Consider the following 57,671-nt stretch of genomic DNA (forward strand, 5'->3'; position numbering starts at 1 on the left):
TCGCGTACGACAACTCCGGCCGCGCCATCGAGTTCGGCCATCACTGCTACCGGCCCGACCTGTACAGCTTCGAAACGACCCTCGTCGCCAAGTAATCCGCTGCGACTGGGCGAACAGCGCATCCAGTTGAAGCGGTGACGGGCATCTCATCCGAAGACGTGAGGCGGTAGATCGCCCGCACGCGCCGCCGGTTGCCCACCTCTACCGCGGTCAATGAGCAGGCGACGGTCCACGAAAGGAAGCGGTCGGGGTGCGCGGATGCACCGACGACGGGCGGCAGGCACTCTGTTTTCGCGCGGAGACGGAGGGAGCGATTCCCTGCGCCTCCTGGACGGCGGGGGCAGATTGCCAACTCACCGCCGCACCGACGAAGCAGGATGCGCAGATTTCCAACGACTGCTCAACACATTCCGCAACTCACCAATGCGGAGCCGTCGACGACCCTTCCGGAATTCTTTCAACCCCGCAAGCACATTAGCCTCTGACCAGGGATTTTCTGCGGAGACGGAGGGATTTGAACCCTGACCCGGATTGGCGTGGTGAGCGGCGTTGGGCTCGGTTCCCTTGATTTCACGCGGATCCGCGTAGGACGAACGTCGACTTCGATCACGTTCAGACGGGTTCGGCACGCGCGAGTTCGTTTCATTCTTTCCCGAATTCTTCCTGCGGGTAGCGGACCCGCCCCGCGCCAGAACCGTGTCTATTTTGTTTACTGGTTCCCGACTGCGCCTGTCGATGGCCACGTGCACAAGGTCCCCGGACGAGATCTCGACGCCCGTCGCGGCGCTCATCGAGCCGTTCACCGTCTCCCATCGCGCAGTGCGGTCCGGAGCCCGAAGGCCGGAGAGAAGGCCATCGTCTTCGACGCCGGTGCGATCGTCATCGGCACTGCCGTCGCCCTGAGGAGCCTCGGGCTCGCCAAGGTCATGGTCGTGGATCTGTCCGACTTCCGCCTTGAGAAGGCCGCCCGGCCCGGGTTCAGTCGAAGAGGACAGTCACCTTGTCGGCGGCACCCGGCGTCGCCGCCAGGGTGAGAGCCTCCAGTGCGTCGTCGAAGGCGAAGCGGTGGCTGATGATGAGCCGGTACTTCTCCCAGTTCTCGACGATGTCGTCGGTCACCTCGAAGATCTCCGTGGGGTATCCCACCGACCACACGATCGTGAGCTCGCTCATCAGGATGGCGCCGAAGTCGAGTTCGACGGGCTTCTTGTGCACCGCGACGATGCCGAGCGTCGCGCCCTGCTTGGCGATTCGCGCGACAGTCTGCGGCACCACCGTAGCTCCTGCGGCATCCAGATAGATGTCGCTCGCCGGGCGCGCGCCCGGCAGGAATCCGTGGGGCGCTTCGCCGTGCAGTTCGACGAGCCGGGCGGCGACGTCCTCGGACGACGAGTCGATCACGGCGTCCGCGCCGATCCGCAGCGCTGTCTCGAGCCGGCTCGGCTGGAGGTCGACGACCACGATGTGCGCGACGCCCTTGCGGCGGTAGCCGAGCAGTGCCCCGAGCCCGATCGGGCCGGCGCCGAAGATCACGACCCGGTCGCCCGGCTTCGGCTGGGTGCGGTTCACCGCGTGGAGCGCGACGGCCATCGGTTCGTTGAGCGCGGCGACCTCCCACGGGACGTGCGCGGGGATCCTCTTCAGCTGCACCCCGAGGGCGGCATCCCGCACGAGCACGACGGGCGTGAGTGCGCCCTGCGCGCCTCCCGATCCGAGCAGCCCGTCGGTGAACCGCATGGTGTCGATCACGACGTGATCCCCGAGCTGGATGCCTTCCACTTCGGCACCGACCTCGACCCACTCGGCACAGTCGGGGGCGGTGACGTGGACTGATTTCATGACGGATCTCCTCGGCTGTCGGCTCGCAGACCCTCGTCGAGAACGAATATGAGACTGCGGTCTCGTAATAGGCACCATTACACTCGCGAACAGGATGGAGAGCAAACCGGGACGGCCACGGAGCGCACAGACGCGACAGGCGATCCTCGACGCCGCGGCGGAACTGCTCGAATCCGACGGGTACGACGAGATGTCGATCAGCGCCATCGCCGATCGGTCCGGCGCGGGCCGCCAGACGATCTATCGCCTGTGGGGCTCGAAGGCGGGCCTGGCCGCGGAAGTGGTCCTTTCCGGCCGATTCCGGATGCCGCCGATCCGGATGCCGCACACCGCGAGCCTGCGCGACGATCTGATCGCCATCCTCAGTGACGCGATCGCGGTGACCCGCGTGCCGTCGACGCGGTCGCTGATCCGCGCCCTCGCCGCGGCGAGCGCCGCGGCCGACTCGACGCCGGACGACGCGACCGGCAACATCGTGACCCAGACGATCTCGATCCCCCTCGCGGAACGCGTCGCGTCCGCACCCCGCGGAGCCCTCCGCGCGGATGTGAGACCGTCACTGCTCGTGGACGCCATCGTCGGCCTGCTGACCCTCGAAGTGCTCGGCGGCACCCGCCTCGACGAGACCCGAATCGCCGGCTTCATCGACGTCCTCCTGCAGGGCGCGTCCGCGTAGCGACTCCCCTGCCGCACCGCCCGCCGGAGGCGTCGAATCGGCGCGCTCGCGCGCGTCTCCGGCGCGCGGGTGGCGTCCGATTCGACGTTCCTCTTGACATCGACGAACGTCGCCAGTCAGAATCATTCCGTAATAGAGATCATGCGTTCTATATTACGGAACACTAGGCCGAGGCAGTCCTTGACATGACGAACAACGTCGTTCGATGCCGCGCCCCGGCCTTCTGCTCCGTCGGCGCCGGCCGGCGGAGATCCCGCAACTCCCCGAAGGGCATTCCACATGTCGTCCGAAGCACCGACCTTCACCGCCGCAGTCAGGTCTTCCTCCCCACGTCCGTTCGCCTATATCCTCGCCGTGCTGATCCTCGCCGCGATCACCAGCTCGTTCGAGTCCACGATGATGTACACCTCGCTGCCGAGCCTCGAGGAGGGCTTCGGCGTCGACATCAGCGCCGTGAGCTGGGTGCTCACCGGATTCCTGCTGGTCGGCGCCGCATCCGCCGCGATCAGCGGTCGGCTCGGCGACGTGTTCGGGCGCAAGCGCGTCCTCCTGATCCTCCTCGTCGCCTCGGTGCTCGGCTCCGTCATCAGCCTCGCCGTGCCCACGATCGGCGGCGTCATCCTCGGCCGCGCCATCCAGGGCCTCGCGGTCGGCATCCTCCCGCTGGCATTCGGAATCATCCGCGAGCACGTCAGCGCCAAGAACCTCAGCACCGCGATCGCCGTCACCGCCGGTGCCGCGATGCTCGCCGGCGCCACCGGCAACCTCGTCGCCGGCTACATCGTCCAGTTGGCCGGATGGCACTGGATCTTCGTCGTCTCGGGCGCACTCACGATCATCACGGCGGTCCTCGCCGTCTGGCTGCCCGCCTCGATCCGTTCCGGCGCCCGCGACCGCATCGACTGGCTCGGCGGCATCCTGTTCGCCCCCGGCATCGCCCTCATCCTCTTCGGCATCAACATCTCCACCGGGCTCGGCTGGGCATCCGCGGCCGTGTGGGGTGCGATCGGCCTCGGCGCGCTGGTGCTCGTCTTCTGGGCCGTGTGGGAATTCAAGCGCAAGGCGCCGATGGTCAACGTCCGCTACTTCGGACAGCGCAACCTGGGCATCACGTTCCTGGTCACCGCATTGACGGGCTTCGGCCTGGGCGGTGCGGGATACCTCGGCCAGCTCATCATGCAGTACCCCACCGCGGCTCCCGTCGGTTTCGGCATCCCCGCCGGCGCGGCCGGTCTCACCTCGTTCTGCATCGGCCTCTTCGGGTTCCTGCTCTCGCCGCTGAGCGGACGCATCGCCCGCGGCGGGCGGGCCAAGACCTCGTTCATCATCTCGGCGATCACCGGCATCCTCGCCGCGATCCTGACCGCGCTGTCCGCGACGGTGTGGGACTCGTTCCCGGCGTTCATCGTGAGCCAGGTCGTGCTGACGATCTCGACGTCGTTCCTGCTCTCGTCGCTGCCGCTGCTGGTCGTCGAGGGATCGTCGTCCAAGAACACGAGCGAGGCGACCGGTCTGCAGTCCGTCATCCAGACGGCCTTCTCCGGCGTCGGCACGAGCGTGAGCAGCGCGATCCTCGCCGTGTTCGCCGTGCAGCTGACCCCCACGTTCCACCCGAGCTCCGAGCAGGGTTACAACGTGATCTTCGCCCTGACCGCGATCCTCACCGCGATCGCCCTGGTGGCCGCGCTGTTCCTCAAGCGGCGTCCGGCGCCCGTCGAGCAGCCGGACGAGGCTCCGAACGAGGGGCTCGAGGCTCCCGTTCACGCGATCTGACCGCGCGCACGCAGAGAAGGCGCCCGCTGTTCCGGCGGGCGCCTTCTTCGTGCACCCCGAACGAGAAGAGCGCCCGCCGGATCGGCGGACGCTCTTCTGCGTGGGGAGTCGGTCAGCCGACGGCATCCTCCGGCGCGGAGACGAACGGAGCGACGATCATGGCACTGAGGTCCATGCTGTCGCTCATCCCGAGCCCCGCCGAGAACATGCGGTCACGCGCATCGGCGGCCGACCCCTCGATCTCGTAGACAGTGGCGTAGCCGAACGCCGCCGCCCCGCCCGGCTCGCCCGCGAGCCGGAGGCGCTGGGCGCTCACGAAGCCGGGGAGACCCAGCACCTCGGCGACGTGCGTTCCCCAGTACCACTCCCGGAACTCGTCGTCGCGTCCAGGGGCCGCGTTGACCATGGTGATGAGCTTCTCGGTCATGCGACCGCCACCTCCTCGTGGACGGAGCTCAGCGCCCCGCCGAAGTCGTGCTCGGCGGTGAGCTCGCCGAGCATCTCGTGGAGCTTCCCGCGACCGCCGGGGTTCAGCAGGAACTTGCGGGGCTTGCCCGCCACGTTCGCGCCGTAGTAGTGGCTGTGGTTCGCCGAGAAGATCGACAGCGGCGCGAGGGTCTCGACCATCGTCATCCACGCCTCTTCCTGCTCCGCGGTCGGCTCGAACCGGTCGAAGTCGTTCTCGCGGGCGTAGATGAGGGCGTCCGCGATCCAGTCCACCTGGTCCTGCGAGTAGCGGGGGTAGTTGCCGCCGCCGGCGCCGTGAGGACCGCCGGGGAAGAAGAAGTTCGGCAGACGGTGCGCGGCGAAGCCGGCGAAGTCCGACGGACCCTCCTCCCAATCGGAGCTGAGGTCGAGGCCGTCCCGGCCGACGACGCCCATGCGGGTGAGCGCGCCGGTGCCGAAGTCGAAGCCGGTCGCGTAGACGATGATGTCGTACTCCCGGTGGCCCTCGGTCGTCTCGATGCCGGTGGTGTCGATGCGGACGATCGGGGTCTCGCGCAGCGCGATCAGGGATGCCTGGGGACGGTTGAACGCCTCGTAGTAGCCCGCGACGAACGGGGGCCGCTTCGCCCCGAACAGGTGGTCCTTCGGGATGAGCCGCTCCGCCGTGACGGGGTCGGTGACGATGCTGCGGACCTTGCCGGCGAGGAACTCGCAGAACTCGAGGTTCACCTCGCGGTTCGTCGTCATGTCGTAGTAGTTCGACGTGAGCTTCGCGAAGCCCGGAGACTTCCAGATCTGCTCGTAGAACTCCTGGCGCTGCTCCGGGGTGTCGTCGGTCGAGAACTTGCCCGCGGGGGTGTGCAGGAACCCGCTCGGGCTCGTGCTGAGCACCCGGACGATCTCGTCGAAGTTCTCGTTCAGCTGCTGGTGCTTCTCGTCGCTGATCGGCGCGTTGTTGAGCGGGGTCGTCCAGGTGGGCGTGCGCTGGTAGAGATCCACCGACTCGACGATGTCGACGATCGCGGGCAGGATCTGCCCGCCGCTCGGCCCGTTGCCGATGATCGCGACCCGCTTGCCGGCGAAGTCCAGCGGGGTGTGCGGCCACGCCCCGGTGTGGTGCCCCTCGCCCTGAAAGTCCTCGAGGCCCTCGATCTCCGGGTAGTGCGGCACCGAGAGGCCACCGGTCGCAGAGATCACCCACTGCGACCGGACCGTCTCGCCCTTTTCCGTCGTGACGATCCACCGGTTGCCGTCTTCGTCCCAGTTCGCCGAGACGACGCGCTGTCCGGTGCGGATGCGGTCGCGCAGCTCGAAGCGGTCGACGACGTGGTTGAGGTAGCGCTCGATCTCAGGTTGCGTCGCGAACTCCTCCTCCCATTGCCACTCGCCGAAGAGCTCCTTCGAGAAGAGGTATCCGTAGGTGTAGCTCTCCGAGTCGAATCGTGCCGCCGGGTACCGGTTCCAATACCAGACTCCTCCGACGTCGTCACCCGCCTCCAGGGTCATCGCGGAGAACCCTGCGTTGACCGCGCGGTAGAGGGCGTAGATGCCGACCACGCCGGCTCCGATCACGAGAACGTCGACATCGACGTCACTGTTTGTGCTGTTCGCCATGCTGCTCACTTCCTTGCTCGCACTGATGATCTGAACTCATCGTGAGAAAAGCTAAGCAGATTTGCTTAATAGTGGCAAGATGTAAGGAGATCACCTGACGGGAAGAGCCACAAGGCTCATCGTGAAATCAGACAGCGTGATGAAATCAAGAGAAGACCAATTCAAGGGAGAATGATGAACGCATCTCAGGACCTCCGCTTCGACGGACGCGTCGCCGTCATCACCGGAGCCGGCCGAGGACTCGGCCGGGCGCACGCCCTCCACCTCGCAGCACGCGGCGCGAAGGTCGTCGTCAACGACTTCGGCGGCTCGAAGGAGGGCGTGGGCAGCAATTCCGGGCCGGCCAACGATGTCGTCGCCGAGATCGTCGCGGCGGGCGGCGAGGCCGTCGCCGACGTCAGCGACATCGGCATCGAGGAGAGTTGCCACGCGCTCGTCGACACCGCCGTGCGCGAGTTCGGCCGCATCGACATCGTCGTCAACAACGCCGGGATCTCGCGCTGGGCGACGTTCCCCGAAGCCGACGCCGCCAACCTCGAGCGCACGCTCGACGTGCACCTGCGCGGCACCTGGCACACCACCCGCGCCGCCTGGACGCACTTCGAGCGCCAGGGCTACGGACGCGTGATCACCACCGTCTCGACCGGGATGCTCGGCCTGCAGGACAACCTCGCCTACGCGACGGCGAAGGGCGCCCTGATCGGCTTCACCCGCAGCCTGGCCGTCGCCGCCGAGCCCAAGGGCATCCGGGTGAACGCCATCGCCCCGAACGCCGTCACCCGACCCAGCGAGACGGCGACCAAACCGAACATCGTCACCGCCGGCTCACCGGACGCGGCACGGATGGAGGCCCTGGACACCCGACTGGTCTCCCCCATGGTCGGCTACCTCGCACACGAGGAATGCCCGGTCAACGGTGAGATCCTCGTCGCCGGCGCCAACCGCTTCTCGCGGTGGTTCCTCGGGATCACGCCCGGATGGGTCAGCGACGGAGACCCCTCGATCGCGGACATCGCCGCGCACTGGGACGAGATCAACGACCGGGACGGCTACTACGTGCCCGCAAGCCTCGGCGACTGGGCGTCCCAGTTCATGGGGCACCTCGCGCGCTGACGGGACTCGGGGCCGAGGGCGACGGGAGCCGTTCTCGGCCTTGGATCGATCAGAGCGCAGCGCGCGGGTCTCCGGCCACGACCGGAGCGACCAGCCCGGCACTGAGGTAGGCGATGAGGTCAGTGATGAGCACGTCGAGCGGGATGCTCGGGGCGCGCCGCGCCTGCGCGGCCTGGTACCGCGCGAGGGTGTGCACCGAGCTCGTCAGCGTCACCCACCAGCGCTCGTCGAGCACGGCGACGGGGACGTCCGGGACGAGCCGGGCCAGCAGAGCCCGCAGCGAGATCACCGAGCCGCCCGTGTGCACGCCCTCGAGGCCCTCGTAGCCGCCCTGCTCGGTGATCAGCATGGACAGGAACGCGAGGTAGTGGTTCTCGGGCTGGATGTGGATGGCGAGCGGCTGGACGAACGCCGCCACGACGTCGGCGACGCGGGGCACCTCGCCGCCGATCATGAGGCCGGCGACGATGTCCGTGCGCACGGCTTCGCTCTCGGCCCCGCGGGCCTCCATGATCGCCTTGACGAGCTCTTCCCGGTCGCCGAAGTGGTACTGGACGGCGGCATGGTTGCGCTGGCCGGCCTCGATCCCGATGTCTCTCAGCGGAACGGCTGAAATCCCGTGCTCGGCGAACAGTCGCTCGGCCGCAGCCAGGATGAGCTGGCGAGTTGCCGCGCCCCGCACGTTTCCGCGGTCGGAGGTCGGACGGCGCTCAGCGGAACGAGCGGCAGCAGGGGCGGGCCGGCTCACGGATTGAGACATGCTTAAGAATCTAGCGCGAACTCGATCCCGATCGGTGCCATCTCGGTGCCGGCGGCGTAGACCGAGCCGAACATCTCCACCGCATTGCCCGCCAGCGCGGCCTCGACGTCGCTCCACTGCAGCCGACCGTCAGCGCCCAGCGGCTCGGCGGGCGACAGGGCCACGAGGGGCAGGAGGGCGTCGGGGGCGCCGGCGACATGGGTCGCCAGCACCCCGCCCTCGGGTCCGATCGCGACCTCCGGGTCCTGGATGAGGATGTCGAGGTGCCCGTGGTGCGCCCTGAGGCGGACAGATCCGGCGAACGAGAGCCGCCAGTCCGCCCCCTCTTGCACGGCCCGCGTCAAGGGGAAGCGGAAGGTCCCGCCCTCGCCCTCCTGCGCTCCCCCCGAGACCTCGGACGTGCCGCGCGCGATGCGCGTCACGTACGAGAGGAGGGAGTCGCGGATGGCCCACTGCAGTGCGCCCGCCTCAGTGCCGCTCGTCGACATGATCAGCGACCCGAGTCGGGGCGGTGCTCCGGCGGGAAGCCGGTCATGCCGTCCTCGAGCTGAAGGCCGAGGTTGCGGAACGCCACGCAGTGCATGTCGTACGTGCCGACCGTGAAGACGAAGTCGATCAGCTGCTGCCGCTCGAACTGCGCCTCGATCTCGGCCCAGACCGCATCCGACACGAGTCGGTCGCCGGTGAGCATCTCGTCGATGGCGCGCACGACGGCCGCGTCGGCCGCCGACCACTCGGAAGCGTCGGGTCCGACCTGCAGCGCGGCGACCTCGGCCTCGGTCAGGGCACCGCTGGCCGTGCTCATCCACACGTGCTGCGCCCACTCGTACTCGCCGTATCCCAGCCACGTGGTCCGGAGGATCGCGATCTCGCGGTGCCGGTCGGACAGGGTGGAGTAGCGCAGGTGATTGGAGAACGGCATCCATCCGCGGATGAACGCGGGATGCCACGCGTAGATCCCGAGGATGTTGGCCGTCGGCCGCGCGGTCGCGTTGCCGGCGGCGCCTCCCGGAGCGTGCGCGCGCAGCGCGGCGAACGCCTCGTCGACCTCGTCGGTCCAGTCCTCGGTGGGCCGGGGCGGAACGCGGACGGCAGTGGTGGTGATCTCGGTCATGTCGTGCTCCTTCGTCAGCCGATGAACGATCCGCCGTTGACGCTGATCGTCTGTCCGGTGACGAACGACGTCTCGTCGGCGGCGAGGTACGAGACGGCGCCGGCGATGTCGGCGCCGCGACCGGTGCGACCCACCGGGATGTACTTGGCCATGTCCTCGGCCGACGGGATCTTGCCCTCGGCGCGCTTCTTCTCGACGCTCGGTGTGTCGATCGACGAGGGGACGACCGTGTTCACGGTGATGCCGGTGCGGGCGAACTCGACGGCGAGCGCCTTCGTCAACGCCAGCTGCCCGCCCTTGGAGGCGGCGTAGTGCGCCATGTTCGGGGCACCGCGCTGCGCACTCGACGACGAGATGAGGATGACGCGCCCCCAGCCCTGCTCGATGAGGTCGGGCAGCGCCGACTGCACGGTGTTGAACGTGCCGGTGAGGTTGATCTCGAGGATCATGTTCCACTCGTCGAGCGTCATGTCCAGGAACGCGCGCTGCGGCGCCATGGCGGCGTTCGCGACGATCACGCCGACCGGACCGAAGTCCTCGCGGATCTCGGCCATCGCGGCATCCACCTGGGCGCGGTCGGAGACGTCGGCGTCGTAACCGCGCGCGACCCCTCCGTCGGCGACGATGCTGTTCGCTGCCAGGGCGGCCGTGCCGGGGGTGCGGCCGATGATGCCGACGGCGAATCCGTCGCGGGCCAGTCGCTGCGCGATCGCGAGGCCGATGCCGGCCGCGCCTCCCGTGACGACCGCGACGCGGCGGGTGGTGAAGCCCTCTGAGGGTGGTGTGATGGTCTGCGTCATCGACATGGGCGGGCGCGTCCTCTCCATTGAAGCCCCGAGCGGGGTAGTGTTCTTTCTAACAAAACAGATGTTCTGTTGAATGACTCACACAGCTTCGCTTGCATCGGGCACGATTGTCAAGCCATTGTTGGTGGGTATCCAGACTGACGACGGGTGGGCGATGAGCATGGTGATGGACGCGAACGAGACCGACGCTTCGGATGCCGTCCGGCGTCGGCAGCCGCTCGCGCGTGGAATCGAGCTGCTCACGCACATGGTGGAGAGCCCGCAGGATGCCCACGGCGTGCGCGAGCTGGCGGGCGTCCTCGACGTGAGCCCCAGCACGGCGCACCGCCTCATCACCGACCTCGAGAAGATCGGCATGGTGCGCCGCACCGAAAACGGCACGTCGTACCGGCTGGGCCTCGACTTCCTCCGCCTGGCCTGGCTCGCCTCCAGCCGCTACCCGATGCACGACATCTCCGAGAACCTGCTGCGCGACCTCGTCGCGCGCACCGGCGAATCCGCCTTCTCGTGCCTCTACAACGAGCAGCGCCGCAGCATGATGTTCACGATGTCCGTGGAGTCCTCGCATCCCCTGCAGTACGCCCTGCCGCTGCAGAAATGGCTTCCGCTGCACGGCGGCGCCAGCGGACTGGCGATCTTCGCGGAGCTTCCGGATGCCCGGCGCGAGGCGCTCGCGCACAGCGGCCTGGAGCCCATCACGGTCAATACCGTGACCGATCCGGACGCCGTGCTCGCCCGCCTCACCGACATCCACGCCGCGGGGTACGCCATCACCCACGGCGAGCGCATCGAGGGGGCGGTCGCGATCGCAGCCCCCACCTTCGGCCCGGCCGGCGAGGTCGTCGGCTCCGTGGGCCTGTCGATTCCCGAGGCGCGCTTCGACGAGGCGCGCACCGCGGCGTTCGCCGAGGCCGTGCGGACGACCGCCGCACAGTTCACCGCCCGCATCCAGGGCAGCAACCGCAGCAGCTAGACACCTCGACCTCCTCTGGACACCGCTCGGCAGATCGCCGGGCGGTGTCTTTCGTGGTCCCCGGATGCCGGTCGGTCGCCCCTGTCACCGATGCCCTGTTGACAGTCGCTCTATCGCGCCCGATACTTGGATTGTTGCGTTATACCGATCACGTGTTCCATACAACGCCGATGGACACGAGCGTAAGGACTGAGATCAATGAACGATTCCGGCACCTCCCGACACGTCGTCGTCGTCGGCGCCTCCCTGGCGGGCACTCGCACCGTGCAGAACCTGCGGTCCCTCGGCTTCGCCGGCACGATCACGCTGATCGGCGCGGAGGACGAACTGCCGTACGACCGGCCACCCCTGTCGAAGGACCTGCTGCGGTCCGACTGGAGCACCGACGCCGTCGAGGCGAATCGGCTCCTCTCGCGCGACGAACTGGAGGCGCTCGACCTCGATCTGCGACTGGGCGTCGCCGCGACCGCCCTCGACACCGACGCACGCCGCGTGTCACTCGCAGACGGCACCGCAGTCGCCTACGACGTGCTCGTGATCGCGACCGGCGCAGCGGCCCGCCCCTCCCCGTGGCGGCCGGCATCCGGCGTGCTGCAGCTGCGCACCCTTGCCGAATCGCGTGCGATCGCGGAGCGCCTCGCGCTCGGGGAACCGGTCGTCGTGGTCGGCGGTGGCTTCATCGGTACGGAGATCGCCGCGGCGGCCGTCGATTTCGGCTGCGAGGTCACGGTCGTTGACCCGGTGGCCGAGCCCATGACGCGAATCGTCGGACCGCACATCGCATCGAGCCTTGTCGACCTGCACGAGCAGCGCGGTGCCACCACCCGCTTCGGCGTCGGGGTCACGGACATCCGGGGCGAGGCCGGAGCCCTGACCGTGGTCCTCTCCGACGGCTCCGAGCTCGCGGCATCCACCGCGGTCGTCGGTATCGGCTCCATCCCGTCGACCGAATGGCTCGCCGGCTCCGGCTTGACCCTCGAGAACGGTGTGGGAACGGACGCGTACCTTCGAGCCCGCGGCGCCTCAGACGTCTACGCGATCGGCGACGTCGCCAGGTGGCCGCACCCTGAGCGGGGAATGGACGTCCGCGCCGAGCACTGGACGAACGCCAGCGACCAGGCGCGCTACGTCGCCGCCGCGATCACGCACAGCGCGAGCGCCCCCTTCGAGTCCTCGGAGTACGTGTGGTCGGACCAGTACGACTGGAAGATCCACACGGTGGGATTCCGCACCCCCGACGGCGAGTCGATCGTCGTCGGCGACCTCGATGCCGACGGACGGGTGGCCGTGATTCACGCCGACGGTGATGGCAACGCCTGCGGCGCCGTCACGGTGAACTGGATCCGGGCGCTCAACCAGATCCGTCGCCTGCTGGCATCCGGCGGCACCGCACAGTCCATCGCGGACCAGCTGCAGGCACCCGCTGCAGTCGTGGCCGCTCCCGCACGCAAGGAAGCCTGAACCATGTCCGCCATTCGTGTCGCCGTCATCGGGTCCGGCCCCTCGGGGGCCTACACGGCCCAGCTCCTCACCGAAGAGTCCGATCTCCCCATCGAGGTCGACATCTTCGACCGCCTGCCCACCCCGTTCGGCCTCGTCCGGTACGGAGTGGCTCCCGACCACCCGCGCATCAAGTCGATCATCGCTTCCTTCACCGAGGTTTTCGAGGCGACGGAAGCAATCCGATTCCTCGGCAACGTGCAGATCGGCACCGACATCACCGTCGACGAGCTGCGCGCCCACTACGACGCCGTCGTCTTCGCCCACGGTGCCCCCCTCGACCGGCGGCTCGGCATCCCGGGCGAGGACCTCGCCGGGGTGCACCCGGTGCGCGAGTTCGTGTCGTGGTACCAGGGACACCCCGACCACGCGGTCGACGCCTTCCACCTCGCCGGCAGCCGAAGGGCTGTGATCATCGGCGTCGGCAACGTGGCCCTGGATGCCGCACGGATGCTCGTGCGCACCACCGAGGAGCTGCGCGAGACCGACATCCCCGAGCACATCGTCGAGGCCTTCGCCGCGAGCACGATCGACGACATCGTCGTCGTTGGCCGCCGTGGCCCCGCTTTCGCCAAGTTCACCAACAAGGAGTTCCTGGAACTCCTCGAGGTCGAGTCCACCGACGTCCTGGTTGACCCGGCCGACCTCGAACTCGACGCTGTCCAGCAGGCTCACCTCGACGCGAACCCCGCCGCGCGTCGCCTGATGGCGACGTTCCAGAAGGCAGCAGAGCGCGGATCCCTGGGTCGAAACAAGACGATCCGGTTCGTGTTCGACCGAACCCCTGTCGAGCTGCTCGGCGACCGAGCCGTGACCGGCATCCGGCTCACCGGCACCACCGACCCCTCCGAGACCGAGACGCTCGATGCCGACCTTGTGCTGCGCTCGGTCGGCTACCTGGGGAACCCACTGGACGGGCTTCCTTTCGACACCCGCACCGGCACCGTCCCGCACCGCGACTCGCGAGTACTCGACGGCGATGACGAGCTTGGCGGAGTGTACGTTGCAGGATGGATCAAGCGCGGACCCAACGGCGTCGTCGGGACGAACCGGCTCTGTGCTCTCGAAACGGTGACGTCGCTGCTGCAGGACCTCGCCTCCCGCGGAGAGACCGCACCGGCGCCGACCGCAGAGGTCGTCGACGCCCTGCTGCGCGATCGCGACGTCCACGTCGTCGACTGGGACGCTTGGCGGGCCATCGAGGCCGCCGAGATCGCCGCCGGCGAGGACATCGGACGCACCCGCATCAAGCTCCACCTGCGCGACGACATGCTCGCTGCTGCAATGGCCGCCGAGTCGGTCGCGGCGAATGTCTGACGAGGCCCCGGTCACGCGCGCCGTCCGCGAGGCGGTCGGCGCGGTGACCGACCCGGAGCTGCGCCGTTCCCTCGGAGAGCTCGGGATGATCCGCGACGTCCGCGTCGACGAGGGCGTCGCGATGGTGGGGATCCTCCTCACCATCGCCGGATGCCCGATGGCGAAGCGCATCGAACAGGATGTGCGTGACGCGGCCGCCGGCGTGCACAGCATCCGAGAGGTGCAGGTCGACGTCGGCGTGATGAACGACGAAGAACGCGAGGAACTCACAACCCGCCTACGGGGCGGCCGGGTGAAGCCGGCCAACCGCTTTGCCGGGAACACGCTGACACGCGTGATCGCCGTCACCAGTGGGAAGGGCGGCGTCGGAAAGTCCACCGTCACGGCGAACCTCGCGGTCGCCCTCGCCGCCCGCGGCCTGGCCGTCGGCCTCCTCGACGCCGACGTGCACGGCTTCTCGATCCCCGGCCTCCTCGGGCTCCTCGACGAACACGGGCGCGCCGTGCGGCCCACGCGGGTCGACGACCTCGTCCTGCCGCCCGTCGCGCACGACGTCAAGGTGATCTCCATCGGCATGTTCATGCGCCCCGGCGCGGAGGATGCAGCGGTGTCGTGGCGCGGTCCGATGCTGCACAAGACGATCGAGCAGTTCCTTGCCGACGTCTACTTCGGAGACCTCGACGTCCTGCTCATCGACATGCCCCCAGGCACCGGTGACGCGGCGATCTCGATCGGGCATCTGCTGCCGCAGGCGGAGGTGCTGGTCGTGACGACTCCCCAGTCTGCCGCTTCGGATGTCGCTGTGCGCAGTGGCATTCTGGCGCGCCAGCTCGGCCAACGTGTGATCGGTGTCGTCGAGACGATGGGGCCGGGGTTCCTCGCCGACGGCGTGCCGTTCGAACCGTTCGGATCCGGAGGTGGCGCCGCGGTGGCGGCGCGTCTGAGTGTGCTGGGCGATGCGGTCCCGATCACCGTCTCGATCCCCTTCAGCAGCGCTGTGCGGGTCGGCGGGGACTCAGGGATGCCGATCTGCTCGGCCGACCGGGACGATGTCGCGGCTCTCGCCTTCGAAGAGCTCGCCACTGCCCTCTTTGTGCGAGGCACAAGTCTGGCAGGTCGCAGTCTCCCTCTGGCTATTCACTGACTTGAGTTGAACCCCCGTCCCGGGGGTACCGGATCAACCAGCCGGTACCCCCGCGATTGCGCTGCAGACCGCTCCGATCGGGAGCTGGCGTGCGCGTCTATGGGTGCGAAGCACGAGCCTCGCAGGTGGGCTTCTTGCACTTGGCTATTCGCTAGCCGAGTGCAACCCCGGCCACGGGGCACCGGCTCAATGAACCGGTGCCGCGACGGCGCCGCCGACCACTCCGCTTTCGACGAGCTCGGCCACGTGCTCCCAAGGCAGGCCGAGCTCGTCGACGAGCAACCCGACGGTGTCCGCGCCCAGCCGCGGAGGATACGTCGGGTCGACGCCGGCGGTTCCGACGAATCGGATCGGGGTGGCGACGTTCTCGAAGCTGGCCGTGGCGCCCCGCACGGTGACGAGCGATCCGTCATCGGCGCGGCGGGCGTCATCGAGTGCCTCGAGGACGTTCTTGACCGGCGCGACGGGAACGGATGCCGCCGCCAGCAGGTCGACCCATTCGGCTGCCGGCCGGGTCGCGACGCGCGCTTCGAGGATCTCCCAGAGAGCCTCCTTGTTGCGCAGGCGCGCGGCCGCATCCACGAAGCGCGCGTCTCCGACCAGTTCCGGCACGCCAAGGACAGCGCACAGCTGCTCCCACATCCGCGGGGTGTTCGCCGTCACGACGAACTCGCGCCCGTCGCCCCCGCGGAACGAGCGGTAGGTGGCGATCGAGTCGTGCGCCGCCCCCTGCGGGCCGGGCGGGGTGCCCTGCACCATCGTGTAAAGCGCCTGATACGACAGCATCGCAAGCTGACCCCGCAGCATCGACACGTCGATGATCCGACCCTCGCCGGTCTGCGCCCGCGCGTTCAGTGCGGCGAGGATGCCGATCACGGCATACAGTCCCGCGACGACGTCTCCCGCAGGGATGCCGAGGCGTGCTGCCGGAGCACCGGGGTGCCCGTTGAGGCTCATCACCCCGCTGAGGGCCTGCACGACCATGTCGTATGCCGGACGATCACGAAGCTCGCCCTCCTGCCCGAAGCCGCTGATCGACGCCCACACCAGGGAGGGGTTCTCAGCCATCATCCGCTCGGGCGGGATGCCGAGGCGCTCGGTGACGCCCGGTCGATAGTTCTCGACGACGACGTCCGCGGTGGCGATGAGCCGGGTCGCGATGTCGCGCCCCTGCGGCGTCTTCAGGTCGAGGGCGATCGACCGCTTGCCGCGGTTGTTTGCCAGGAAGTAGGCGCTGTCGCCGTCGATCTCGGGGCCGGCGATGTCTCGGCTGGAATCGCCGGCGAGCGCCTCGATCTTGATGACGTCGGCCCCGAGGTCGGCGAGCAGCTGCGTGGCGGACGGTCCGGAGAGGAACGTCGTCAGGTCGATGACCCGCACGCCCTCGAGCGGGGGCCGCAGCGGGGCGTTCATGCCGCCTCGAAGAGGTGCACGGTGCACGCGCCGTGGTCGAGACCCGCGGTGCCGCCGCCCGTCACGTGGGTCATGGCCCAGCGGGCGTCGTCGATCTGCCTGTCGCCGGCCACGCCGGTCAGCTGCCAGAACGCCTCGGCGATCTGGGCCACGCCGCTCGCGCCCACCGGGTGCCCCTTGGCGAGCAGGCCCCCGCTGGGGTTGACGACGACGTCGCCGCCGAAAGTGGTGCGTCCGTCGCGGATCAGGTCGATGCCCCGGCCGTGCTCGGCCAGTCCGAAGGTCTCGTAGTAGACGAGCTCGGCGATCGAGAACGCGTCGTGCAGCTCGATCATGTCGAGGTCCTTCGGCCCGATGCCGGCGATCTCGTATGCGTCTCGCGCCGAGTGGGCGCTGATCTCGGGGCTGGTCATGTCGCGGTAGCCCTCGGCCACTTGGCCGGAGTGCAGCACGGAAGCGGCCACCCGCATCCCGCGGGCGCCGATGCGGGCACGCGCACGCTCTGATGCGAGCACCACGACCGCCGCGCCGTCGCCCGTGGGGCAGCACATAAGCAGGGTGAGCGGGTCGGCGACCGGACGCGCGTTCAGCACCTCGTCGACCGTGACCTCCTGCCGGAACTGCGCGTAGGGGTTCAGCGCACCGTGCCGGCGGGCCTTCACGCTGACGAGCGCCAGGTCCTCCGGGGTGGCTTCCGTCTCGTAGAGGTAGCGGGTCGCCCGCATCGCGTAGACGGCGGGCATCACGATGCCCTGCTTGACCTCGCGGTCCTCGGGTGAAAGGGGAAGCATCCCGCCGCCGAACTGCGTCAGCTTCTCGACGCCGATCACGACGGCGACGTCGATGAACCCCTGCGAGATCGCCTGCCACGCCTCGTGCACGGCGGTCGCCCCGCTCGAGCACGCGTTGTCGACGTTCACAGTCGGGACCGTGCCGAGGCCGATCTCCTTGCAGATGCGCTGGCCGGTCATCATGCCGCCGTACGAGTGCCCGACCCAGACCGCGTCGACGTCGGACTTGTCGATTCCGGCGCCGCGGAGCGCCTCGATGAGAGGCGGCACGGCCAGGCCGACATAGGACGACGAGCGGTGCTTGCCGAACGGGATCATCGCGGCCGAGACCACGTAGACGTCATCGGTCACGGTCATGCCCCTTCTTCGAGAACGGATTCGGATGCCTCGGCGAACCACCACTGGTCGCCGTCGACGTGGAGCTCCACGCGGATGCCGGGCCGCAGCGGGCCGGCATCCTCCCGGAGGTCCGCCAGCGTGCGCACGTCGTCGTCGAGGTCGACGTACCCGAGCGGACGCACCGAGTCGCGGGCGTGCAGCCGGGTGAACGAGTACAGCTCCCCCGTGCGGGGCAGCGCGATCCGCGTCACGTCGGTGCCCATGCACGAACTGCACACGGTGCGCGTGCCGATCATCGTGCGCGCGCACGCGTCGCAGAGCGTGCCGACGAGGCGCGGGCCCTCGGGGAACTCGCCCAGCAGCCCGTCGGACTCCAGGTCCGCGATGGGCTGCGGGACGGCGGTGGTCACGACCGTGCTCACTCGGCACCTCCCTGCCCGGCGAGCGCGCGGGCGATCGATCGGGTCGGGCAGACGTCGATGGCCATCTGGATCTTGCCGGCGTCGTCTCCGTCCTCGTCGGTCACGATGGCGATGCTGAGGTCGTCGAGGTCGAACGTATTGGGCGCGTAGAACGTGCACTGCCCCGAGCCCATGCACCGATCGCGGTCGATCGTCAGGTGCTCGCTCATGACGTCGGCTCCGCCTCGTCGAACTGCAGGTACAGGTGGGTGTGCCCGCGGAACTTGTAGCTGCGGATGAGGTCCCACTCACGAGCGTCGGCCGGGCCGTGGTGTCCGTCGTCGATGCGGATGCTCGACGTGCGCTCCAGCATCCGCTGGATGGTGAACACCGCCTCGGCGCGGGCGAGCGGCGCACCGGGGCAGGTGTGGATGCCGCGCCCGAAGGCGAGGTGCTGACGCGCGTTCGGGCGGGTCTCGTCGAACTTCGCCGGGTCGTCGAAGACGCGGGCATCCCGACCGGCTGCGCCGTGCAGGAGCATCAGGACCGTGCCCGGCGCCAGGTCGAATCCGCCGAGCTCGGTCGGGCGCTTGACGAGCCGGAACGAGCCCTTGATGGGCGCCTCGACGCGCAGCGTCTCCTCGATGAACTTCGGGATCAGCGAGAATTCGTTGCGCAGCCGCTCCTGGAGTTCTGCGTCGTCGGCGATGCGCTGCATGGTGATGCCCATGAGCTGGACGGTGGTCTCCTGACCGGCCGCGAACAGGTTCGACGCGATGCGGGCGACCTCGATGGGCTCGGGCAGCGACCCGTCCGGGAAGGTCGACAGCGCCATCCCGGTGAGCACGTCCTCCTGCGGGTTCGCGCGACGCTCGACGATCTTCTCCGAGAAGTAGTCGTAGAGGCGCTCGATGCCGGCGTGGTGGTTCGCCTGCAGCTCGAGGTTGCCGAGCACCGGACCTGGCTGGGTCGCCAGCAGCTCGAGGAGCATGCCGTGGTCGGAGACCGGGACGCCGAGCAGATCGGCGACGGCGAGGATCGTGTACCCCTTGCAGTAGTCCCAGATGAACTCGCACTCACCCTTGGGAAGGATCTCATCGAGAAAATGGTCGGCGGTGTCCTTGAGGAACTGCTCGTTCTCCTTGAGGCGCTTCGGGGTGATCAGGCCCATCAGGATGGCCCGGTGGTCGGTGTGCACCGGCGGGTCGAAGGTCACGATCTGGTCGTTCTGGGGGAAGAACGAGCGGTGCTGCTCGAGGAGGTCGGAGATGTCGTCTCCGACGACCTCGAACGGGAGGTCTACGACCGGCCCGCCGGTGCGGTTGATCGACGAGTAGACGTCGGGCTGGTGGTAGACCTGCAGCGCCTCCTCGTACCCGGTGACAATCACGACGCCGTACTTCGGCTCGCGGAAGACCGGGTGGTTGGCGATCATATGGTCGAACCACGGTTCGGCCTTCGCCGCGACGTCCGGGTCGGTGAAGAAGTCGACGTCGGCGGGGTTGATCTCGGCGATGCTTGTCTCGACGGTGCTCATCAGTGTCTTCTCTCTGTGCGGGCCGGTCGGGGGCCGGTCACTGGAACCGCGTGGGCGTGCCGTCGAGCAGCACGGTCTTGGACTCGAGGTACGGGAAGACGCCCTGAGCGCCACCTTCCCGGCCAACGCCGGACTGCTTGAAGCCGCCGAAGCCCATCCGGGTGTCGGTCTTGAACCCGTTATGGCCGACGGTGCCGGAGCGGAGGCGGCGCGCCACCTGGTAGGCGCGGTCGACGTCGTTCGTGAACACGGCGTTGTTCAGGCCGTAGACGGTGTCGTTGGCGAGCTCGATCGCGTGCTCTTCGTTGTCGGCGGGGATGACCGACAGCACGGGGCCGAAGAGCTCCTCCTGGGCGATGGTCGACCGGTTGTCGACGTTCGCGAACACGGTCGGCTCGACGAAGAACCCGCGATCGAGGTGAGCGGGCCGGTGACCGCCCGCGACGAGACGTGCACCTTCGGCGACCCCCTTCTCGATGTACCCGAGCACGCTGTTCTGCTGCTTGGCGAGCGCGAGCGGGCCGATCTGGGTCTCCGGGTCGAACGGGTCGCCGACGCGGACCGAACCGAACGTGCTCGCCAGCGCGTCGACGAGTTCGTCGTGACGGTGGCGGGAGACGATGACGCGCGTCAGCGACATGCAGACCTGCCCGTTGATGGAGCATTCCTGCTGCGAGATCGCGGCGGCTGCCGCGGCGAGGTCGTAGTCGTCGAGCACGACCGCGGCGGACTTGCCGCCGAGCTCGAGCGTGTAGCGGGCCAGACGCTCACCGCACGCGGCGGCGATCTGGCGGCCGACGGCGCTGGATCCGGTGAAGGCGATCTTGTCGACGCGCGGGTCGCGCACGAGCTGGTCCGACACGACGCGGTGGCCGTTGACCACGTTCAGGACGCCGGCGGGCAGGCCGATCTCCTCGGCGATCTCCGCGAGGATCCAGAGTTCGCCCGGTGCCTCCGGCGGAGCCTTCAGGACCACGGTGCATCCGGCGAGCAGCGCCGGCGCGATCTTGTACGCGGCCAGCGACAGCGGGGTGTTCCACGGCACGATGGCGCCCACGACGCCGACGGGCTCGTTCACGACCGCGCCGAAGGCGGCGAACTCGGGGTTGTCGAGGGTGACCCACGGGTAGCTGTCGGCGAGGTCGGCGTAGTAGTCGAACAGCGCGGGGACGCGGGCGATGGAGTGCTTCGCGATGCCGAACGTGACGCCGGTCTGGCGCGTCCAGTAGGTGCCGGCCTCTTCGGCGCGCTCGCGGAGGCGCGCAGCGATCTTCCGCAGGTACTCGCCGCGCTGGTGCGGCTCGAGGAACGGCCACGGGGAGTCGTCGAACGCCCGCCGGGCTGCGGCGATCGCGCGGTCCATGTCGGACGGGGTCGTCTCGGCGATGCGGTAGAACGTCTCTTCCGTCGTGGAGTCCGTGACCCCGAGGGACGTGCCGCCGGCGGGCGCCACCCACTGGCCGTCGATGAAGAGGCGATCGGTGTGCTTCAGGGTGATCTCGGTGTCGCGGATCGTCAGGAGGTTCGTCATCTCTGTCTTCTCACTTCGTCGTGTTGTCCGGGGGGGACTCAGGCGGCCTGGCGCGACATGACGCCGCGCAGGGTCCAGGTCAGGCGATCGGGCTGCAGGCCGGCGATCTGGAGCGCGTTCATCCCGTAGTCGACCGAGATGTGGGCGCCGGAGACGTAGCTGGCGAGGTCGCTGCCGAGGAAGGCGAGCACCTTGGCCATCTCGATCGACTCGGCGAGGCGTCCGCCCGGGCCGACCTCGGCCTCGACGGCGGCCTGGCCGCCCTTCATCTCGGCGAACTCCGGCAGCATCCCGGACACGGTCATCGCGGGGAGGACGGCGTTGATCCGGATGCCGGAACGCTCGGCGAGCGGGGTGACCTGCTCGGCGACCCAGAGGTTGAGGAGTCGCTTGGACAGGATGTAACCGAGCGACCCGGGGATCTCGCCGAAGGGCTTCTCGTACTCCTGCGCGATCCGGACCTCGTCGTCCCAGTCGCCGCCGCGGACGAACGGCACGAGTTCGTCACGCACGTCCGGCGTCTCCCAGCGGAGTCCGCCGTTGGAGGTCACGAACGAGACCGAGCCGTGGGTCGTGACGCGGTGGGCCAGGTAGGCGTCCGTCATGTACTTGTTCGCGATGAAGTTGACGGTGAGCGTCTCGAGGAACGAGTTGTGCACGCCGGAGATGCCGGCGACGCCGAAGAACGCGTCGATGGAGAGCGGGATCGCGGTGAACGCCTCGTCGATCGACTCCTTCGAGCCCAGGTCGACGACGATCGCCTTCGTCACGCCGTCGACGGGTGCGGTGACGCGGTCGAGCGCGTACACGTCCGCCCCCAGGTCCACCAGCATCTCGGTGAGCGCGCGGCCCATCCCCGATGCCGCACCGGTCACGACGACGGTCTTGTCCGCGTAGCCGAAGTAGTCCTTCACTGATGACTCCCTTGCCTCAGATAATGTTCCGTAGTTCCGAACGAGTGATCGGTCTAACGAAACGCCGAGACAACTATCTCAAGGACGCGCGACTCTGTCAATCCCGGGAAACTTTCAAGCACTGATGATGCGAACTTGCCGAAACCGCCGCACGGACGACAACGGGGTGCGGGTCGATCAACGACCCGCACCCCGTGCGATCCGGCGCGACTCAGGCGGCGGGCAACTCCGCCACGAACGTCGCGTCGTGACCGAGGTTCCCCATCTTGCGGCCACCCGCCGAGACGTCGATCCCCTCGAAGAACTGCTCGTTGACGGCGATGAACTTCTCGTCCTCGCCATCCAGATCCCCGTCGTAGTGGATCGCCTGGGTCGGGCAGGCCGCCTCGCAGGCCCCGCAGTCGATGCACAGGTCCTGGTTGATGTACATCATCCGCTCGCCTTCGAACAGGCAGTCGGCCGGGCACACCTGGATGCAGCTGCGGTCTTTCACGTCCACGCATGCCTGCGTCACAACGAAAGCCATTTCTCTTCCTCTCTTCACGTCCTCGTGTCGGCGAGGGCCGTCTGGACTCTTGGCACTCAACGTGAGTACACTGACGACACTTCTAAGCGTTGGTTCTCAAATCTACCACCAGCGAAGCAAAGTGGCCAAGGCTGTTCACGACAGGAGAGACCCATGACGACAGCGACCTTCTCGACCCAGCGCGTCGATCCCTATTCCCCGCCCGCCGAGCATCTGCGGCTCCAGCAGGAGGATCCGATCAGCCGCGTGCCCTGGCGGACGGGCGGCGACATCTGGGCGATCACGCGTCACGCCGACGTCCGCACGGTGCTCGGCGACACCCGGTTCAGCTCCGACCGCTCCCTCCCGGGACACCCCACGAACGCCGGGTACACGTCGGCGGCGCACCTCAAGAACCTCATCGAGATGGACCCGCCGGACCACACGCAGCAGCGCGTCCGCGTCATGGGCGAGTTCACCGTCAAGAAGATCGGCGCCATGCGCCCGCGCGTCCAGGAGATCGTCGAGGAGACGCTCGACGAGATGCTCGCATCCGGCAATTCGGCCGACCTCGTGACTGCGCTCTCGCTGCCCGTCCCCTCGGTCGTGATCGCCGAGCTCCTCGGCGTGCCGCTCGAGGACCACTCGGTGTTCCAGGAGAACAGCGCCAAGTTCACCGAAGCGGACTCGCCGATGGAAGCCCGAATGGAGGCGATGGATGCCCTCAAGACGTACATCGCCGGCCTCGTCGCCGCTCGCGCAGATCAGCCGGGCGACGACCTCCTCAGCCGCCAGCTCGCCGCCGGCGCCTCCCCCGAGGAGCTCACCGGACTCGGCTTCCTGCTGCTCATTGCCGGCCACGAGACGACCGCGAACATGATCTCGCTCAGCATCGCGACGCTGCTCGACCGCCCCGACCTGCTGCAGCAGCTGCGCGACGACCCGCCGCTCCTGCCCGGAGCAGTGGAGGAGCTGCTGCGGTACTTCACGATCGCCGAAGTGGGCGGTCTGCGCCTGGCGACGGCCGACATCGAGGTCGCCGGGGTCACGATCCCCGCCGGCGACGCCGTCTTCGCGCTCGCCAACACCGCCAACCGCGACCCCGAGGTGTTCCCGGACCCGCACACGATCGACTTCCACCGCGGCGCGCGCAACCATCTCGCGTTCGGATTCGGGCCGCACCAGTGCCTCGGCCAGAACCTTGCACGCCTCGAGCTCGAGGTCGTTCTCGAAGCCGTCATCCGGCGCCTCCCAACCCTCCGCCTGGCCGTTCCTTTCGAAGAGATCTCCTTCAAGGAGTTCGGCCCCAACTACGGCGTGTACTCGCTTCCGGTGGAGTGGTGACCATGGAGATCCGAGCCAACCGCGCCACCTGCATCGGGTCCGGCCAGTGCGTTTTCACCGACCCGGACGCCTTCGACCAGGACGACGACGGCATCGTCGCGCTGCTGCGCACCGCCCCCGGCTCCCCCGAGGAGCTCGCCCGCGCTCGGGAGGCGGTCAACGTCTGCCCGAGCCGCTCCCTGTCACTGGTCGACCCCGCGTGACCTCGCCCGAAAGGAACTCAGACCGATGACCATCGAACAAACCATCACTCCCGCGACCGAGACGGATCCCCTCGAGCCCTGGCTGCGGACCATCGCGACTGCCCACGAAGACAAGCGCCACGTCGCCGGCGTCCAGTGCCGCGGATCGGTCGCGCTCATCGACTCGGCAGCCCGCCTGCGGGGCGTCGCCGCGGTGCACCTCGGACGCGCCGTCTCGCTCGAGAAGGAGGTCGAGACCCGCCCCGACCGGCTCGCCGACGGGCGCGCCATCGCCGAGGCCGAGAAAGCCCAGTGGCAGCGGCTCGGGATGTCGGACCTGCCCGACGGCCACGGCTCCGTGAACCTCGAGGTCACGGTCGGCATCCACGGGCAGCACGCGCACGGCGGCGACGTCATCACGTACGACGCGCACGGCGTGCACAACACGCACCTCGACGGCCTCGCCCACATCGGTGCGAACGCCTCGTGGCACGGACCCATCCCGGCCGAGGCATCCCGCACCGACGAGGACACCATGGTGAACTGGGCCCAGCACGGCATCGCCACCCGCGCCGTCGTGCTCGACATCCCTGCCGTGCGGGGCGTCGACTGGGTCGTCGCCGGCGAACCCGTCACCGCGGCCGAGCTGGATGCCGCCCTCGCGGCGACCGGGGTCGACCTGATCCCCGGTGACGCGCTGGTGATCTACCAGGGCCGCGACCGCTACGAGGCGGCGGGGAACATCTACCCCAGTGGCGCTGCGGCGGTCACGCGGCCGGGAGTCGGCGCCGAGGGCGCCGCGTGGATCGCGGCGAAGGAGCCCGGGCTGGTGCTCTGGGATTTCCACGACGCCCGCAACAACGAGCGCGGCTCACTCGAGGTGCACAGCCTCATCTACGCGATCGGCCTCTGCCTCGTCGACAACTGCCTCCTCGGCCCGGCCGTCGCTCGGCTGAAAGAGGCCGACGTCTCGACCGGCTTCCTCGTCGCCGCACCGACGGCCATCCATCGTTCGACCGGCGTGCTGATCAACCCGCTCCTGCTGTACTGAGGCCGCAGTGGCGAGGGGCGCCGTCGTACCGTCATCGATCTCGACCGGCTCTTCCCGGCGCCGGAATGCGGAAGGACCAGCATGACCGTCAAACCACTCACAACCCCGCGCCACTCGGCTGCCCGCCAGCGACTCATTATCGCGGTGCTGGCATTCGCCGGAATGGGGACGTCGTTCATGCAGACGGTCCTGGTCCCGATCCAGGGCGAACTGCCGGCTCTTCTACACGCGAGCCAGCCCACAACTTCGTGGGCGATCACGGCCACACTGCTGACCGCTGCGGTCTTCACGCCGATCTCGGGGCGACTAGGGGACATGTACGGCAAGAAGCGAATCGCCCTCATCCTTCTCGGCGTTCTGTTCGGCGCGTCGGTGGTCGCGATCTTCGCCCAGCACGTCGCTCTCCTGATCATCGCGCGGACTCTTCAGGGAGTCGGGATGGGAGTCATCCCCCTCGGCATCGCCTTGCTCCGCGACGAGGTGGACCCCCGCCGACTCGGCTCATCCATCGCATTGGTGAGCGCAACTCTCGGTGTCGGTGGAGCGATCGGACTGCCCGTCAGCGCCATCATCACCGAGCACCTCGATTGGCACATCCTCTTTGTTCTCGCCGCATTGATCGCCCTCGTCGCGTTCATCCTCGTCGCTCTCGTCGTGCCGCCGGGCCGTCCGGGAAGCGGTGGCCGCGTCGACCTGCTCGGCGCAATCGGTCTCGCCGTCGGCCTGCTCTCGCTTCTCCTGGCGATCTCGCAGGGGTCGGTGTGGGGCTGGACCTCGCCCCTGACCCTGGCATGCGTGATCGGTGGGGTATGCGTGCTGCTCGTGTGGGGCGTGTTCGAACTTCGAGCCAAAGACCCCCTCGTCGATCTGCGGGTTGCAGCGAGGCGGCCGGTTCTGCTGACGAACATCGGATCGATCGCGCTGGGTTTCGCGCTGTTCTCGGCGAGCATCGCGTTCCCGCGACTGCTCACGTTGCCACCGTCGGAAGGCGGCATGGGGCTCGACCTCTTGGCGGCGAGCATCGTCCTGATGCCGTCGGGCCTCGCAATGCTCGCAATGTCCCCCGTTGCGGGCATCGTCGAACGCCGGGTCGGACCGAAGCCGCTCTTCATCGTCGGCGCTGTGATCATCGCCGTCTCATATCTGCTCGCCGTGGTTCTCCACCTCAACGCATGGACGATCCTTGCCATCAACGGCGTCATCGGTATCGGGATCGGGCTGGGCTACGCGGCGATGCCGACCCTCATCATGCAGTCAGTCCCCGTCCGGGAGTCTGGCGCTGCCAACGGTCTCAACGCTCTGATGCGCTCTCTCGGGACGAGCATCGCTGCCGCTGCTATCGCCGCCGTCATCGCTCAGGGTGAGAGTTCGACGGCGCCGGCCGCGCAGGGCTTCACGATCGCGTTCCTGCTGGGCGCCGGGGCCGCGGCTCTCTGCGCGCTCATCGCACTGTTCATTCCACGTGCGCGCTACCCTCGCGATGCGGTTGTCGATGATCGCGGATCAACTGGTCTCGGCCAGCAGCACGCTCGCCCGCGCCCGTCCACAGCCGTCCCGCAGGAGGTCATTCGCTAAGCGAGGTCGACCGGATCCTCCAGAGCTCGGCCTCCGCCGATTGCTTTCGCGACGCGCCTCCCGCGAGTGGGCAGTGCGGCAGAGACTGCCTTCGATGTCGGCTCCGCGGGCGCGGGAGACGGAGGGTGCAATTCCCCCCGTCCCCTGACGGCAGCGCCATGATGCTGACTCACCGCAGCACCAAGAACGCATTATGCGCAGTTCATCGATCAGCGCTCAACACATTGCGCAACCCAGCAACGCGGAGCCAGAGACGACTCTTCCAGAATTCTTCCAACGCCCCGCGAAAAAGGGGCTCTGACCAGGATTTTTTCTGCGGAGACGGAGGGATTTGAACCCTCGGTCCCCTTGCGAGGACTCCACCTTAGCAGGGTGGTGCACTAGGCCTGACTATGCGACGTCTCCTCGCGCCCGAAGGCGCGAATCACCATACTACCTGGTCGAGAGGGATGCCCCGAACCACCGGCATCCCGCCCCGGAATCCCGCCGAATCACCGGCCGTTCCCGTTCGAACAGGTGCTGTCGGCGGCGGTCGTTCCCGCGATGGAACCCGGAAGCTCGACGACCGAACCGGGGCTCGGAGTCGCCGACGCTCCACCCGACGGACTCGGCGACGCACTCGGCACCGGCGCCGGCACCACGCCGTATCCGGGACTGTCCGTCCGGGAGATCTTCACCTGCAGGTTCTGCGCGAGGGCGGCCATCAACACGTTCGCGGCATCCGTATTCGGCAGCACGCGGTTGTGGTTCTGCGGGTCGTCCACCGTCGGATACTGCACCATCACGAACTGATCGAACGGCACCGACTTCGCCGCCAGCGCGATGCGCACGAGCGTCGCCGGATCGGTGAGCGAGGTGCTGGGCGTGACGTTCTGCAGGGCGACACCGGCCAGCCGTGCGAGCTCGACGGGGTTGCTGAGCACTCCCCCGTCGACCAGCTTGTGGACGAGCCGGGTCATGTACTGCTGCTGGTTCGAGATGCGCGCGAGGTCGCTGCCGGCGAGCAGGCCGTGCCGCGTGCGCAGGAACTGCAGCGCCGTCAGTCCCTTGACCGTGTGCATCCCCGGCGACAGGTGCAGGTGCGTGTACGGGTCGTCGATCCCGTTCGCGACGCATACCGTCACCCCGCCGATTGCGTCGGTGATCGCGATGACGCCGCCGAAGGTGAGGGATGCCGCATAGGGGATGTCGATGCCGGTCAGAGTCGATATCGTCTTCGCCACGCACGACAGCCCGCCGGAGGAGTAGGTGGCGTTCAGCATGGATGCCGCGGTGGCCGGCGCCGTGCTGCCGTCAGGCCGGCGACATGACGGCGTCGGGATGATCAGGTCCCGCGGAAAGGAGATGACCGTCACCCGCCGCGGGTTGTCCGAGATGTGCAGCAGCACGTTGACGTCGTTGTTCGCCGACGTGAAGCTGGCTCCCGGCCCGGTGCACCGGCCGCCGAGCTCCTTCGCATACGACGCCTCGCAGATGTCGGTGCCCACCAGCAGCACGTCGATGCTGCCCGGCAGCGCCGTGGAGACCGGCGTCGGCGACCCGCTCGCGCTCGGCATCGGCTGGGGCGCGAACGTCGGCTGCTCCAGCACGACCGCGCGCTGCTGGTACGACGCCGCGGCATCGTGCACGACGAGCGCTCCGAGCCCCACGGCCGCCGCGAACACGACGACGACCGACACCAGCACGATCTTCAGCGCACTCTTCGTGCGGTGATGGCTCACCCAGACCATCCCATGGCCAAACGGTACAACCGGCCGTGCCGTTTCAGCGATCAGGATGCCGCGGCACGCCGCGTTTCGTCTCGGGCGCGCTCGCTACGTTTCGTCTCGGGCGCGCAAGCGCGTCCTCGCTCAACGACCGGTGGTGACATGGCGGAGGGTGTGGGATTCGAACCCACGGGACATTGCTGCCCACTGGTTTTCAAGACCAGGTCCATCGGCCGCTCGGACAACCCTCCCGATCGGATGCCGCAGCATCCGCCGATCGGTCGAGTCTATCCGACCCGCCGCGCACGACCGGCCCCGCGTTACAGCGCGCGCAGCACCTCGGCCACGCCGCCGACCTCGACCGAGAGCGTCACCGCGGATGCGGCATCCCGCACCTCCTGCGGACCCTGGGCCATGGCGACCGCACGGCCACCGGCATCCCGCGCCCACGCGAACATGCCGAGGTCGTTGCGGCCATCGCCCATGACCAGCACGTCGGAACCCTCGACCGCCAGCTCGGCGCGGACGATCTCGAGCGCCGAGCTCTTGTCGACGCCGTGCGGGGCGATGTCGAGCCACGCCGTCCAGCCGATCGCGTAGCTGACCGAATGCAGGCCGATGCGCTCCGTCATCGCGAGGAAGTCGGCGTCGCTGCTTCCCGGATCCACCACGACGATGCGCGACACCGGCTCCGCCGCCAGCCGCTCGAACGCGACCTGCTCGCCGCCGTCGAGGTTCCAGCCGACGGCCTCGTCGGTGAACAGGCGGTGTCCGTCGGCGAGCTCCACCATGTAGTGGGCATCCGGCAGCTCGGCCTGGAGAAGCCCCAGAACCGTCGACGGGTCGAAGGTCTCCACCCGCCACCGCGAATACCCGAACTCATCGCCGCCGCGCCGCATGATCACGGCGCCGTTCGCGCAGACCACGAACTCGGGCCGGATGCCGAGCAACTCGATCACGCGGTGGGTTCCGCCCCACGACCGGCCGGTCGCGAGCGTGACCTCGTGCCCCGCCTCGACGGCGGCGGCGACGGCATCCACCACGCCCGGGCTCGGGGTCTCGTCCTCGAGCAGCACGGTGCCGTCGACGTCGAGCGCGATCAGCCCCGCGAGCATCCGCCGGTCGACGGCATCCGTCCGCCCACCCGGCGCCGCGTCCGTCACGCGATCGGCTCCATGACCTCGAGTCCGCCGAGGTAGGGGCGAAGCACCTCCGGCACGACGACCGACCCGTCGGCCTGCTGGTGCGTCTCGAGGATCGCGACGATCCAGCGGGTGGTCGCCAGCGTGCCATTCAGTGTCGCGACCGGCTCGGTCTTGGCCGCCGGGTCTCCGCCCGGGCGGTGCCGGATGTCGAGCCGGCGCGCCTGATAGCCGGTGCAGTTCGACGTCGACGTCAGCTCGCGGAAGGAGCCCTGCGTCGGCACCCACGCCTCGACGTCGTACTTGCGCGCCGCACTCGACCCGAGGTCGCCCGCGGCCACGTCGATCACACGGTAGGACAGCCCGAGGTCCTGCAGCATCCCCTCCTGGAGGGCGACCAGGCGCAGGTGCTCCGCCTCGGCATCCTCCGGCGTCGTGTACACGAACATCTCGAGCTTGTTGAACTGGTGGACCCGGATGATGCCGCGGGTGTCCTTGCCGTACGACCCGGCCTCGCTGCGGTAGCAGGTCGACCACCCGGCGTAGCGCTTGGCGCCCTTGGACAGGTCGAGGATCTCGCCCATGTGATAGCCGGCCAGCGGTACCTCGCTGGTGCCGACCAGGTACAGGTCCTCCTTCTCGAGCCGGTACACCTCGTCGGCGTGCTGCCCGAGGAACCCGGTGCCGCGCATCACCTCGGGACGCACCAGCGTCGGCGGGATCATCGGGATGAACCCGGCATCCACCGCCCGCTGCAGCCCGAGCGACATCATCGCGTACTCGAGCCGCGCCCCGACGCCGGTGAGGAAGTAGAACCGGCTGCCCGACACCTTCGTGCCGCGCTCCATGTCGATCGCCCCGAGCATCTCCCCGAGTTCGAGGTGGTCGCGCGGCGTGAAGTCGAAGGATGCCGGCTCGCCGTGCGTGCGCAGCAGGACGAAGTCCTCTTCGCCGCCGGCCGGAACGTCGTCGAGCACGATGTTCTCGATGACGCTCAGCGCCTGCTCGGCGGCGGCCTCGGCATCCGTCACGGCCTGCTGCGCCTGCTTCACCTGAGCGCTCAGCTCCTTGGCGGCGGCGACGAGCGCGGCCTTCTCCTCTTTCGGAGCGGCGGCGACGAGCTTGCCGTGTGCATTCTGCTGGGCGCGTAGCTGCTCGAACGACGTGATCGCCGCGCGGCGGGCGGAGTCGGCGGCGAGCGCCTCATCGACGGCGTCCGGCGACTCGCCGCGCTTGATCTGCGAGCGCTTGACGAGGTCGGGGTTCTCACGAAGAACGGCGAGGTCGATCACCGTCCCAGTCTTTCACAGGACTCCAGCCAGCTAGGGTGGCGATCATGGGTGATGATCGGGTCAAGCGCGCGGCGCTGATCTACAACCCCATCAAGGTCAACGCGCCCTCCCTGCGGCAGAAGGTGCTGCACTATTCGGATGCCGCCGGGTGGGCGACGCCGCTGTTCCACGAGACGACGATCGACGACCTCGGTCAGGCGGCCACCGCCACGGCCCTCGCCGAGGGGGCGGATGCCGTGCTCGTCGCCGGCGGCGACGGCACGGTGCGGGCGGTCGCCGCGACGGTGATGGAGACCGGCATCCCGCTGACGATCGTGCCCTCGGGCACCGGCAACGTGCTCGCCCGCAACCTGAAGCTCCCGCTCACGGATCCCGACGCGGTGATCGCGTCCGCGTTCGGCGGTCCGCGGCGCGCGATCGACATCGGCACGGCGCACATCACCCGCGCCGACGGGTCCACCGAAGACGAGGCGTTCGTGGTGATGGCCGGGATCGGGCTGGATGCCGCGATGATCGCCAACACCCGCGCGCATCTGAAGCGCCGCATCGGCTGGGTCGCGTACGTCGACGGCGCCGCCCGGTCGCTGTCGACGGCACGCCCGTTCCGCGCCGTCTACCAGCTCGACACGCACCGGCTGCACACCGCGCGGGTGCACAGCATCCTCTACACCAACTGCGGAACCCTGCCCGCGGGCATCGAACTCGTGCCGGATGCCTCCCTCGACGACGGGGTGCTGGATGTCGCCCTCTTCCAGCCCACGGGCTGGTTCGGCTGGCTGGGCGTCTGGCGCAAGGTGTGGTGGGACAACACGGTGCTGCGCCGCACCCGCGCCGGCCGCCGCATCGTCGAACGCCGCACGAACGCCTCGGTGCACTACCTCCGCGGCACGGAGATCGAAACCGCCCCCGTGCATCCCCAGCCCATCGAGCTCGACGGCGACGAGTTCGGCGAGGCCGCCCGGATGCTGTGCCGCATCGTCCCCGGCGGCCTGCTGGTCACCCTCCCCCGGTAGGGCGCGGCGGGCGCCGGATTCAGTCACCTTCGCCCGACTCAGCAAGAACGGCGCTGAATTGTGCTGAAGCGGTGTGATCCGACTGAACCGGGTCAGGCGGCGCGGAGGCGGCCGTCGTGCATCTCGAGCACTCGGTCGGCGCGGGCCACGACGACCGGGTCGTGGGTGGTCACCAGCACCGCGGTGCCGTGGGTGCGGGCGTAGGCGTGCAGGGCGTCGGTGATGGTGGCCGCCGTGGCGGAGTCCAGTGAACCGGTCGGCTCGTCGGCGAGCAGCACCCGGCTCGGCCGAACCAGCGCTCGGGCGATCGCGACGCGCTGCTGCTGCCCGCCGGACAGCTCCCCGGGTCGCTGGCGTCCGTGTCCGCCGAGACCGACGGCATCCAGCGCCTCGGCGACGAGCCGGTCGCGGCGCTTGGGCGACACGGCATCCAACCGCAGCGGCACCTCGACGTTCTCGGCGGCGGTCAGCGCATCGAGCAGGCCGAACTCCTGCGGGATGCCGGCCAGCGCCGTGCGCCGCAGCTCCACGAGGCGGGACTCGGATGCCGCGCCGACATCCACCCCGGTCACCTCGACCGCGCCCGACGTCGGGCGCACCAGTCCCGAGATCAGCGACATCAGGGTGGTCTTGCCGGCACCCGACCGGCCGCGGATCACGAGGAACTCCCCCGCCGGCACGTCCAGGTCTATGCCGTCGCAGGCATGCACCGTCTCGGCACCGTTCCGGTAGGTGCGGGTCAACGCACCCGCGCGCACGACGGTGTCACGCATGATCGTCCTCCTCACCCGCAGCCGGGCGCGGATGCTCCGGATACACCCCGACATGGTCTTCGAGCAGCTCCAGCCGGGCGCGGTCGCGGATCTGCAGCGCGGCGAGGTACTCCTTGGGCAGCTGCATCCGTCCCACCGAGTCGACCACGGTGAATTCGCGGTGCACGCCGGTGCCGGATCGGATGTCGTGGTCCTCGCGGAACACCTCGCTGGAGATGCGGCCGTCGCGGATCTGGATGGTGCGGCCGACGTGCTCCGACACCGTGGCGTCGTGCGTGACGATCAGGGTGGTCGTGCCGAGCTCGGCGTTGATCTGGCGCATGGCCTCGAGCACGTCGGCGCTGGTGGCGTCGTCGAGCTCGCCTGTCGGTTCGTCGGCGAGCAGCACCGCGGGGTCGTTGACGAGACCGACGGCGATCGCGGCGCGCTGCCGCTGGCCTCCCGACACCTCGTCCGGCATCCGGCCCAGCACGTCGCCGATCTGCAGCAGGTCGACGAGCTCCGCAGTCCGGCCCGGTCCCTTCTCGCCGCCGAGGGAACGCGCCAGGCGCAGGTTGTCGTCGATCGACAGGTACGGCACCAGGTTTCGTCCGGTCTGCTGCCACACGAATCCGACCACGCGCCGCCGATAGTGCAGGCGCTGCGCGCGGGTGAGCGCCTGCACCGGCATCCCGGCCACGACGGCCGTGCCCGCGGTCGGACGATCGTGCGCGGACAGGATGCCCAGCAGCGTCGACTTGCCCGATCCGGACGCCCCGACGATCGCGACGAGCTCCCCGCCCGCGATGTCGAGGTCGAGCCCCTGCAGCGCCTGCACCTCGATGCCCTTGGCGGCATAGATCCGCACGAGGCCTCGGCAGGCGATGGCCGCATCGGTCGATGAGGTCACGATCCCCTCCTTGCGGTGGATGCCGTGGCCCGCGCGTCCGTCGCGAGGGCCACCGCTTCGATGATGACGATGAGAACGAGGATGCCGACCGCCACCGCGAGCACGGCGACCGGCGACACGACGATCGCGACCGCCTGGCCGGATGCCGCCGCCACCGCCCCGAGCACCGGGGTCGCGCTCCACGCGCCGACGAGCGCGCCGACGGCGATCGAGACGATCACGAGCGGGATCGTGCCCCACAGCGACACCCGGGAGCGCTGGCGTCCCGAGTATCCGATCCGCCGCAGGTCGGCCGCCCGCGCGCGACGCGGACCTCGGGATGCCGCGACCGACACCGCGAACGCGGTCGCGGCGAACACGATGCACAGCGCCACGGCCGCCGCGACGACGGTGAGCGCGCCCGGCGCGAGCAGCAGCGGCCCGGGCGTGACGTTCTTCTGCTGGGCGCGCGCGGCCGACATCCCGAGAGCGAGGGCGAGCACGCCGGTCGCCGTCGCGGTGACGGAGGCCACCACCAGCCAGCCGGCTCCGGCCGCATCCCGCAGACCGATGAACACCGCCGCTCCTCCACGTCGCACGACGCCGGTCACCCAGCCCAGCACGACCGGCAGCACGCGCAGCATCAAGACGGATGCCGCCAGTCCCACCGCGATCCCGGCCAGGGCGGTCGCGGCATCCGACCCGCCCGTCACGGTCACGATCACCGCCGCGACGGCCAACAGCACCAGCAGCGCCTCGCCCACCCACCGGCTCTGCCGCAGGATCGCGGCGAGCCGCGGCGGCAGCAGTTCGACGAGCACCGCGCCCGCAGCCAGCAGCACGGGGAGCACCGCCCACGACACGACGGCGACGATCTCGCGCATCCCCACGACCGGCACCCCGCTGATCGACGGCACGAGCAGGATGCCGGCGACCGCTCCGACGAGGGCCGCCGGCACCGTCCACACGGCGACGTCCGCCGCGGACGATCCGGCCAGGCGCGCCGCCGACGCCCCGCGCGTGCGCAGCAGTTCTCGCACCGGGCGGCGCGCACGGAGGGTGAGCGTGATCGCGGCCAGCAGCACCAGCACCCCGAGCCCGAGGGCGGCGATCGTCGCGACGGTGAGCACCGTGCGGGTGGAGGCCACCGTGTTGTCGTACAGGTTGAGCATCTGCGGCAGGGCGGATCCGAGGCGGATGACCTTGTCGTCCTGCGTGCCGTCGTGCACGGGGATCCCCTGCGCCAGCGTGGTGGTCAGGGCGTTCTGCAGCGCGTCGAGGTGCGCGAGGGTCGTCCGCGCGGGCGACACCGGGAACCACGAGAAGGTGCTGCCGCCGTTGATGAACGGCGCGACGTCCGGCCACGAGCCGGGATCGGTCCAGACGACGCCGGCGTGGAAGATCTCGCCGTCGGCATTGGTGAAGGTCACGATGTTCGAGCGGGTGCGCGACATCGCCCAGAAGTCGCTCCCGGTGGCCTGGGGCGAGACCGTGCCGGAGAGCACGAGCACCACGGCGAACGGGTCGGTCGCGATCTCCTGCGCCTGCCCGACCTTCCAGTGCAGCGCCTTCGCCGCCGCGTCCGCGATGACCACGGGGATGGTCAGCGTATCGGTGCCGTGGACCGGGTCGATCCTGTGCGTCGGTGTGCCCGGCCACGACCCGGACACGAGACGGGCGTCCGTCTTCAACTCCGGGTACCCCTCGACCGCGAGCAGCTGCCGCCCCGCCGGGGCGTCCGGCACCGTCTTCTGCACGGGGAATCCCCCGAAGCCGTTCGCCAGCGTCCCGGCCGTCGGGGCCGCCCGTCCGAGATAGTGCCCGGGCCGGGTGACCTCCCGCAGCGCCTCGGGCATCTGCGCCCGGGCCTGGAGCAGCGTCTTCGGCATCGCGTTCCACGTCGGCGCGATGGTGATCCCGTTCGAGCCCGGCCCCGGGGCCATGTCGAACGTCGTGGCATCCACCGCGCCCTGCAGCGAGCGAGCACCGGGCGACATCCCCGCCACGGTCTGCTTCAGGTAGGCATCCAGCACCTGGTCGCCCTGCCGCGGCGCGACCACGGCCGTGAAGGCGAGCACGGCGACGAGGATGCCGAGCACGCTGAGCCGCCCCGCCTGCTCGGCGAGGGATCGCATGCGGATGCCGCTCATCGCGGGCCTCCCCCGCGGGCGGCGCGCAGGGTCGCGCGGTGCTGTACGGCGAGCAGGATGCCGCAGCCGACGACGAGCGCGACTGCCAGGGCGGCGAACCCGGCCCATGCGAACGCGGGCACGACCGGGAGCATGCCCGGGGCGGAGGGCGCACTCGTGCGCGCGACCGCCGGCACGATGAGCACGGCCGCCACGAGCCCCGCGACGACCCCGGCGATCAGCGAGTAGAGGACCACGGCGCCGGGCTCGACGATGCGCACCCGCGCCTGGGTGCGCGCGGTCACTCCGAGCCGGCGCAGCACGTCGACCTCGGGGCGGCGGCGACGCTGCAGGGCGGCGACCGTCGCCGCGACGCCGAGCACCGCGAACAGCGCCGCCCCGATCGCCCCGAGCCAGAGCGAGGCCGACAGCAGGTCGACGAACGCGCGCTCGATCGCGGTCGACGGCAGCTGCACCGTGACCTGGCGTCCGTCGGCGTAGCGGGCGACCTGCGCGGCCGAGAGCGGCTGGAACGACCACATCTCGCCGACCGTGGGCACCTGCGGCGACTGCGCCAGCTGTCCTCGCACGAGGGTCGGCAGGTCTGCCAGCAGCGCCGGCTCGCCGGTCGTCCCGGGTATGAGCGGCACGGACTGCACGACCCGCGCCTGGAAGCTCGCGACCTGGCCCTCGAGGGCGCTGGATGCCCCGGTCGAAAGCCCGGTCTGTCCGGCGAACGCGTCGCTGATGATGACCGGCACGGTGGTCGATCCCGAGGGCATCAGGCGCACCTGGGTGCCGCCCGCGACCCCGGCCGGGATCGACGCGAACGTCGTCGTGACCGACGACACCGTCTTCTGCGCGACGGGGGTGCCGAACACGTCGGTCTCGGCCGTCCAGTGGTCGCCGAGCGGCACGTCTCGCCCGTCGACCGTCAGCCGGGTGAGCGAGACCGTCGCGCCCCACACGGCTCCGGATGCCTGCACGGTGACGTCGATCGCGGCGGCGGTCCAGGGTCCGCCGGCCGGGAGCGCGGCGGACACGGTCGAAGGCTGCCCGCCCGCCACCGGAGCGAGCCCGACCGGTGCCACATCGCCCACCGGGTCGACGAGCCAGAGGGTGAGGGATGCCGTCGCCGCCCCTGAATCCGTGCGCGCCGAGACCGTCGCCTGCACGCGGGCGCCCTGCAGCACGGGGCCCGGGAGGGGTGCCGCGTGCAGGGCGGCGCGGGCGGCATCCGCATCGAACATCGCCGGCGCGACCGGCACCAGGGCGGGCAGGTGCGCGGACGGCACGCCCAGCACGTCGACCTGCACGCCGCTGAGCGATGCGCTCGTGCGCAGCACCGGAGCGGTGCGCGGCGGGGAGGCCACGGCATCCGTCCGCACGGCGTCCTCGCGCACCGACGCCGGAAGCAGGTCGGCGGCGTTGTTCACCATGCTGTCGCCGGTGTAGGTCATCCGGACGGCGCCGCCGTTGACGACCCGCGCGGTGTCGGTGAGGAAGGCTGCGGAGGTCGCGCCGGCGCCGGCCGCGACGGTGCCGACGGCGACGGCGAGCGCGAGCAGCAGGGCGGGGGCGGCGAGGAGCCCGGCGCCGCGGGCCGTCAGTCGCGCGGCGAGAGAGGGGGGCAGGCCCCGGCGTCGTCGGACGGGCAGCTCGCCGATGCCGGCGACGGGCACGAACAGCAGCGCGACGACCGCGGCGAGGGCCACCAGCACCACGGCCGGGGCGATCCGTGCGAGCGGGTCGGCGGCGACCTGGGCGGCATCCGCCGCGTTCGCGAACCGCCACGCGCACACCGCGGCGAGCGCCAGCAGCAGCAGGACGACGCCGGCCAGCACAGTGCTCGCCCGCCGGGCGGGACCGACATCCCCGAGCGGCCGCGTCACCGCCGGCACGGTGACCGCGACGACCGCCGCGATCGCGCCGACCAGGGCGACGAGCCCGGGGCCGATCACCTCGGCGAGGGATGCCGGCGCCCCGATCCAGACCTGCAGGGCGAGCTGCGCGGCCGCCGCGCCGAGCACGGCCGCCGGCAGCGCGACGAGGGCTGCCTCGATCGCCGCGTGGCCGACGAGGAGCCCGGACGACGCCCCGCGCGAGCGCAGCAGCCGGTCTTCGGCGGCGCGGCCGGCCACGAGCAGCCGGGCGAGCATGCCGACGGCGAGGATGCCCGCGACGGCGATGATCCCGAGGGGCAGCACCGCCGTCTCGGTGGCGGTCTGCTCGGCGGCGCGGACGGTCGCGGTGGTCGCACCGGGCGTGCCGATCGCCGTGACGCCGCCGACGCCGGCGAGCACGGTGGAGAGCGTGTCGCCGATCGAGTCGAAGCCGTGCTGCAGGTCGTGCAGGTCGGCCGGGACGAGCCGGGCCGTGTCCGGGGCGACGGTCCAGGTCACCTCGCCGCCGCCCGCGGTGCGGGTCACGTGGACGGGAGCGTCACCGAATGCCTTCGCGATGGCGTGCTCGGCGGCATCCCGATCGGCGCCGGTGAGGCCGCGCGCCGAGGTCGACAGGGTGAGCGTGCGCTGGGCGGGCGCGGCATCCGCGAACGACTGCCGCACCTGGTCCTGCACCGCCCGGCCCACCATCCCCGCGGCCAGGGAGAGCAGCAGCGCGAGCACGAAGACGCCGGCCGCGATCGCCCACAGCAGCGCCGCGCGCCGGCGGGCGCGGGCGGTCCAGGGTGACGTCGGCATCACCTTGAGCCTAGGCGAAGCATCCCGTCCGCGCGGGAGGGGCGCTCACCCCTTCACGGCGCCGCCGATCCCGCCGGAATTGAGGAAGGCGCGCTGGAACACGAGGAAGATCACCACCGGGATCAGCGTCGCGATGGCCAGGGCCGCCAGGTACACCCCGAGGTCGGTGGATGCCGCGATCTGCGGCAGCCGCACCGACAGCGGCTGGATGGCGATGTCGCGCAGCACGAGGTTCGGCCAGAGGAAGTCCGCCCACGCCGCGTTGATCGCGAGGATCGACACCACCCCGAGGATCGGCCGGGACATCGGCAGCACGACCGACCAGAACAGACGGAAGGTCCCCGCGCCGTCGGTGCGGGCGGCCTCGAAGATCTCGCGCGGGATCGACTCGAAGAACCGCATCACCAGCAGCACGTTGAACGCGCTCGCGCCGGCCGGCAGCCACACCGCCCAGAACGTGTTCATGAGCGACGTGCCGATGATCGGCGGATGCAGGATCGTCAGATACAGCGGCACGAGCAGCACGACCGCCGGCACGAACAGCGTCGCCAGCACCATCCCGGAGAGAACCTTGCCGTACTTCGGGCGCAGCACGGCGAGCGCGAACCCGGCGGTGGTCGCCACGATGAGCTGCACCGCCCACGACCCCGCGGCCATCCAGATGGTGTTCCAGAAGAAGTCGGCGATGTGCACGTCGTTCCAGGCGCGCTCGATGTTCGACCACGTCCAGCTGCCGAGGTTCAGGGCGAGGGGATGCGTCAGCGTCTCCTGCGTGGGGGTGAGCGCGGCCTTCAGCAGCCACAGCAGCGGGAACAGTCCCGCGACCACCATCGCGACGCCGAGCATCACGTTGACGGCGGAGCCGGCGATCCGCACGAGCGGGCGGCGCCACTCGGTGGGGGCGACGATGCCCCGGTCGACGCTGTCGGCGGACCGCCGGAGCGTGCGGCGCCGGCGGCCGCGCAGCCGCCGGATGATCTCGTCGCGCTCCGGAACGGAGGGAACGGAGGTGGTCAACTGTCACTCCATCTCTTCGTGACCCGGAAGTACACGAGGGAGAGCACGGTCAGGAACACGGCGAGCATGAGACTCAGCGCGGTCGCCTCGCCGTAGGCGCCGCCGAGGCTGTTGGTGAACGCGTACTGGTAGATCAGGAGCAGGATCGTCGTGGTCGAATCGGCCGGCCCGCCGCCGGTGAACAGGAACGGCTGCAGGAAGACCTGCGCGGTCGCGATGATCTGCAGGATCAGCGTGATGAAGAGGATGCCGCGCAGCTGCGGGAGGGTGACGTGCCACACCTTCTGCCAGATGGAGGCGCCGTCCATCTCGGCGGCGTCGTACAACTCCGGGGCCACCGAGGTGAGCGCGGCGAGGTAGATGATGATCGTTCCGCCCGCCGCCGCCCAGGTGGCCTCGAGCACGAGCGAGGGCATGGCGGTGGCGGCATCCTGGATCCACGGCTGCGGCGGGATGCCGAACCAGCCCAGGATCGTGTTGAAGACACCCGCCGGCGACGCGTCGTAGAAGATCTTCCACAGCAGCACCGACACCACCGGCGGAATGACCACCGGCAGGTAGGCGAGCACGCTGTAGATGCCCTTCGTGCGGCGGAACTCGCTCATCAGCACGGCTAGCAGCAGCGGCAGCGGGTAGCCGAACAGCAGCGCGAGCGCCGCGAAGTACGCCGTGTTGCGCACGGCGACGTAGAACTCGGGGTCGTGGAAGACCGCGACGAAGTTGTCCCAGCCGACGAACACCGGCGCGGTGACGAGGTTCGTGTGCTGGAAGCTCATCACCACCGCCTCGACGATCGGGGTCCACGAGAACACCCCGAAGATCACGAGCATCGGCAGCAGGAACAGGAGCGTGGTCAGCCCACCGCGCCGCACCCACGTGACGGGGGTGCGGCGCGAGGCCGGAGAGCTGGTGGTCACTGGCTCTTCGCGTCGGCGTCGACGAGCGCCTGGATCTTGGCGTCCACGGCCTGCAGCATCTTGGTCGTGTCGGCGTTCTTGTCGGTCAGCACCGCCTGGACCACCGAGTCGAGGGCGCCGTAGAGGTCCTGCGTGTGGCGGGGCGGCTCGGGAGAGATCGACTGCGACCAGATGCCGTCGTTGAACGGCTTGATGTTGCCGGCCGGGATGTTGGCGTACGGCTTGATCCACTCCTGGTTCTGCTCCCAGGTGGCCTTGTCGAAGACCGGCAGGGTCGGTGCGTTGACCGCCTGGTTGCCGGCCTGCAGCGTCTTCGCGTTGGCGATGGCGGCATCCTTGTCGACCGTCGGCTGGGTGCGGTAGAAGTCGATCCACTTCACCGCGGCCGCCTGCTGCTCGGGGGTGTCCTTCACGTTGACGACGTCGACGTTGCCGCCGGAGAGGATGCCGGCATCCGCACCGGACGCCAGCGGGAACGTGGTCACGCCGTACTTTGACTGGTCGAAGCCGTTGGCCTGCATCAGCGAGCCGATGACATCCGACCCGCTCATGTACATCGCGATCTTGCCCGCCGCGAACGCCTCGTTGATGCCCGACCAGTCGTACAGGAAGTTCGAGCCCATCGAGTCGTCGCCCCAGCGCAGGGTGTGCAGCCAGGCGAGGGCCTGCTTGGTCTGGTCGTTGTCGGTCGTGACGGTCACTTTGCCGTCTGCGCCGACGGTCTCGAGCTTGCCGCCGAGCGACTGGGTGAGGGTGGCCAGCTCCCAGCCGCCGGTGTTGCTCTGCGTCATCTGCATGTACCCGGCGACGCCCGGGAGCTTCTGCGCGATGACCTTGGCATCCTGCTGGATCTCGTCGAGGGTCGTGGGCGGCTTGTCCGGGTCGAGCCCGGCCTTCTGGAACAGGTCGCGGTTGTACGACAGGGCCATCGCGTACGGACCCCACGGGATGCCGAACACGTCGCCCTTGTCGTTCTTGGCGACATCCAGCACCTTCTCGTTCCACTTCTTCGCCGTCGCGGTCTTGTCGAAGTACTTCGTGATGTTCGCGAGCTGGCCGTTGTTGGCGAGGGTCTTCGAGTCGGTGAACGGCACGTTGAAGACGTCCGGCAGCGTGCCGCCGGCGAGCTCCGCGGCGAACGTGGTGCCCGTCCACTGGTACTCGATCGCCTTGACGTCGATGTCGGGGTTCGCCTTCTCGAACTCCTTCACGCGGCCGGCGAGGGCTTTCAGCGCATCGGCGGTCGCGCCCGGAAGGACAGGCGCCACGACGATGTGCACCTTCCCGTCCGATGTCGCTCCGGCGGAGGAGGAGCAGCCGGCGAGCGCACCGACGGTCGCGAGCGCGACCGCCCCGGCGAGCAGGGCCTTGCCTCGAGGGATCATCATTGTTCCTTTCGTGAGGGGACTGCGCGGGATGCCGCGGCATCCGGGGTCGTGCGCAGCCACGCGGTGGTGTCAGGGGGGAGGAGATCGGAGTCGAGGGGGGCGCTGGCGAGCAGCACCTCCTCGTGGGCGGGAAGCGGCACCGGGCTGTCGCCGGTGTTCACCACGCAGACGAACGTCGGCGAGCGGCGGAAGGCGAGGATGCCGTCCGCGACCCGCTGCGCCGGGTCGTCGATCCAGGCGAGCGGTCCGTCGCCGAGTTCCGGCAGCGCGCGGCGCAGGCCGAGGGTGCGCCGGTAGAGGTTGAGGGTGGAGTGCGGGTCGGCATCCTGCGCGGCGACCGTGAGCGTCGCCCAGCAGTCCGGCTGTGGCAGCCAGGTGGCGGTGCCGGGCGGGCTGAAGCCGAACGGCGGGTGCGCCCCCGACCACGGCAGCGGGATGCGGCATCCGTCGCGGCCCGGGTCCGTTCCCCCGGAGCGGAAGTGCATCGGGTCCTGGATGAGGTCGCGGGGCAGGTCCTCGACCTCGGGGAGCCCGAGCTCGTCGCCCTGGTAGATGTAGAGGCTGCCGGGGAGAGCGGCGACCAGCAGTGCGGCCGCCTGCGCCCGCCGCAGTCCCTGCTGCGGATCGGTGGGGATGCCGAACCGCTTCGCGAGGAACGCGAACGCGCTGTCTTCGCGCCCGTACCGGGTGACCGGGCGGGTGACGTCGTGGTTGGAGAGCACCCACGTCGCCGGCGCCCCCACCGGGGCGTGCGCCGCGAGGGTCTGCGCGATCGACTCGCGGAACGACTCCGCACCCCACGGGCGGGCGAGGAAGTCGAAGTTGAACGCCGTGTGCATCTCGTCGGGGCGCAGGTAGGCCGCGAACCGGTCGACGTCGGGCAGCCAGATCTCGCCCACGAGCACGCGGGTGCCCGGGTAGGAGTCGGCGACGGCGCGCCAGGAGCGGTAGATGTCGTGCAGCTCGTCGCGGTCCTCGGTGGGATGCGTGTCCCGCTCCCCCACCTCGGGAAGGTCGGGGTCCTTGACGAGCAGGGCGGCGGAGTCGATCCGCACCCCGGCGACGCCCCGGTCGAACCAGAAGCGCAGGATGTCCTCGTGCTCGCGGCGCACGTCCGGGTGGTTCCAGTTCAGGTCGGGCTGCTCGGGGGTGAAAAGGTGCAGGTACCACTCGCCCGGACCGCCGTCGGGGTCGGTGGTGCGGGTCCACGTCTCGCCCTGGAAGCTCGACACCCAGTGCGTCGGGATCTCCCCGCCGTCCGCGCCCTTGCCGGGGTGGAACCAGAAGCGCTCCCGCGCGGCGCTGCCGGGGGCGGATGCCAGGGCCTCCTGGAACCACGGGTGCTGGTCGCTGATGTGGTTCGGCACGATGTCGACGATGGTGCGGATGCCGAGCTCCAGCGCCTCGGCGATGAGCAGCTCGGCCTCGGCCAGCGTGCCGAACTGCGGGTGGATGTCGCGGTAGTCGGAGACGTCGTAGCCGCCGTCGGCGAGGGGGCTCGGGTACCAGGGGTTGAACCAGAGCGCGTCGACCCCGAGCTCCTTCAGGTAGCCGAGCCGGCTGCGGACTCCGGCGAGGTCGCCCGTGCCGTCGCCGTTGCCGTCGGCGAAGCTGCGCACGTACACCTGGTAGATGACGGCCGATCGCCACCACGTCGGGTCCTGGACGTCTGCGTCCACGGGCTCTCCTCTTCATCGAATGGTCCGATGAAGCGAACGTAGCCTTACAAACGATCTATTGCAAGAAGTTGACAATCAATCGCAAGATCACGATTACGTCACGGCGATTTCTCACGACTGCCGCGCGACGGGCGCGGTCGAGCCGCGCAGCACCAGCTCCGGCTCGAAGAGCAGCTCCTCGCCGGCTTCCACGCGTCCGTCGATCTGCGAGAGCAGCAGGTCGATCACGGTGCGCCCCATCGAGTCGATCGGCTGGCGCACGGTCGTCAGCGGCGGCTCGGTGCAGCTCATCAGCGCCGAGTCGTCGAAGCCGACCACGCTGATGTCCTCGGGAACCCGGCGACCCGATCGCCGCACCGCACGGATCGCGCCGAGCGCCAGCAGGTCGCTGGCGCAGACGATCGCCGTCGCCCCTTCGGCCAGCAGCCGCGTGGCTCCCGCCTGGCCGGACTCCAGCGAGTACAGGCAGTTGACCACGAGGCCCGGCTCCTGCGGCAGCCCGAGCCGGGTCGCCACCCGCTCGGCCGAGGCGAGCTTGCGCTGCGACGGCACGTGGTCGGCCGGGCCGAGCAGCATCCCGATGCGGCGGTGCCCCAGCTGGTGCAGGTGCAGGAGCGCCTGCTCGGCGGCGGCGCCGTCGTCGGTCGACACGGTCGGGAAGTCCAGGGCGCTGAAGCGCGCGTTCACCAGCACCGTGGGCAGATTCACGCTGCGCAGCCGCTCATAGTGGACGTGCGGGGCATCCACCTGGCTGTAGTTGCCGCCGAGGAAGATCACTCCCGACACCTGCTGCGCCAGCAGCAGGTCCACGTAGTCGGCCTCGGTGATGCCCCCGGCGTTCTGCGTGCACAGCAGCGGCGTGTACCCGTTCTGGGTGAGCGCGCCGCCGATGATCTCGGCCAGCGCCGGGAAGATCGGGTTGGTGAGCTCGGGCAGCACCAGGCCGACGAGCCGGGCCCGCTCCCCCCGGAGCTTCGTGGGCCGCTCGTACCCCAGCACGTCGAGGGCCGTGAGCACCGCCTGACGCGTGGACTCGGACACCCCCGGCTTGCCGTTGAGCACCCGGCTGACGGTGGCTTCGGACACTCCGACCTTGTGCGCGACTTCCGCGAGACGCTTCGACATGGTCGAGATCTTACGCAAATTCTTGCAAGAACCGCGCAAGCCGGTCGCGGGGAATGCGGGATGCCGGGGCCCGGTTGGGCCCAGGGTGGCATCCCTGAATCTCTCGATCCTCGACCTCGTTCCGGTGCGCAGCGGGCAGACGTCCGCGCAGGCGGTGGCGGCTTCCCTCTCCCTCGCGGCCCGCGCCGACGAGCTCGGATACGCCCGGTACTGGTTCGCCGAGCACCACAACATGCCCGCGGTGGCTTCCACCACTCCCCCGGTGCTCGCCGCCGCGGCCGCCGCGCGAACCACGAGGATCCGCGTCGGATCCGGCGGCGTCATGCTGCCCAACCACTCCCCGCTCGTGGTCGCCGAGCAGTTCGCCGCGCTCGAGGCCCTCGCCCCGGGCCGCGTCGACCTCGGCATCGGCCGGGCGCCCGGCAGCGACCCGGTGATCACGCAGCTGCTGCGGATGTCCGGCACCACCAGCGACGTGGAGCGGTTCCCGCAGCACGTCGCCGACATCCGGGCGCTCGCCTCGCCGCAGGGCGCGACGGTGGAGTTCACCTCCGGCGGCACCTACGACATCCACGCCACTCCCGCGGCGACCGGCGCGCCGCAGGTGTGGCTGCTGGGCTCCAGTGACTATTCGGCGCAGCTGGCGGCGGCATCCGGCCTGCCGTACGTGTTCGCGAACCACTTCTCCGGCGAGGGGCTCGAACGCGCCCTCGCGCTGTACCGGGAGCAGTACCGACCGTCCGAGGAGCACCCCGAGCCGGTGACGTTCCTCACCGCGAACGTGGTCGCCGCCGAGACGGAGGAAGAGGCGCGTGCCCGTGCGCTGCCCCAGGTGCGCACGATGGCCCGGCTGCGCGGCGGACTCCCGCTGCGGGCCCTCGAAACCGTCGAGCAGGCGGCCGAGGCGGAGGCGACCGACCGCCTCGCGGCGCCGGTGATCGAGAAGATGAGCGAACGCTGGTTCATCGGCACCGGCCCCGACGTGCGCTCCCGGCTGGAGGCGTTCGCGGCCGCGCACGGCGTCGACGAGGTGATGATCTCTCCGGTCGCCGGCTCCTTCGACGCCGAGCCGCTGGATGCCACCCCCGGCCGCACCCGGACGGTCGAGCTCCTGGCGGGCTGAGCTTACACCTCGGGTTCGCCGGAGAGGATGCCGCGCAGCCAGTCGCGGGCCTCGACGAACACGTCGTCGGAGTACCGCTGCGGGTAGCGCACGATCGCGCGGTCGGCGCGCGGGTAGCTGCCGAGGAACGTGACCTTCGGGCTGAATCGGCGAAGGCCGAGGAGTGCGTCGGCCATGCGCTCGTCGCGCACGTGCCCGTCCGCGTCGACGACGAACCGGTAGCGGCCGAGCTCGTCGCCGATGGGGCGCGAGGCGAGCAGCGACAGGTTGATCCCGCGCGTCGCGAACTGCTCGAGCATGTCCAGCAGCGCGCCCGGGTGGTCTTCGGGGAGCTCGACGATCAGCGACGTCTTGTCGGCACCGGTGGGCGACTGCGGCGGAGCGGACTTGCTGACCAGCACGAAGCGGGTGACCGCGTTCGGGTTGTCGCCGATGTCCTCTGCGAGCAGCTCCAGCTCGTGGTGGTCGAGGATGCCGGGCGGGGCGATCGCGGCATCCGCGTCGCTCGTGCCGTCCAGGATGCCGAGGGCGGATGCCACGTTGCTGGCCGCCGGCACGTGCGCGTGCGCGGGGAGGTTCGCACCGAGCCACTGCAGGCACTGCGCGTACGCGACCGGGTGCGCGGCGATGAGCGACACGTCCTCGAGACGGGTGCCGGGCTTGGCGACCAGCACGAACGACACCGGAACCAGGTACTCGCCGACGATCCGCAGGCCCGGCACGGTGGCCAGGGCATCCTGCGCGGTGGACACGCCCCCGTCGACGGAGTTCTCGATCGCGATCATCGCGGCATCCGACCGGCCCGCGGTGACGTCGGCGAGCGCCTCGGCGACGTTGCGCACCGAGTGCCAGATCTGCCCCCGGGCTTCGGGGACCTGCGCGAGCGCGGCTTCGGTGAAGGTTCCGGCGGGGCCGAGGTAGCTGTAGGTCCGTCGGGCTTCCGCGTCCCAGATGTCGCTCGTCACCCGCCAAGCCTAGCGGCGGCATCCGCAAGCCAATCTATAAGTCCTGTTATATTAGCCCTGTGACATCTGCTGATCCCACCTCCCGCCCCCGCTCGGTCGACGAGCTCCCCAATTTCTGGCGGGGCCTCACGACCCTTCGGACGCGCATGAACGACAGCCTCGTCGACCTGTACCGCGAGCTCGGCATCGGCGTGAATCCGCGGTTCAGCATGGCGATCATGTTCCTCGCCGACGGGGATGCCTCGATCCGCTCCCTCGCCGAGCGCTGCGGGGTCACGCACTCCGCGATGAGCCAGTCGGTCACCGCGATGCGCACCGCAGGCCTCGTCACCACCGCGCCGGGTTCGGATGCCCGCGAACGCATCGTCTCGCTCACCGACGCCGGCACCCGCCTCGCACCGCTGCTCTGGGCGGAGTGGTACGCCACCGAGGCGGCCGCGGCCGAGCTGGATGCCGAACTCACCGAGTCGCTTGCGGCCTTCGTGCGCGCAGCCGACGCCGCCCTCGACCGCGAGTCCTTCGCCGATCGCGTGCGCCGCCATCTGGACGCCGATCCCGCGACGATCCGATGAAGGCCCTGCGCGGCCACCTCGTCGACCTCGGCCCCCTGCGCCGCAGCCGGGAGTTCCGGCACTACTGGATCGGCACCGCAGTGTCGGGGTTCGGCGGCAGCATGACGTCGTTCGCGCTGCTCTACGCCGTCTGGGACGTCTCGCGCTCGGCAGTCCTGGTCGGACTCACCGGCGTGGTCCAGGCGATCCCGCTCGTGGTGTTCGCCCTCATCGGCGGGCACCTCGCCGACACCCGCAACCGGCGCACCCTGCTGATCTGGGCGCGCTCGGGCCAGCTGGCCGTGAGCGCCGTCGCCGCCGCCCTCGTGATCACCGGCCATCACAGCATCCCGATCCTCTACGCCGTCATCGCCGCCGGCGCCGCCCTGTCGAGCCTGTCCGCCCCGGTGGCGCAGACCGTGCCGCCGATGCTGCTCGCCGGCTCCGACCTCGCCGCCGGCCTCGCGATCACGAGGCTCTCCGGCCAGTTCGCGCTGCTGCTCGGTCCGGCGATCGGCGGCATCCTGGTGGCATCCGTCGGCGTCGGCGCCTGCCTCGTGGTGGATGTCGCGACCTTCGGCGCAGCCCTGTGGGGCATCCGGGCCCTGCCGAACCGACCCCCGGCCCGCGTACGGACGGATGCCGCCACCCCGGCCGGCGAACTGCTCGCCGGCCTGCGGTTCGTGGTGCGCACCCCGGTGATCCTGGGTGCGTTCCTCGTGGATGTCTGCGCCATGGTGCTGGCGCTTCCGGCCGCTCTCTTCCCCGTGATCAATGCGGAACGATTCGGCGGGTCGCCGCTCACCCTCGGGCTCATGCTGCCGGCGATCGGGCTGGGCGGCATCCTCGCCGGGCTGTTCTCCGGCCGCATCACCGCGGCCGCGCGCCAGGGCCGGATCATGCTGATCTCCTGCGCCGCGTGGGGCGCCGCGACCGCGGCTTTCGGTCTCGCCGGCAGCCTGCCCCTGGCCCTGCTCGCCCTCGTGTTCGCCGGCGCCGCCGACACGTGCACGGTCGTCAGCCGAGGCACGATCGTGCAGACGGCCACCCCCGACGAACTGCGCGGACGCGTGTCGTCGCTGGACTTCCTGGTGGGCGCGGGCGGCCCCAGCATCGGCGACCTGCGCGCAGGCCTCGTGGCGGGGCTCACGTCCGGTGCGATCAGCTGTGTGATCGGCGGACTCGCGTGCGTGGCCGGCGCCGGCGCGATCGCCGGCACATCTGCGCGTCTTCGGCAGTGGCGGCTGACACCGGCGGCTCCGCGCGGCAGACTGGGGGCATGACCCGCGCCGGACAGCCTGCCGAAGCCAGCGACCTCATCGACATCGACGAGCTCATCAACGCGTACTACGACCGCAAGCCCGATCCTGCGGTCGCGGCTCAGCGGGTGGCGTTCGGCACGTCCGGCCACCGCGGCTCGAGCCTGTCGACGAGCTTCAACGAAGACCACATCCTCGCCACGACGCAGGCGATCGTGGAGTACCGCGCATCGCAGGGGATCACCGGTCCCCTGTTCCTCGGGCGCGACACGCACGGGCTGTCGCTGCCGGCCGAGCGCACCGCGGTCGAGGTGCTCGTCGCGAACGGCGTCGACGTGCGGCTCGACTCGCGCGAGTCGTGGGTGCCCACGCCGGCGCTCAGCCACGCGATCCTCACCTACAACCGCGGGCGCGCGGCCGACGACCCGGGCCGCTCGGACGGCATCGTCGTCACGCCCAGCCACAACCCGCCGCGCGACGGCGGGTTCAAGTACAACCCGCCGCACGGCGGACCCGCCGACACGGATGCCACCGGCTGGATCGCCGACCGCGCGAACGCGCTGATCGCGGCGGGCCTCGACGGCGTCAAGCGCACCCGGTTCGCCGACATCGACGCGGACGCCCTCGGGGAGTACGACTTCCGCGAGGGCTACGTGCGCGACCTCGAGAAAATCATCGACATCAATGCGATCCGCAACGCCGGGGTGCGCATCGGCGCCGACCCGCTGGGCGGGGCATCCGTCGAGTACTGGGCGCTCATCGGCGAGATGTACGGTCTCGACCTGACCGTCGTCAATCCCGACGTCGACCCGACGTGGCGGTTCATGACGCTCGACTGGGACGAGAAGATCCGCATGGACCCGTCGTCGCCGTCGGCGATGGCATCCCTCGTCGCGCGCCGCAGCGAGTACGACGTGCTCACCGGCAACGACGCCGACGCCGACCGCCACGGCATCGTCACCCCCGACGCCGGGCTGATGAACCCCAACCACTACCTCGCCGTCGCGATCGACTACCTCTATTCGCACCGGCCGGACTGGCCGCAGGATGCCGCGATCGGCAAGACCCTCGTCTCGTCGATGATCATCGACCGCGTCGCCGAATCGCTCGGCCGCCGGCTCCTGGAGGTGCCGGTCGGCTTCAAGTGGTTCGTGCCGGGACTCCTCGACGGCTCGGTCGCGTTCGGCGGCGAGGAGTCGGCCGGGGCATCCTTCCTGCGCAAGGACGGCACCGTCTGGACGACCGACAAGGACGGCATCCTGCTGTGCCTGCTGGCGTCCGAGATCATCGCGGTCACCGGCAAGACGCCCTCGCAGCGGTACGCCGAGCTCGAGAAGGAGTTCGGCGCGTCCGCGTACCAGCGGGTCGATGCGGCGGCGTCGCCCGCGCAGAAGGCGGCGCTCGGCAAGCTGTCGCCGGATGCCGTGACGGCCTCCGAACTGGCCGGCGAGACGATCACCGCGAAGCTGACGAACGCGCCGGGCAACGGCGCCGCGATCGGCGGCCTCAAGGTGCAGACCGAGAGCGCCTGGTTCGCCGCCCGCCCCTCCGGCACCGAGGACGTCTACAAGCTCTACGCCGAGTCCCTGCGCGGCCCCGACCACCTGAAGCAGGTGCAGGAGGAGGCCCGGGCGGTGGTCGCCGCCGCCCTCGAGGGCGCGTAGCCGCGCCGAAACAGGTCGTTGCCGCCGAGACAAGTGCACGAGGCACTCGTCTCGGCGGCAGCGCCTTGTTTCGGCGAGTCAGCCCGCGGCGGGATTCAGCTGGACCGTGTAGGTCTGCCTCGTCACGCCGTCGGCGGCGACGACCGTCACGACGACCTGCCGGCCGCTGCGGGTGGTGGTCACCGTGGCATCCTGATCCGTCGGCACCGCCACGACCGGGGTCGCGGCGCTCGGGGCGGAGACCGAGTACGCCGTCTTGCCGGCCGCGAACCCGGCGATCGGGGTGTTGGCGACGCGCAGCGCGGCAAGGGTCGCGACGTCCGCCGGCTTCCCGACCACTTCGTTCACTCCCACCTCGGAGATCTTCGTGTAGAAGTTCAGCCCGAGGACCAGGCGGATCGCCGTGGTGGTGACGGGCGTGAACGGGATGCTCGTGGTCGTGTCGACCGCGAGGCCGGATGCCGCGCCGGCCGACGTGTCGACCCAGGCGCCGTTCGCGTCCTTGTACTGGACCGTCACGGTCAGCGGTGCCCGTTCGGTGGGTGTGACATCCACCGAGCTGACGACGCGGCTGCCGCCGAGCGAGTACGTGAGCGTGTCGGAGCTCATCCCGCTGCTGCGCCAGTCCGACCAGTAGTTCGAGGTGCTCACGACTCCGTCGCAGGTGCGGGATGCCGCGTACGACCCCTCGGTGTATCCGGCCGTCACCGACACCGGGGACTTCGCTCCGCAGAGGTTGCTCGACCCGCCGGACGGCACCACGATCACGTTCAGCCGCGCCGCCACCGGCGCACCCCCGGACGTGTTCGAGGCGACGGTTCCCGTCACCGGGAAAACACCCTTCGCCTGGAACGCGGCGTCGGTCGCACCGCTCCAGTCCCACGTCACCGGAGCGCTGAAGGTCGCGTCGGACACGTCGCCGATGCGGGCCTGCACGGTGCTCGGCGCCTGCGCCTCGACGGCTGCGAGCGAGGTGCCGGCGGTCACGGTGACCGATGCCGGGTCGCTGACCGTGTACGGGCCGACCACCACGGTCGCCGACACGGTCAGGGCGTTGCCGAACACGTCGGTCGCGGTGCCGGACACCGTGGTCGATCCCGCCTTCTTCCATCCGCTGCCGGGCAGCTGCCAGGCCACGGCGACCGGTGACCCGGTCCCCCACGCGTAGGTGGGCGTGACGGTCGTCGGCATCACCGGGGCGACGCCGACGGGCGTGGCGATCACCGGCCGCACGGCACCGGTCGCGATCGTCGAGTCGATCGACCACGCCTGGTTCGTTCCGCCGTTGGACCCGTAGACGCCCACGCCGGCGCCGCTCGTCGTCGACTGTCCGTTGACGTCGAGGGCGAGCGCCAGCGCCTTGTTCACGAGCGAGTACGTCTTCCCGTCCGTCGTCTGCAGCACCCAGAGCGAGCTCGGGTCGGCCGACGCGTCGGCGAGGGATGCCGTGCGCACCGCCGTGCCGCTGCTCGTGGCAGCCAGCACCCCGCCGCTCGGGGTGGTCAGCACGTACTGCTTCGTGGCGGGCGCCGCCGCGTCGTCGACCCGGTGGAAGGTCCACTTCTGCGCGGTGGCCGCGGCCGCGGTGGTCGCGGGCGTCGTGATGGTGGTGGCGGCGCCGGTGGATGCCGCGGAGGCATCCGTCAGGGCGAGTCCGGACTGCACTCCGCGCAGCCGGTACGTGCCGCCGTCGGTCACCCCGACGTTCGCCGCCGTGCCCGAGACGCCGTTCACGACGATCGTGGTCACCGACTGCGCCGGCACCGTGAGGGTCACCGAGCGGGATGCCGCATCCACCGGGACCGGCTTCTGCGCCACCACGCCGGTCGCCGTGATGTCGGCGATGGTCCCGTCGGATCCGGCGGCGGGAGCGGTGGTCTGGTACGCCGTCGCCGTCGCCCCGGCCGCGATCGCGCCGAACTTCGACAGGTCGACGGTCACGGTCTGCGCGGAGCTGCCGGTGTTCGTGTGCACGAGCGTCGCCGAGGTGCCGTCCTCACCGAGCGCCGCGGTGGACGCGGAGTCCGTCGTCGGGATCAGCCGGTCACCCGGGCGGATGAAGTTCGTGTAGTTGCGCATCACGTTGAACTTGCTGTTCACCTTGACGCCGCACTCCGCGACCCCCTGCGTCGAGCCGCCGTTGGCGGCCACGCGCTTGGCGGACAGGAACGCCACCGGGTCGCCGTTCGGCGCGGCCGGTGTGCTGCCCAGAGCCTTGTCCGTGACGGTGTCGTAGTACTGGCAGTCGAAGTCGACGAAGACCTCGCCCCAGTTCAGTCCCTCGGTGACCTGCATGTTGTAGTAGTTCTCCACCGGCTGCCAGAGCACCCATGCGGTGGGCCTCAGCCCGTTGAGGTCGCCGGTGATCTGCCCGGCGAAGCCCAGCGCGTTGGTCATCGACGAGGGGTTGAATCCGGTCGCCCAGCTGCCTTCGACCTCGCTCATCCACAGCGGCTTGTCGGCGCTGGCCGCGTTGTCGCGCACCTGCAGGCGGGCCGAGGTGCCGTAGGCGTGGGTGTTCATCTGCGCGACCGCCGCCCGGGTGGTCGTCGGGAAGGAGTTCCAGTCGGTGACGAACAGCGACGTGTTGGTCTCGTCCATCGCCGAGACCTTGGAGTCCGAGCCGGCATCCTGCAGCGCCTGGTGCAGGTCGTCGATGACCGCCGCCTGCTGGGCGGGGCCGACGTGCATGCCCTCCTGCCCGCCGGGCTTCGGCGCGCCGTTCACGAGCGTCGTGCCCCAGTAGTTCGTGTTGGGCTCGTTGAGGGGCTCGACGGTCTGGAAGGTCACTCCGTACTGCTGCTCGAGGTGCTTCGTGACGGTCGCGAGGTACTCGGCGTACTTCTGCTGCGCGGCCGTGGACAGCTGCTGCGCGGTCGAGTTCAAGCCGCCCGAGACGTAGCCCGATTCGGTCATGAACCACGGGGCCGAGTTCGCGAACGCCTCGAGCCCGGTGAGGTCGGGATCCTGGGCCAGCTTGCCGAGCCACCAGCGCTGGGCGGCATCCTGATTCCAGTCGTAGTAGGCGTCGTTGGTCGGCTCGAACTTCGCGAGGATCTGCGCCTTGTTCGCGAGCGTGGTGGATGCCCCGCCGTAGAGATCGCTCGATCCGGTGGCGTCGGGCTTCCAGAATCCCGGGACCGCTCCGCCGGCGCGCAGGTAGTCGGGCACGTCGGTCGCGTTGCCGCCGCCGATGTTGTACCGCGCGATCGTGAGGTTCATGCCGTCCTGGCCGAACAGCAGGTCGTAGAGCTGGTTCTTGAGGGCGTCCGGATAGTTGCCGGTCGCGTTCGCGAACCACGCGAGCGACGTGCCCCAGCCCTGGAACGGGCCCGAGGCATCCCACGGATCGGGCGTGATGGTCAACCCGTTCGCGGATGCCGTCGTCGTCGCGGCGGTCGCGACCGGCGTGTCCGCTGCCGCCGCCGGCAGGGCGGCGGCCATGCCGAGCACGGCGACCGAGCAACCCGCCACCCAGCCGAGCACGCGCCGCACCGGCGCCCGCCCGATCACCTCGTTCCGCGGCTTCCCGCCGCTCGGATTCCTGTGTCGTCTCGTCGACCTCATCATCGTCCCTTCCCGGCACCCACATCCCTGTGGGCGCGACGAACAGCGCCGCCGCGCGGCGCTGTTCGATTGATGTTTACGCAAACATTTGCGAACGAGGTCAGAGTAGGGCCCGCGTCGAGCGCCTGTCAACAGGTGATCAGCGGGCCCGGCCGCTGCTCTCGCGGACGACGAGCTCGGTCGGGATCAGCCCGACCGCACCGGGACGCTCCCCCTCGATGCTGGCCAGCAGCGATCGCCAGGCGGCGACGCCGACCTGGTCGAAGTGCTGGCGCACCGTGGTGAGCGCGGGCCAGAAACTGGCCGCCTCGGGCATGTCGTCGAACCCCACGACGCTGATGTCGTGCGGCACGCTTCGACCTGCCTGGTGCAGCGCGCGGAGCACGCCGAGCGCCATCTGGTCGTTCGCGGCGAACACCGCGGTCACCCCGGGCGTGGCCGCCAGCCGCTCCCCCGCCGCATGTCCGGACTCCGCCGACCAGTCGCCGGTGATCGGCTCCGGCACCGCGGCCCCGTGCTCGATGAGGGTCCGTCGCCAGGATTCCCGCCGACGCTGAGCCGAGAACGACTCGTGCGGGCCGGTCACGTGCCAGACGGTCTCGTGCCCCAGCCCCAGCAGGTGCTCCGTGGCCAGGCGCGCACCCTGGGCCTGGTCGGTGTCGACGACGGGCAGGTCGTAGTGGGCGCTCGAGTCGAGCACGACCACCGGCATCCCGGTCGGCAGCTCCACGTCGGACTCGTTCAGGCGGTGCGCCTCGATGAGGATGATGATGCCGTCGACCGCCTGCTCGCTCAGGCGGGCGAACGCACCGGAGACGCTGGACTGCGTCGCGGCGTCGAGCGGGATGAGCGTCAGCGAGTAGCCCGCCGTCGTCGCCTCCGAGGCGATCGCCTCGAGGGTGCGCATGTTGCCGTACGTGGACAGCGAGAACATGATCACGCCGATGTTGCGGAATCTGCCGGACTTCAGCGCCCGTGCCGCGCCGTTGGGACGATAGCCGAGGCGCTGCATCGCCTCGACGACGCGCTCGCGGGTCTCGGCGCGGACGACGTCCTTGCCGGTCGCGACGCGCGAGACGGTCTGGGCCGAGACGCCGGCCTCCCGCGCGACGTCGTTGATCGACGGCTCGCGTCGCGATGGGGTCGAGGTCATCGGCCGGTCCTCCCACGTCGGAGTGAACAATGTTTACGTTGACATGGTAGCCCGGTGTCACGTATGTTTGCGTAAACAGTCCGCGGGTCACCGCAGACATGACCAAGCAGAGGCACCGTCGATGTCGACATCCACAGCACCCCGCATCCCCGCGCCGGGCATGCGCCGAAGCGACCGCCGCGACTGGCGCGGGTGGGCGTTCGTCGGCCCGTTCATGATCGTGTTCGCGCTCGTGTTCCTGGCCCCGCTCGCCTACGCCGTCTACCTCAGCCTGTTCCGTGAGCAGCTCATCGGCGGCAACGCCTTCGTCGGGTTCGCGAACTACGCGCAGGCGCTCACCGACCCGCAGTTCTGGGAGGCGTTCGGGCGCGTCCTCGTGTTCCTGGTGATCCAGGTGCCGATCATGCTCATCCTCGCCCTCGGCGCCGCGCTCGGGATCGACAGCGCGCGGCTGCGCGGGGCGTCCTTCTTCCGCATCACGCTCTTTCTGCCGTACGCGGTGCCCGCCGTCGTCGCGGTGCTGATGTGGGGCTACATCTACGGCGACCAGTTCGGCCTCACCGCGAACATCAACCAGCTCGTCGGCTTCGAGCTGATCACCCCGTTCGCCAAGAACTGGATGCTCGTCTCGATCGGCAACATCGTCACGTGGGAGTTCGTCGGCTACAACATGCTGATCTTCTACTCGTCGCTGAAGACCATCCCCACCGAGCTGTACGAGGCGGCATCCATCGACGGCGCGGGCGCCTGGCGCACCGTCTTCTCGATCAAGATCCCCGCGCTGCGCGGCGCGATCGTGATCGCCACGATCTTCTCGATCATCGGCAGCTTCCAGCTGTTCAACGAGCCGAACATCCTGCGTCCGCTCGCCCCCAACGTGATCACGACCTTCTACACACCCAACATGTACGCATACAACCTGTCGTTCGCCGGCCAGCAGTTCAACTACGCCGCCACGGTCGCGATCATCATGGGCATCGTCACCGCCGTCATCGCCTACGTCGTGCAGCTGCGCGGCTCTCGTGCGGAGGTGCGCTGACATGGCCGCACCCACCCTGGTCCGCGACGACCGCGGCAGCATCCAGGACCGCGGGATCCGCGACGCCCGCCGTCGCAGCACGAACCCGCTCCGCCCGCGATCCTCCAAGATCCTGCTCGTGCTCATGGTGCTGTACGCCCTGTACACCCTGGTGCCGCTCGCCTGGCTCGTCATCAACTCGACCAAGACGCAGCAGGGCCTGTTCTCGAGCTTCGGACTGTGGTTCAGCGGCAGGAACGCGTTCTGGGACAACCTCGTGTCGACCCTGACCTACGACGACGGCATCTTCCTGCGCTGGTTCGGCAACACGCTGCTGTACGTCGTGATCGGAGCCGGCGGAGCGACGCTGCTCGCCACCCTCGCCGGCTACGGCCTCGCGAAGTACCGCTTCCCGGGACGCCGCGCGGTCTTCGCGATCGTGCTCGGCGCGGTCGCCGTGCCGGGCACCGCCCTGGCCGTCCCCACTTTCCTGCTGTTCAGCCAGCTGGGGCTCACGAACACGCCGTGGGCCGTCATCATCCCCTCGCTCATCAGCCCGTTCGGGCTGTACCTGATCTGGGTCTACGCGGCCGACTCCGTCCCCACAGAGCTGCTCGAAGCGGCACGCATGGACGGCGCCGGAGAGTTCCGCACCTTCTTCACGATCTCGATCCGCCTGCTCGTTCCCGGCATCGTCACGGTGCTGCTGTTCACGGTCGTCGCCACCTGGAACAACTACTTCCTGCCGCTCATCATGCTGAGCGACCCGAAGTGGTACCCGCTCACCGTCGGGCTCAACCAGTGGGCCGCGCAGGCGCAGGGCGCCGGCGCCCAGCCGATCTACAACCTCGTGATCATGGGGTCCCTCCTCACGATCATCCCCATCGTCATCGCGTTCCTCCTGCTGCAGCGGTTCTGGCAGTCGGGACTGAGCGCGGGAAGCGTCAAGCAGTGACCCGGGCGCTGCCCCCGACGACCCCCCACCCGGCCGGTCCGCATCCGCGGGCCGGGTCATGCGAAAGGACACAGCAATGAAGCACCTGTCAGGAGCATCCCGACGCGCCGCGGCGCTCGTCGCGCTCGGAACCGCCGCCGCCCTCACCCTCGCCGGATGCTCCGGCTCGTCCGCCGGCAGCACCGGCGCGGCCCCGAGCGCCGGCGGCCTGGACTCCGTGAAGGCGGCCCTCGAGAAGGGCGGCGAGATCACGTACTGGACGTGGACCCCGTCGGCCAAGGCCCAGGTCGCCGCGTTCGAGAAGGCGTATCCGAAGGTCAAGGTGAACCTCGTCAACGCCGGCACCGGCAACGACGAGTACACCAAGCTGCAGAACGCCATCAAGGCAGGATCCGGCGCTCCCGACGTCGTGCAGGTCGAGTACTACGCCTTCCCGCAGTTCGAGCTCAGCAACGCGCTGGCCGACCTGTCGCCGTACGGCTTCAGCGGGCTCAAGTCCGACTACACCCCGTCGACGTGGGGCTCGGTGACCTCGGGAGGCAAGATCTACGGCCTCCCGCAGGACTCCGGCCCGATGGCGCTGTTCTACAACAAGGCGGTGTTCGACAAGTACAAGCTCACGGTGCCGACCACCTGGGACGAGTACATCGCCGACGCCGAGAAGCTCCACGCGGCCGACCCGAAGAAGTACATCACCAACGACATCGGCGACGCGGGCTTCACCACCAGCATGATCTGGCAGGCGGGCGGGCATCCCTTCACGACCGACGGCACGAAGATCACCGTGAACCTGCAGGACGCCGGCTCGAAGAAGTGGGCCGACACCTGGAACAAGCTCACCACCAAGGGCCTCGTCGCCCCCACCGCCAGCTGGAGCGACGAGTGGTTCACCGGCCTCGGCAACGGCAGCATCGCGACCCTCGTGACCGGCGCCTGGATGCCGGGCAACCTCGAGTCGGGTGCTCCCGCCGGCAAGGGCGACTGGCGTGTCGCCCCGATGCCGACG

50 protein-coding genes and 2 tRNA genes (2 of these 52 running past the window's edge) are annotated in these 57,671 nt (G+C 69.8%); 20 read left to right on the forward strand and 32 right to left on the reverse strand.

Going from position 1 to position 57,671, the window contains the following annotated elements; translation table 11 throughout:
• A protein-coding gene (locus LK09_RS10030) for a GntR family transcriptional regulator (RefSeq protein WP_039398831.1) crosses the window boundary here: on the forward strand, positions 1-95 show its end. The gene continues 667 nt to the left of window position 1, outside the view; the window shows 95 of its 762 coding nt (coding positions 668-762); its start codon lies beyond the left edge, outside the window; its stop codon occupies positions 93-95.
• An 883-nt stretch (positions 96-978) separates the two neighbouring features.
• On the opposite strand, the gene LK09_RS10035 is transcribed toward LK09_RS10030, so the two are convergent.
• Entirely contained in the window at positions 979-1,839 is an 861-nt protein-coding gene (locus tag LK09_RS10035) for a zinc-dependent alcohol dehydrogenase (RefSeq protein WP_052226645.1), read from the reverse strand.
• A gap of 94 nt (positions 1,840-1,933) precedes the next feature.
• On the opposite strand from LK09_RS10035, the gene LK09_RS20745 reads away from it, so the two are divergent.
• Both LK09_RS20745 and LK09_RS10045 read left to right on the forward strand, forming a co-directional pair.
• Entirely contained in the window at positions 1,934-2,515 is a 582-nt protein-coding gene (locus LK09_RS20745; protein WP_052226646.1) for a TetR/AcrR family transcriptional regulator, read from the forward strand.
• A gap of 279 nt (positions 2,516-2,794) precedes the next feature.
• Positions 2,795-4,288: an MFS transporter gene (locus LK09_RS10045; protein ID WP_052226647.1), complete on the forward strand. Its 1,494-nt coding sequence runs from the start codon at positions 2,795-2,797 to the stop codon at positions 4,286-4,288.
• A 112-nt stretch (positions 4,289-4,400) separates the two neighbouring features.
• Here LK09_RS10045 and LK09_RS10050 read toward each other — a convergent pair whose 3' ends face one another.
• Positions 4,401-4,715, reverse strand: a complete 315-nt coding sequence (locus LK09_RS10050; protein WP_039398833.1) for a DUF4286 family protein — start codon at positions 4,713-4,715, stop codon at positions 4,401-4,403.
• On the reverse strand, positions 4,712-6,349 hold the full coding sequence (locus tag LK09_RS10055; protein WP_039398835.1) for a flavin-containing monooxygenase: 1,638 nt from the start codon (positions 6,347-6,349) through the stop codon (positions 4,712-4,714). The genes LK09_RS10050 and LK09_RS10055 overlap by 4 nt, the downstream gene beginning before the upstream one ends.
• A 174-nt stretch (positions 6,350-6,523) precedes the next feature.
• On the opposite strand from LK09_RS10055, the gene LK09_RS10060 reads away from it, so the two are divergent.
• The gene (locus LK09_RS10060) at positions 6,524-7,462 is read left to right on the forward strand and encodes an SDR family NAD(P)-dependent oxidoreductase (protein WP_039398965.1); all 939 of its coding nucleotides are present in this window, start codon (positions 6,524-6,526) and stop codon (positions 7,460-7,462) included.
• Between the two features lie 49 nt (positions 7,463-7,511).
• On the opposite strand, the gene LK09_RS10065 is transcribed toward LK09_RS10060, so the two are convergent.
• The 4 genes from LK09_RS10065 to LK09_RS10080 are packed head-to-tail and all read right to left on the reverse strand — an operon-like array spanning position 7,512 to position 10,142.
• A complete protein-coding gene (locus LK09_RS10065; protein ID WP_082008180.1) occupies positions 7,512-8,222 on the reverse strand; it encodes a TetR/AcrR family transcriptional regulator in 711 nt (236 codons plus the stop codon).
• Positions 8,223-8,224: 2 nt separating this feature from the next.
• A complete protein-coding gene (locus LK09_RS10070) occupies positions 8,225-8,710 on the reverse strand; it encodes an HtaA domain-containing protein (RefSeq protein ID WP_039398836.1) in 486 nt (161 codons plus the stop codon).
• Positions 8,711-8,712: 2 nt separating this feature from the next.
• On the reverse strand, positions 8,713-9,336 hold the full coding sequence (locus LK09_RS21455; protein ID WP_052226648.1) for a carboxymuconolactone decarboxylase family protein: 624 nt from the start codon (positions 9,334-9,336) through the stop codon (positions 8,713-8,715).
• 14 nt (positions 9,337-9,350) lie between these two features.
• A complete protein-coding gene (locus LK09_RS10080) occupies positions 9,351-10,142 on the reverse strand; it encodes an SDR family NAD(P)-dependent oxidoreductase (protein WP_197061018.1) in 792 nt (263 codons plus the stop codon).
• Positions 10,143-10,266: 124 nt separating this feature from the next.
• Here LK09_RS10080 and LK09_RS10085 point away from each other — a divergent pair, with 124 nt between their 5' ends.
• The 4 genes from LK09_RS10085 (at position 10,267) to LK09_RS10100 (ending at position 15,076) form a co-directional block, all read left to right on the forward strand.
• Complete coding sequence (locus tag LK09_RS10085) at positions 10,267-11,115, forward strand: IclR family transcriptional regulator (protein ID WP_197061019.1); 849 nt, start codon at positions 10,267-10,269, stop codon at positions 11,113-11,115.
• Between the two features lie 198 nt (positions 11,116-11,313).
• The gene (locus LK09_RS10090; RefSeq protein ID WP_039398840.1) at positions 11,314-12,576 is read left to right on the forward strand and encodes an NAD(P)/FAD-dependent oxidoreductase; all 1,263 of its coding nucleotides are present in this window, start codon (positions 11,314-11,316) and stop codon (positions 12,574-12,576) included.
• A gap of 3 nt (positions 12,577-12,579) precedes the next feature.
• On the forward strand, positions 12,580-13,932 hold the full coding sequence (locus tag LK09_RS10095) for an FAD-dependent oxidoreductase (RefSeq protein ID WP_039398841.1): 1,353 nt from the start codon (positions 12,580-12,582) through the stop codon (positions 13,930-13,932).
• Positions 13,925-15,076 (forward strand): P-loop NTPase, encoded by a 1,152-nt coding sequence (locus tag LK09_RS10100; RefSeq protein WP_039398843.1) that lies wholly within the window; start codon positions 13,925-13,927, stop codon positions 15,074-15,076. The genes LK09_RS10095 and LK09_RS10100 overlap by 8 nt, the downstream gene beginning before the upstream one ends.
• 186 nt (positions 15,077-15,262) lie before the next feature.
• Here LK09_RS10100 and LK09_RS10105 read toward each other — a convergent pair whose 3' ends face one another.
• The 8 genes from LK09_RS10105 to fdxA all read right to left on the reverse strand — a co-directional run bounded on the left by LK09_RS10105 (position 15,263) and on the right by fdxA (position 22,528).
• A complete protein-coding gene (locus LK09_RS10105) occupies positions 15,263-16,489 on the reverse strand; it encodes a CaiB/BaiF CoA transferase family protein (protein ID WP_039398845.1) in 1,227 nt (408 codons plus the stop codon).
• Positions 16,486-17,637 carry a thiolase family protein gene (locus LK09_RS10110; RefSeq protein WP_039398847.1) on the reverse strand — a complete coding sequence of 384 codons (1,152 nt, stop codon included), beginning with the start codon at positions 17,635-17,637 and terminating at the stop codon, positions 16,486-16,488. The genes LK09_RS10105 and LK09_RS10110 overlap by 4 nt, the downstream gene beginning before the upstream one ends.
• On the reverse strand, positions 17,634-18,041 hold the full coding sequence (locus LK09_RS20750; RefSeq protein WP_052226649.1) for a Zn-ribbon domain-containing OB-fold protein: 408 nt from the start codon (positions 18,039-18,041) through the stop codon (positions 17,634-17,636). Before LK09_RS20750 ends, LK09_RS10110 begins: the two co-directional genes overlap by 4 nt.
• Positions 18,038-18,250, reverse strand: coding sequence for a ferredoxin (locus LK09_RS10120; RefSeq protein ID WP_039398850.1), 213 nt, complete (start codon positions 18,248-18,250; stop codon positions 18,038-18,040). Before LK09_RS10120 ends, LK09_RS20750 begins: the two co-directional genes overlap by 4 nt.
• Positions 18,247-19,557, reverse strand: coding sequence for a cytochrome P450 (locus LK09_RS10125; protein ID WP_039398852.1), 1,311 nt, complete (start codon positions 19,555-19,557; stop codon positions 18,247-18,249). Before LK09_RS10125 ends, LK09_RS10120 begins: the two co-directional genes overlap by 4 nt.
• A gap of 37 nt (positions 19,558-19,594) precedes the next feature.
• On the reverse strand, positions 19,595-21,088 hold the full coding sequence (locus tag LK09_RS10130; protein WP_039398853.1) for an aldehyde dehydrogenase: 1,494 nt from the start codon (positions 21,086-21,088) through the stop codon (positions 19,595-19,597).
• Between the two features lie 38 nt (positions 21,089-21,126).
• Entirely contained in the window at positions 21,127-22,002 is an 876-nt protein-coding gene (locus tag LK09_RS10135) for an SDR family oxidoreductase (RefSeq protein ID WP_039398855.1), read from the reverse strand.
• Positions 22,003-22,213: 211 nt separating this feature from the next.
• A complete protein-coding gene (gene fdxA / locus LK09_RS10140; RefSeq protein ID WP_039398857.1) occupies positions 22,214-22,528 on the reverse strand; it encodes a ferredoxin in 315 nt (104 codons plus the stop codon).
• Positions 22,529-22,681: 153 nt separating this feature from the next.
• Here fdxA and LK09_RS10145 point away from each other — a divergent pair, with 153 nt between their 5' ends.
• From LK09_RS10145 to LK09_RS10160, 4 genes are all read left to right on the forward strand, one after another.
• Positions 22,682-23,851: a cytochrome P450 gene (locus LK09_RS10145; RefSeq protein ID WP_039398859.1), complete on the forward strand. Its 1,170-nt coding sequence runs from the start codon at positions 22,682-22,684 to the stop codon at positions 23,849-23,851.
• A 2-nt stretch (positions 23,852-23,853) separates the two neighbouring features.
• On the forward strand, positions 23,854-24,054 hold the full coding sequence (locus tag LK09_RS10150; RefSeq protein ID WP_039398860.1) for a ferredoxin: 201 nt from the start codon (positions 23,854-23,856) through the stop codon (positions 24,052-24,054).
• 25 nt (positions 24,055-24,079) lie between these two features.
• Complete coding sequence (locus tag LK09_RS20755; protein WP_052226650.1) at positions 24,080-25,084, forward strand: cyclase family protein; 1,005 nt, start codon at positions 24,080-24,082, stop codon at positions 25,082-25,084.
• 81 nt (positions 25,085-25,165) lie between these two features.
• The gene (locus LK09_RS10160; protein WP_156138720.1) at positions 25,166-26,659 is read left to right on the forward strand and encodes an MFS transporter; all 1,494 of its coding nucleotides are present in this window, start codon (positions 25,166-25,168) and stop codon (positions 26,657-26,659) included.
• A 316-nt stretch (positions 26,660-26,975) separates the two neighbouring features.
• Here LK09_RS10160 and LK09_RS10165 read toward each other — a convergent pair.
• The 5 genes from LK09_RS10165 to serS form a co-directional block, all read right to left on the reverse strand.
• Positions 26,976-27,064: transfer RNA gene (locus LK09_RS10165), tRNA-Ser, on the reverse strand.
• Between the two features lie 86 nt (positions 27,065-27,150).
• The gene (locus tag LK09_RS10170; protein ID WP_039398977.1) at positions 27,151-28,380 is read right to left on the reverse strand and encodes an LCP family protein; all 1,230 of its coding nucleotides are present in this window, start codon (positions 28,378-28,380) and stop codon (positions 27,151-27,153) included.
• A 148-nt stretch (positions 28,381-28,528) separates the two neighbouring features.
• A tRNA-Ser gene (locus LK09_RS10175) sits at positions 28,529-28,616 on the reverse strand.
• A gap of 69 nt (positions 28,617-28,685) precedes the next feature.
• A complete protein-coding gene (locus LK09_RS10180; protein ID WP_407939161.1) occupies positions 28,686-29,528 on the reverse strand; it encodes an HAD family hydrolase in 843 nt (280 codons plus the stop codon).
• On the reverse strand, positions 29,525-30,799 hold the full coding sequence (gene serS / locus LK09_RS10185) for a serine--tRNA ligase (protein ID WP_039398862.1): 1,275 nt from the start codon (positions 30,797-30,799) through the stop codon (positions 29,525-29,527). Before serS ends, LK09_RS10180 begins: the two co-directional genes overlap by 4 nt.
• 44 nt (positions 30,800-30,843) lie before the next feature.
• Between serS and LK09_RS10190 the strand changes: the two genes are divergently transcribed.
• On the forward strand, positions 30,844-31,812 hold the full coding sequence (locus tag LK09_RS10190) for a diacylglycerol/lipid kinase family protein (RefSeq protein WP_039398980.1): 969 nt from the start codon (positions 30,844-30,846) through the stop codon (positions 31,810-31,812).
• A 92-nt stretch (positions 31,813-31,904) separates the two neighbouring features.
• Here the strand turns inward: LK09_RS10190 and LK09_RS10195 are convergent, their stop codons facing one another.
• From LK09_RS10195 to LK09_RS10235, 9 genes are all read right to left on the reverse strand, one after another.
• Positions 31,905-32,585, reverse strand: a complete 681-nt coding sequence (locus LK09_RS10195) for an ABC transporter ATP-binding protein (protein WP_052226653.1) — start codon at positions 32,583-32,585, stop codon at positions 31,905-31,907.
• Positions 32,578-33,474: an ABC transporter ATP-binding protein gene (locus tag LK09_RS10200; protein WP_039398984.1), complete on the reverse strand. Its 897-nt coding sequence runs from the start codon at positions 33,472-33,474 to the stop codon at positions 32,578-32,580. The genes LK09_RS10195 and LK09_RS10200 overlap by 8 nt, the downstream gene beginning before the upstream one ends.
• Positions 33,471-35,603, reverse strand: a complete 2,133-nt coding sequence (locus tag LK09_RS10205; protein WP_039398864.1) for a hypothetical protein — start codon at positions 35,601-35,603, stop codon at positions 33,471-33,473. The genes LK09_RS10200 and LK09_RS10205 overlap by 4 nt, the downstream gene beginning before the upstream one ends.
• Entirely contained in the window at positions 35,600-38,284 is a 2,685-nt protein-coding gene (locus LK09_RS10210) for an FtsX-like permease family protein (RefSeq protein ID WP_039398866.1), read from the reverse strand. Before LK09_RS10210 ends, LK09_RS10205 begins: the two co-directional genes overlap by 4 nt.
• Before the next feature lie 45 nt (positions 38,285-38,329).
• The gene (locus LK09_RS10215; protein WP_039398868.1) at positions 38,330-39,301 is read right to left on the reverse strand and encodes a carbohydrate ABC transporter permease; all 972 of its coding nucleotides are present in this window, start codon (positions 39,299-39,301) and stop codon (positions 38,330-38,332) included.
• On the reverse strand, positions 39,298-40,218 hold the full coding sequence (locus LK09_RS10220; RefSeq protein WP_231563008.1) for a carbohydrate ABC transporter permease: 921 nt from the start codon (positions 40,216-40,218) through the stop codon (positions 39,298-39,300). Before LK09_RS10220 ends, LK09_RS10215 begins: the two co-directional genes overlap by 4 nt.
• Positions 40,215-41,606, reverse strand: a complete 1,392-nt coding sequence (locus LK09_RS10225; protein WP_231563009.1) for an ABC transporter substrate-binding protein — start codon at positions 41,604-41,606, stop codon at positions 40,215-40,217. Before LK09_RS10225 ends, LK09_RS10220 begins: the two co-directional genes overlap by 4 nt.
• Complete coding sequence (locus LK09_RS10230; protein WP_052226654.1) at positions 41,603-43,285, reverse strand: glycoside hydrolase family 13 protein; 1,683 nt, start codon at positions 43,283-43,285, stop codon at positions 41,603-41,605. The genes LK09_RS10225 and LK09_RS10230 overlap by 4 nt, the downstream gene beginning before the upstream one ends.
• Positions 43,286-43,396: 111 nt before the next feature.
• Positions 43,397-44,410: a LacI family DNA-binding transcriptional regulator gene (locus tag LK09_RS10235; RefSeq protein WP_039398871.1), complete on the reverse strand. Its 1,014-nt coding sequence runs from the start codon at positions 44,408-44,410 to the stop codon at positions 43,397-43,399.
• Positions 44,411-44,495: 85 nt separating this feature from the next.
• Between LK09_RS10235 and LK09_RS10240 the strand changes: the two genes are divergently transcribed.
• Complete coding sequence (locus tag LK09_RS10240; protein WP_039398873.1) at positions 44,496-45,533, forward strand: LLM class flavin-dependent oxidoreductase; 1,038 nt, start codon at positions 44,496-44,498, stop codon at positions 45,531-45,533.
• Positions 45,534-45,535: 2 nt separating this feature from the next.
• On the opposite strand, the gene pheA is transcribed toward LK09_RS10240, so the two are convergent.
• Positions 45,536-46,498 carry a prephenate dehydratase gene (gene pheA / locus LK09_RS10245; RefSeq protein WP_039398875.1) on the reverse strand — a complete coding sequence of 321 codons (963 nt, stop codon included), beginning with the start codon at positions 46,496-46,498 and terminating at the stop codon, positions 45,536-45,538.
• Positions 46,499-46,557: 59 nt separating this feature from the next.
• Between pheA and LK09_RS10250 the strand changes: the two genes are divergently transcribed.
• Genes LK09_RS10250 through pgm form a run of 3 tightly spaced genes read left to right on the forward strand, consistent with a single transcriptional unit; the run spans position 46,558 to position 49,972 of the window.
• Positions 46,558-47,070 (forward strand): winged helix-turn-helix domain-containing protein, encoded by a 513-nt coding sequence (locus tag LK09_RS10250; RefSeq protein ID WP_039398877.1) that lies wholly within the window; start codon positions 46,558-46,560, stop codon positions 47,068-47,070.
• On the forward strand, positions 47,067-48,332 hold the full coding sequence (locus LK09_RS10255; protein WP_039398879.1) for an MFS transporter: 1,266 nt from the start codon (positions 47,067-47,069) through the stop codon (positions 48,330-48,332). Before LK09_RS10250 ends, LK09_RS10255 begins: the two co-directional genes overlap by 4 nt.
• Complete coding sequence (gene pgm, locus LK09_RS10260) at positions 48,329-49,972, forward strand: phosphoglucomutase (alpha-D-glucose-1,6-bisphosphate-dependent) (RefSeq protein WP_039398992.1); 1,644 nt, start codon at positions 48,329-48,331, stop codon at positions 49,970-49,972. Before LK09_RS10255 ends, pgm begins: the two co-directional genes overlap by 4 nt.
• Before the next feature lie 78 nt (positions 49,973-50,050).
• On the opposite strand, the gene LK09_RS10265 is transcribed toward pgm, so the two are convergent.
• Complete coding sequence (locus LK09_RS10265; protein ID WP_156138722.1) at positions 50,051-53,485, reverse strand: RICIN domain-containing protein; 3,435 nt, start codon at positions 53,483-53,485, stop codon at positions 50,051-50,053.
• Between the two features lie 193 nt (positions 53,486-53,678).
• On the reverse strand, positions 53,679-54,692 hold the full coding sequence (locus LK09_RS10275; RefSeq protein ID WP_039398885.1) for a LacI family DNA-binding transcriptional regulator: 1,014 nt from the start codon (positions 54,690-54,692) through the stop codon (positions 53,679-53,681).
• Positions 54,693-54,813: 121 nt separating this feature from the next.
• Here LK09_RS10275 and LK09_RS10280 point away from each other — a divergent pair, with 121 nt between their 5' ends.
• From LK09_RS10280 to LK09_RS10290, 3 genes are all read left to right on the forward strand, one after another.
• Positions 54,814-55,731, forward strand: coding sequence for a carbohydrate ABC transporter permease (locus LK09_RS10280; protein ID WP_039398887.1), 918 nt, complete (start codon positions 54,814-54,816; stop codon positions 55,729-55,731).
• Between the two features lies 1 nt (position 55,732).
• Entirely contained in the window at positions 55,733-56,665 is a 933-nt protein-coding gene (locus LK09_RS10285) for a carbohydrate ABC transporter permease (RefSeq protein ID WP_082008186.1), read from the forward strand.
• Positions 56,666-56,741: 76 nt separating this feature from the next.
• Positions 56,742-57,671 carry the 5' portion of an ABC transporter substrate-binding protein gene (locus LK09_RS10290; RefSeq protein ID WP_039398889.1) on the forward strand. Its footprint extends 426 nt past the window's final position, so the window shows 930 of its 1,356 coding nt (coding positions 1-930); the start codon lies at positions 56,742-56,744; its stop codon lies off the right edge, out of view.

It is taken from the genome of Microbacterium mangrovi, assembly GCF_000802305.1.
Taxonomy (GTDB): Bacteria; Actinomycetota; Actinomycetes; order Actinomycetales; family Microbacteriaceae; genus Microbacterium; species Microbacterium mangrovi.

Coding starts and splice junctions, on each gene's coding strand:
- LK09_RS10150 (WP_039398860.1), top strand. CDS start 23,854: ATGGAGATCCGAGCCAACCGCGCCACCTGCATCGGGTCCGGCCAGTGC.
- LK09_RS10225 (WP_231563009.1), bottom strand. CDS start 41,606: ATGATGATCCCTCGAGGCAAGGCCCTGCTCGCCGGGGCGGTCGCGCTC.
- LK09_RS10205 (WP_039398864.1), bottom strand. CDS start 35,603: ATGAGCGGCATCCGCATGCGATCCCTCGCCGAGCAGGCGGGGCGGCTC.
- LK09_RS10060 (WP_039398965.1), top strand. CDS start 6,524: ATGAACGCATCTCAGGACCTCCGCTTCGACGGACGCGTCGCCGTCATC.
- LK09_RS10190 (WP_039398980.1), top strand. CDS start 30,844: ATGGGTGATGATCGGGTCAAGCGCGCGGCGCTGATCTACAACCCCATC.
- LK09_RS10080 (WP_197061018.1), bottom strand. CDS start 10,142: ATGTCGATGACGCAGACCATCACACCACCCTCAGAGGGCTTCACCACC.
- fdxA (WP_039398857.1), bottom strand. CDS start 22,528: ATGGCTTTCGTTGTGACGCAGGCATGCGTGGACGTGAAAGACCGCAGC.
- LK09_RS10280 (WP_039398887.1), top strand. CDS start 54,814: ATGTCGACATCCACAGCACCCCGCATCCCCGCGCCGGGCATGCGCCGA.
- LK09_RS10285 (WP_082008186.1), top strand. CDS start 55,733: ATGGCCGCACCCACCCTGGTCCGCGACGACCGCGGCAGCATCCAGGAC.
- LK09_RS10035 (WP_052226645.1), bottom strand. CDS start 1,839: ATGAAATCAGTCCACGTCACCGCCCCCGACTGTGCCGAGTGGGTCGAG.
- LK09_RS20745 (WP_052226646.1), top strand. CDS start 1,934: ATGGAGAGCAAACCGGGACGGCCACGGAGCGCACAGACGCGACAGGCG.
- LK09_RS10055 (WP_039398835.1), bottom strand. CDS start 6,349: ATGGCGAACAGCACAAACAGTGACGTCGATGTCGACGTTCTCGTGATC.
- pgm (WP_039398992.1), top strand. CDS start 48,329: ATGACCCGCGCCGGACAGCCTGCCGAAGCCAGCGACCTCATCGACATC.
- LK09_RS10045 (WP_052226647.1), top strand. CDS start 2,795: ATGTCGTCCGAAGCACCGACCTTCACCGCCGCAGTCAGGTCTTCCTCC.
- LK09_RS10100 (WP_039398843.1), top strand. CDS start 13,925: ATGTCTGACGAGGCCCCGGTCACGCGCGCCGTCCGCGAGGCGGTCGGC.
- LK09_RS10195 (WP_052226653.1), bottom strand. CDS start 32,585: ATGCGTGACACCGTCGTGCGCGCGGGTGCGTTGACCCGCACCTACCGG.
- LK09_RS10145 (WP_039398859.1), top strand. CDS start 22,682: ATGACGACAGCGACCTTCTCGACCCAGCGCGTCGATCCCTATTCCCCG.
- LK09_RS10050 (WP_039398833.1), bottom strand. CDS start 4,715: ATGACCGAGAAGCTCATCACCATGGTCAACGCGGCCCCTGGACGCGAC.
- LK09_RS10125 (WP_039398852.1), bottom strand. CDS start 19,557: ATGAGCACCGTCGAGACAAGCATCGCCGAGATCAACCCCGCCGACGTC.
- LK09_RS10255 (WP_039398879.1), top strand. CDS start 47,067: ATGAAGGCCCTGCGCGGCCACCTCGTCGACCTCGGCCCCCTGCGCCGC.
- LK09_RS10160 (WP_156138720.1), top strand. CDS start 25,166: ATGACCGTCAAACCACTCACAACCCCGCGCCACTCGGCTGCCCGCCAG.
- LK09_RS10210 (WP_039398866.1), bottom strand. CDS start 38,284: ATGCCGACGTCACCCTGGACCGCCCGCGCCCGCCGGCGCGCGGCGCTG.
- LK09_RS10235 (WP_039398871.1), bottom strand. CDS start 44,410: ATGTCGAAGCGTCTCGCGGAAGTCGCGCACAAGGTCGGAGTGTCCGAA.
- LK09_RS10065 (WP_082008180.1), bottom strand. CDS start 8,222: ATGTCTCAATCCGTGAGCCGGCCCGCCCCTGCTGCCGCTCGTTCCGCT.
- LK09_RS10105 (WP_039398845.1), bottom strand. CDS start 16,489: ATGAACGCCCCGCTGCGGCCCCCGCTCGAGGGCGTGCGGGTCATCGAC.
- LK09_RS10120 (WP_039398850.1), bottom strand. CDS start 18,250: ATGAGCGAGCACCTGACGATCGACCGCGATCGGTGCATGGGCTCGGGG.
- LK09_RS10110 (WP_039398847.1), bottom strand. CDS start 17,637: ATGACCGTGACCGATGACGTCTACGTGGTCTCGGCCGCGATGATCCCG.
- LK09_RS10275 (WP_039398885.1), bottom strand. CDS start 54,692: ATGACCTCGACCCCATCGCGACGCGAGCCGTCGATCAACGACGTCGCG.
- LK09_RS10095 (WP_039398841.1), top strand. CDS start 12,580: ATGTCCGCCATTCGTGTCGCCGTCATCGGGTCCGGCCCCTCGGGGGCC.
- LK09_RS21455 (WP_052226648.1), bottom strand. CDS start 9,336: ATGACCGAGATCACCACCACTGCCGTCCGCGTTCCGCCCCGGCCCACC.
- LK09_RS10090 (WP_039398840.1), top strand. CDS start 11,314: ATGAACGATTCCGGCACCTCCCGACACGTCGTCGTCGTCGGCGCCTCC.
- LK09_RS10070 (WP_039398836.1), bottom strand. CDS start 8,710: ATGTCGACGAGCGGCACTGAGGCGGGCGCACTGCAGTGGGCCATCCGC.
- LK09_RS10130 (WP_039398853.1), bottom strand. CDS start 21,088: ATGACGAACCTCCTGACGATCCGCGACACCGAGATCACCCTGAAGCAC.
- LK09_RS20755 (WP_052226650.1), top strand. CDS start 24,080: ATGACCATCGAACAAACCATCACTCCCGCGACCGAGACGGATCCCCTC.